General features: G+C 57.2%; 52 protein-coding genes and 1 riboswitch (2 of these 53 cut by a window edge). Of the genes, 23 read left to right on the top strand and 29 right to left on the bottom strand.

The features are described from left to right. The 3 genes from H7K52_RS17310 to H7K52_RS17320 form a co-directional block, all read left to right on the top strand. A protein-coding gene (locus H7K52_RS17310; RefSeq protein WP_033743318.1) for an extracellular solute-binding protein crosses the window boundary here: on the top strand, positions 1–1,092 show its 3' portion. The gene continues 12 nt to the left of window position 1, outside the view; the window shows 1,092 of its 1,104 coding nt (coding positions 13–1,104); its start codon lies beyond the left edge, outside the window; it ends in the stop codon at positions 1,090–1,092. A 37-nt stretch (positions 1,093–1,129) separates the two neighbouring features. Then, positions 1,130–1,876, top strand: coding sequence for a glycerophosphodiester phosphodiesterase family protein (locus tag H7K52_RS17315; protein ID WP_003852105.1), 747 nt, complete (start codon positions 1,130–1,132; stop codon positions 1,874–1,876). Positions 1,877–2,073: 197 nt separating this feature from the next. Then, a complete protein-coding gene (locus H7K52_RS17320) occupies positions 2,074–3,153 on the top strand; it encodes a porin (RefSeq protein ID WP_310736404.1) in 1,080 nt (359 codons plus the stop codon). A gap of 117 nt (positions 3,154–3,270) precedes the next feature. Here H7K52_RS17320 and H7K52_RS17325 read toward each other — a convergent pair whose 3' ends face one another. The 4 genes from H7K52_RS17325 to H7K52_RS17340 form a co-directional block, all read right to left on the bottom strand. Further along, entirely contained in the window at positions 3,271–4,203 is a 933-nt protein-coding gene (locus H7K52_RS17325; RefSeq protein ID WP_003852102.1) for an alpha/beta hydrolase, read from the bottom strand. Positions 4,204–4,370: 167 nt separating this feature from the next. After that, entirely contained in the window at positions 4,371–4,715 is a 345-nt protein-coding gene (locus tag H7K52_RS17330; RefSeq protein ID WP_008926325.1) for a hypothetical protein, read from the bottom strand. Between the two features lie 22 nt (positions 4,716–4,737). After that, complete coding sequence (locus H7K52_RS17335; RefSeq protein ID WP_003852099.1) at positions 4,738–6,084, bottom strand: cation:proton antiporter; 1,347 nt, start codon at positions 6,082–6,084, stop codon at positions 4,738–4,740. Positions 6,085–6,145: 61 nt separating this feature from the next. Beyond that, positions 6,146–7,348, bottom strand: coding sequence for an MFS transporter (locus tag H7K52_RS17340; protein WP_182630265.1), 1,203 nt, complete (start codon positions 7,346–7,348; stop codon positions 6,146–6,148). A 93-nt stretch (positions 7,349–7,441) separates the two neighbouring features. Between H7K52_RS17340 and H7K52_RS17345 the strand changes: the two genes are divergently transcribed. Beyond that, positions 7,442–8,410 (top strand): LysR family transcriptional regulator, encoded by a 969-nt coding sequence (locus H7K52_RS17345; protein ID WP_182630266.1) that lies wholly within the window; start codon positions 7,442–7,444, stop codon positions 8,408–8,410. A gap of 38 nt (positions 8,411–8,448) precedes the next feature. Here the strand turns inward: H7K52_RS17345 and H7K52_RS17350 are convergent, their stop codons facing one another. From H7K52_RS17350 to H7K52_RS17390, 9 genes are all read right to left on the bottom strand, one after another. Further along, the gene (locus tag H7K52_RS17350; protein ID WP_003852093.1) at positions 8,449–8,946 is read right to left on the bottom strand and encodes a TIGR00645 family protein; all 498 of its coding nucleotides are present in this window, start codon (positions 8,944–8,946) and stop codon (positions 8,449–8,451) included. Between the two features lie 54 nt (positions 8,947–9,000). Continuing rightward, entirely contained in the window at positions 9,001–11,676 is a 2,676-nt protein-coding gene (kdpD, locus tag H7K52_RS17355; RefSeq protein WP_110410937.1) for a two-component system sensor histidine kinase KdpD, read from the bottom strand. 16 nt (positions 11,677–11,692) lie between these two features. Beyond that, positions 11,693–12,259, bottom strand: a complete 567-nt coding sequence (gene kdpC, locus H7K52_RS17360) for a potassium-transporting ATPase subunit KdpC (protein WP_039661149.1) — start codon at positions 12,257–12,259, stop codon at positions 11,693–11,695. Positions 12,260–12,269: 10 nt separating this feature from the next. Then, a complete protein-coding gene (kdpB, locus tag H7K52_RS17365; protein WP_105099943.1) occupies positions 12,270–14,318 on the bottom strand; it encodes a potassium-transporting ATPase subunit KdpB in 2,049 nt (682 codons plus the stop codon). After that, positions 14,315–16,003, bottom strand: a complete 1,689-nt coding sequence (gene kdpA, locus H7K52_RS17370; RefSeq protein WP_003852084.1) for a potassium-transporting ATPase subunit KdpA — start codon at positions 16,001–16,003, stop codon at positions 14,315–14,317. Before kdpA ends, kdpB begins: the two co-directional genes overlap by 4 nt. After that, on the bottom strand, positions 16,003–16,092 hold the full coding sequence (gene kdpF, locus H7K52_RS17375; protein ID WP_010253443.1) for a K(+)-transporting ATPase subunit F: 90 nt from the start codon (positions 16,090–16,092) through the stop codon (positions 16,003–16,005). Before kdpF ends, kdpA begins: the two co-directional genes overlap by 1 nt. A 108-nt stretch (positions 16,093–16,200) precedes the next feature. Continuing rightward, a complete protein-coding gene (locus tag H7K52_RS17380) occupies positions 16,201–17,367 on the bottom strand; it encodes an HD-GYP domain-containing protein (RefSeq protein ID WP_140034144.1) in 1,167 nt (388 codons plus the stop codon). 157 nt (positions 17,368–17,524) lie between these two features. Continuing rightward, a complete protein-coding gene (locus H7K52_RS17385; RefSeq protein WP_140034143.1) occupies positions 17,525–18,481 on the bottom strand; it encodes a 2-hydroxyacid dehydrogenase in 957 nt (318 codons plus the stop codon). Continuing rightward, a complete protein-coding gene (locus H7K52_RS17390) occupies positions 18,462–19,853 on the bottom strand; it encodes an MFS transporter (RefSeq protein ID WP_003852073.1) in 1,392 nt (463 codons plus the stop codon). The genes H7K52_RS17385 and H7K52_RS17390 overlap by 20 nt, the downstream gene beginning before the upstream one ends. A 419-nt stretch (positions 19,854–20,272) precedes the next feature. On the opposite strand from H7K52_RS17390, the gene H7K52_RS17395 reads away from it, so the two are divergent. After that, positions 20,273–21,190, top strand: a complete 918-nt coding sequence (locus H7K52_RS17395; RefSeq protein WP_039661141.1) for a sugar ABC transporter substrate-binding protein — start codon at positions 20,273–20,275, stop codon at positions 21,188–21,190. A 35-nt stretch (positions 21,191–21,225) separates the two neighbouring features. On the opposite strand, the gene H7K52_RS17400 is transcribed toward H7K52_RS17395, so the two are convergent. Further along, complete coding sequence (locus H7K52_RS17400) at positions 21,226–21,726, bottom strand: GNAT family N-acetyltransferase (RefSeq protein ID WP_182630267.1); 501 nt, start codon at positions 21,724–21,726, stop codon at positions 21,226–21,228. A gap of 72 nt (positions 21,727–21,798) precedes the next feature. Here H7K52_RS17400 and H7K52_RS17405 point away from each other — a divergent pair, with 72 nt between their 5' ends. Next, on the top strand, positions 21,799–23,631 hold the full coding sequence (locus H7K52_RS17405; RefSeq protein WP_008926335.1) for an ABC transporter ATP-binding protein: 1,833 nt from the start codon (positions 21,799–21,801) through the stop codon (positions 23,629–23,631). On the opposite strand, the gene H7K52_RS17410 is transcribed toward H7K52_RS17405, so the two are convergent. After that, positions 23,628–24,752, bottom strand: coding sequence for a GNAT family N-acetyltransferase (locus tag H7K52_RS17410; RefSeq protein WP_182630268.1), 1,125 nt, complete (start codon positions 24,750–24,752; stop codon positions 23,628–23,630). The two genes, H7K52_RS17405 and H7K52_RS17410, sit on opposite strands and share 4 nt — an antisense overlap. Before the next feature lie 141 nt (positions 24,753–24,893). Here H7K52_RS17410 and H7K52_RS17415 point away from each other — a divergent pair, with 141 nt between their 5' ends. The 3 genes from H7K52_RS17415 (at position 24,894) to H7K52_RS17425 (ending at position 27,468) form a co-directional block, all read left to right on the top strand. Next, positions 24,894–25,799 (top strand): LysR family transcriptional regulator, encoded by a 906-nt coding sequence (locus H7K52_RS17415; protein WP_110410929.1) that lies wholly within the window; start codon positions 24,894–24,896, stop codon positions 25,797–25,799. A gap of 98 nt (positions 25,800–25,897) precedes the next feature. Next, positions 25,898–26,839, top strand: a complete 942-nt coding sequence (locus tag H7K52_RS17420; RefSeq protein WP_182630269.1) for a glutathione S-transferase family protein — start codon at positions 25,898–25,900, stop codon at positions 26,837–26,839. Positions 26,840–26,862: 23 nt separating this feature from the next. Beyond that, positions 26,863–27,468, top strand: a complete 606-nt coding sequence (locus H7K52_RS17425; protein WP_039661131.1) for an alpha/beta hydrolase — start codon at positions 26,863–26,865, stop codon at positions 27,466–27,468. On the opposite strand, the gene H7K52_RS17430 is transcribed toward H7K52_RS17425, so the two are convergent. Next, on the bottom strand, positions 27,465–28,280 hold the full coding sequence (locus tag H7K52_RS17430; protein ID WP_039661130.1) for a sugar phosphate isomerase/epimerase family protein: 816 nt from the start codon (positions 28,278–28,280) through the stop codon (positions 27,465–27,467). The genes H7K52_RS17425 and H7K52_RS17430 overlap by 4 nt on opposite strands. Positions 28,281–28,407: 127 nt before the next feature. Continuing rightward, positions 28,408–28,785 carry a fluoride efflux transporter CrcB gene (gene crcB / locus H7K52_RS17435; RefSeq protein ID WP_003852055.1) on the bottom strand — a complete coding sequence of 126 codons (378 nt, stop codon included), beginning with the start codon at positions 28,783–28,785 and terminating at the stop codon, positions 28,408–28,410. Positions 28,786–28,874: 89 nt separating this feature from the next. After that, positions 28,875–28,950, bottom strand: a riboswitch (Fluoride riboswitch). Between the two features lie 117 nt (positions 28,951–29,067). Between crcB and H7K52_RS17440 the strand changes: the two genes are divergently transcribed. Then, entirely contained in the window at positions 29,068–29,988 is a 921-nt protein-coding gene (locus H7K52_RS17440) for a nucleoside hydrolase (RefSeq protein ID WP_182630270.1), read from the top strand. Between the two features lie 9 nt (positions 29,989–29,997). Here the strand turns inward: H7K52_RS17440 and H7K52_RS17445 are convergent, their stop codons facing one another. Continuing rightward, positions 29,998–31,026, bottom strand: coding sequence for a zinc-binding alcohol dehydrogenase family protein (locus H7K52_RS17445; RefSeq protein ID WP_182630271.1), 1,029 nt, complete (start codon positions 31,024–31,026; stop codon positions 29,998–30,000). A gap of 137 nt (positions 31,027–31,163) precedes the next feature. Between H7K52_RS17445 and H7K52_RS17450 the strand changes: the two genes are divergently transcribed. Both H7K52_RS17450 and H7K52_RS17455 read left to right on the top strand, forming a co-directional pair. Further along, positions 31,164–32,066, top strand: a complete 903-nt coding sequence (locus tag H7K52_RS17450) for a GntR family transcriptional regulator (RefSeq protein ID WP_008926343.1) — start codon at positions 31,164–31,166, stop codon at positions 32,064–32,066. A 169-nt stretch (positions 32,067–32,235) separates the two neighbouring features. Continuing rightward, positions 32,236–33,588: an MFS transporter gene (locus tag H7K52_RS17455; RefSeq protein WP_003852047.1), complete on the top strand. Its 1,353-nt coding sequence runs from the start codon at positions 32,236–32,238 to the stop codon at positions 33,586–33,588. 19 nt (positions 33,589–33,607) lie between these two features. On the opposite strand, the gene H7K52_RS17460 is transcribed toward H7K52_RS17455, so the two are convergent. Both H7K52_RS17460 and H7K52_RS17465 read right to left on the bottom strand, forming a co-directional pair. Next, on the bottom strand, positions 33,608–34,999 hold the full coding sequence (locus H7K52_RS17460; protein ID WP_003852046.1) for a hypothetical protein: 1,392 nt from the start codon (positions 34,997–34,999) through the stop codon (positions 33,608–33,610). Beyond that, complete coding sequence (locus H7K52_RS17465; protein WP_003852045.1) at positions 34,992–35,903, bottom strand: alpha/beta fold hydrolase; 912 nt, start codon at positions 35,901–35,903, stop codon at positions 34,992–34,994. Before H7K52_RS17465 ends, H7K52_RS17460 begins: the two co-directional genes overlap by 8 nt. 351 nt (positions 35,904–36,254) lie before the next feature. On the opposite strand from H7K52_RS17465, the gene H7K52_RS17470 reads away from it, so the two are divergent. After that, positions 36,255–36,584 (top strand): hypothetical protein, encoded by a 330-nt coding sequence (locus H7K52_RS17470; RefSeq protein ID WP_003852044.1) that lies wholly within the window; start codon positions 36,255–36,257, stop codon positions 36,582–36,584. Here the strand turns inward: H7K52_RS17470 and H7K52_RS17475 are convergent. From H7K52_RS17475 to mntP, 3 genes are all read right to left on the bottom strand, one after another. Then, positions 36,562–37,377, bottom strand: coding sequence for a DUF4225 domain-containing protein (locus tag H7K52_RS17475; RefSeq protein ID WP_008926344.1), 816 nt, complete (start codon positions 37,375–37,377; stop codon positions 36,562–36,564). The genes H7K52_RS17470 and H7K52_RS17475 overlap by 23 nt on opposite strands. Positions 37,378–37,814: 437 nt before the next feature. Then, positions 37,815–37,892: a stress response protein AzuC gene (gene azuC / locus H7K52_RS19065; RefSeq protein WP_123809971.1), complete on the bottom strand. Its 78-nt coding sequence runs from the start codon at positions 37,890–37,892 to the stop codon at positions 37,815–37,817. Between the two features lie 117 nt (positions 37,893–38,009). Next, complete coding sequence (gene mntP, locus H7K52_RS17485) at positions 38,010–38,585, bottom strand: manganese efflux pump MntP (RefSeq protein WP_003852038.1); 576 nt, start codon at positions 38,583–38,585, stop codon at positions 38,010–38,012. A 316-nt stretch (positions 38,586–38,901) separates the two neighbouring features. Between mntP and H7K52_RS17490 the strand changes: the two genes are divergently transcribed. Continuing rightward, positions 38,902–39,144 carry a DUF1158 domain-containing protein gene (locus H7K52_RS17490; RefSeq protein ID WP_078805093.1) on the top strand — a complete coding sequence of 81 codons (243 nt, stop codon included), beginning with the start codon at positions 38,902–38,904 and terminating at the stop codon, positions 39,142–39,144. On the opposite strand, the gene pdxR is transcribed toward H7K52_RS17490, so the two are convergent. Continuing rightward, positions 39,134–40,576, bottom strand: coding sequence for a MocR-like pyridoxine biosynthesis transcription factor PdxR (pdxR, locus tag H7K52_RS17495; protein WP_182630272.1), 1,443 nt, complete (start codon positions 40,574–40,576; stop codon positions 39,134–39,136). The genes H7K52_RS17490 and pdxR overlap by 11 nt on opposite strands. A 57-nt stretch (positions 40,577–40,633) precedes the next feature. On the opposite strand from pdxR, the gene H7K52_RS17500 reads away from it, so the two are divergent. From H7K52_RS17500 to H7K52_RS17510, 3 genes are all read left to right on the top strand, one after another. Continuing rightward, a complete protein-coding gene (locus tag H7K52_RS17500) occupies positions 40,634–41,089 on the top strand; it encodes a carboxymuconolactone decarboxylase family protein (protein WP_039661120.1) in 456 nt (151 codons plus the stop codon). Positions 41,090–41,600: 511 nt separating this feature from the next. After that, the gene (mqo, locus tag H7K52_RS17505; RefSeq protein ID WP_182630273.1) at positions 41,601–43,214 is read left to right on the top strand and encodes a malate dehydrogenase (quinone); all 1,614 of its coding nucleotides are present in this window, start codon (positions 41,601–41,603) and stop codon (positions 43,212–43,214) included. Positions 43,215–43,340: 126 nt separating this feature from the next. Continuing rightward, the gene (locus tag H7K52_RS17510) at positions 43,341–45,725 is read left to right on the top strand and encodes a phosphoketolase family protein (RefSeq protein ID WP_182630274.1); all 2,385 of its coding nucleotides are present in this window, start codon (positions 43,341–43,343) and stop codon (positions 45,723–45,725) included. Here H7K52_RS17510 and H7K52_RS17515 read toward each other — a convergent pair. Next, positions 45,722–46,309: a LysE family translocator gene (locus H7K52_RS17515; RefSeq protein ID WP_003852024.1), complete on the bottom strand. Its 588-nt coding sequence runs from the start codon at positions 46,307–46,309 to the stop codon at positions 45,722–45,724. The genes H7K52_RS17510 and H7K52_RS17515 overlap by 4 nt on opposite strands. A 134-nt stretch (positions 46,310–46,443) precedes the next feature. On the opposite strand from H7K52_RS17515, the gene H7K52_RS17520 reads away from it, so the two are divergent. Further along, the gene (locus tag H7K52_RS17520) at positions 46,444–47,931 is read left to right on the top strand and encodes an aminotransferase-like domain-containing protein (RefSeq protein WP_039661117.1); all 1,488 of its coding nucleotides are present in this window, start codon (positions 46,444–46,446) and stop codon (positions 47,929–47,931) included. On the opposite strand, the gene H7K52_RS17525 is transcribed toward H7K52_RS17520, so the two are convergent. Further along, positions 47,898–48,521, bottom strand: a complete 624-nt coding sequence (locus H7K52_RS17525; RefSeq protein WP_003852022.1) for a glutathione S-transferase family protein — start codon at positions 48,519–48,521, stop codon at positions 47,898–47,900. The two genes, H7K52_RS17520 and H7K52_RS17525, sit on opposite strands and share 34 nt — an antisense overlap. A gap of 106 nt (positions 48,522–48,627) precedes the next feature. Here H7K52_RS17525 and H7K52_RS17530 point away from each other — a divergent pair, with 106 nt between their 5' ends. Continuing rightward, complete coding sequence (locus tag H7K52_RS17530) at positions 48,628–49,476, top strand: PhzF family phenazine biosynthesis protein (protein ID WP_182630275.1); 849 nt, start codon at positions 48,628–48,630, stop codon at positions 49,474–49,476. A gap of 39 nt (positions 49,477–49,515) precedes the next feature. On the opposite strand, the gene H7K52_RS17535 is transcribed toward H7K52_RS17530, so the two are convergent. Continuing rightward, positions 49,516–50,274: an SDR family NAD(P)-dependent oxidoreductase gene (locus tag H7K52_RS17535; protein ID WP_008926351.1), complete on the bottom strand. Its 759-nt coding sequence runs from the start codon at positions 50,272–50,274 to the stop codon at positions 49,516–49,518. 115 nt (positions 50,275–50,389) lie between these two features. Between H7K52_RS17535 and H7K52_RS17540 the strand changes: the two genes are divergently transcribed. The 3 genes from H7K52_RS17540 (at position 50,390) to H7K52_RS17550 (ending at position 53,958) form a co-directional block, all read left to right on the top strand. After that, positions 50,390–51,289: a LysR family transcriptional regulator gene (locus tag H7K52_RS17540; RefSeq protein WP_008926352.1), complete on the top strand. Its 900-nt coding sequence runs from the start codon at positions 50,390–50,392 to the stop codon at positions 51,287–51,289. A gap of 45 nt (positions 51,290–51,334) precedes the next feature. Continuing rightward, entirely contained in the window at positions 51,335–52,354 is a 1,020-nt protein-coding gene (gene yhjD / locus H7K52_RS17545) for an inner membrane protein YhjD (RefSeq protein WP_003852018.1), read from the top strand. A 272-nt stretch (positions 52,355–52,626) separates the two neighbouring features. Continuing rightward, a complete protein-coding gene (locus tag H7K52_RS17550; protein WP_003852017.1) occupies positions 52,627–53,958 on the top strand; it encodes an MFS transporter in 1,332 nt (443 codons plus the stop codon). Positions 53,959–54,610: 652 nt separating this feature from the next. Here H7K52_RS17550 and ilvC read toward each other — a convergent pair. Beyond that, a complete protein-coding gene (gene ilvC, locus H7K52_RS17555) occupies positions 54,611–56,086 on the bottom strand; it encodes a ketol-acid reductoisomerase (RefSeq protein WP_008926354.1) in 1,476 nt (491 codons plus the stop codon). Positions 56,087–56,248: 162 nt separating this feature from the next. On the opposite strand from ilvC, the gene ilvY reads away from it, so the two are divergent. Continuing rightward, the gene (gene ilvY, locus H7K52_RS17560) at positions 56,249–57,130 is read left to right on the top strand and encodes an HTH-type transcriptional activator IlvY (RefSeq protein WP_008926355.1); all 882 of its coding nucleotides are present in this window, start codon (positions 56,249–56,251) and stop codon (positions 57,128–57,130) included. On the opposite strand, the gene ilvA is transcribed toward ilvY, so the two are convergent. After that, a protein-coding gene (gene ilvA / locus H7K52_RS17565) for a threonine ammonia-lyase, biosynthetic (protein ID WP_039661112.1) crosses the window boundary here: on the bottom strand, positions 57,131–57,671 show its end. Its footprint extends 1,007 nt past the window's final position; 541 of the gene's 1,548 nt are visible here — the last part of the coding sequence; its start codon lies off the right edge, out of view; the stop codon is at positions 57,131–57,133. It lies immediately after the preceding gene.

The raw sequence follows: 57,671 nt of genomic DNA on the forward strand, positions 1-57,671 counted from the left end.
GTTGCTGCAATATTATTGCTGGCCGGGGCTTTCTGTAGCCAGGCTCAGGATTTAACTACGATGAACTGGGAACAGATTGTCGAACAGGCGAAAAAAGAAGGGGAATTAACCTGGTATCAATGGTATTACCAGGACCGTTTAAAAGAGCAGGTCAGCCTGTTTGAAAAACAGTACGGTATTAACGTTACCCTCTCTGAGGGCACACTACAGGGTAATATTAATAAACTCATGGCAGACCGGGGACGGGATACGGGTGACATTGATCTGTTTTCGATTGGCGGCGGGGCATTCGGGACCGTATCACCTCAGAAAACGTTTTTTGGCCCGATTAATACACTGCTGCCGGCAGGCAAAACCCTGAACTACACCATTGAGGGAACGGACAGTAAAGGCTATGGCGTGGCATTTTGGGGCAACCAGACCGGTCTGGCCTACGATTCGCGCCGCCTGAAAGAAAGTGAGTTACCGCGAACATTGCCGCAGATTACGGCCTTTCTGCAGCGTCATCGTCAGGAGTTTGGCTTCAACGTTGAAAACGGCGGATCCGGCCCGGCCTTTATTGAATCGGTGACGCGCACACGGGTACCGGGTTTTGATTTCACGAAAGGCGATGCGGATCTAAAAAGCCTGACGGCTCTGCAGCCGGCCTGGAACTGGTTCAAACAGCAGCGCCCCAACTACATCATTACGGCCTCCAACGCCGACAGCGTCACCCGGCTGGTCAGCGGTGAATTCCTGCTGGTCCCCGCCTGGGAAGATTATCTGGTGGGATTAGAAAACCACGGTGAAGTCCCGAAAACGATCCGGCTCTATATCCCCGATTTCGGCATGCCCGGCGGCGGAAATATGGTGGCGATACCTGTAAACGCCCCCCATAAAGCGGCAGCGTTGCTGTTTATCCACTGGCTGACGCTGCCCACCACCCAACGGCTGTTTCAGCAGGTTTATGGCATTACGCCTCAAAACAAAGACGTAAATCGTGATGCCGGACTGATTAACAGCAAAGAGCGTATCCATGGCACCCAGTTCATGCCTAAACCGCTGGGTGATGAAGTCAGAACCGAATTTTCTAACCAGGTTTTGCTCAGGTAGACCTGCGATATCACCCTAACAGAAGGTAACGCCAATAATGTCGACCCAAAAACACCCTGCACGTGTAGTGAACTCCCGTCTGATTGCCCATCGGGGAGCACCGCTACTGGCACCGGAAAACACGCTACCTTCGTTTCTGGCGGCGGTGGAACACGGCGCAACGTGGATAGAGGTGGATGTCAAACTCACCAAAGATATGCACCCGGTCATTATTCATGACGATTCCGTAAACAGGACAACGAATGGCAAAGGCTATGTGGCGAATCTGACCCTGGATGAGATCCGGTCGCTGGAGGCTGGCGTATGTTACGGCCACCTTTTCAGGGGCGTGAAAGTGCCTACACTGGCTGAAACAGTCGGCTTTGTACTGGATAAAGGCGTCGGGCTACAACTGGAAATCAAACCCACCTCCGGGCAGGAAGTGGAGACGGCGGAGATTGCGATCGCTCAGTTGAAATCACTGTGGCCAGCAAGCGAGAAGAAATTATTCATCAGCAGTTTTTCTGAGATTTCGCTGCAGGTTGCCGCACGGCTTATGCCTGACGTACCCCGCGGGCTGGCGGTTTGCGTCCCGCCGAAAGACCCCGCGGCGCTTCTCGCCAGAACAGGTTGCCAGATCCTGCATTTCCTGGGTGACTTCGCGACAGACGAAGACCTGGCGCGACTGGCCCGTTCAGGTATTGAATTCGCGATTGCCACGATCAATGACCCGGTTCTTGCCCGAAAATATATTGATGCGGGCGCGCAAACCGTATTAAGCGATATACCTGACTTAGCCTTTTAATAAAAAATCACCAGGAAATACGCTACCAGAATGTAATAACACCAGGGAAAGTCATTATAAAAAATGGCCATAACCTTTATGGCCGATATCACCATTTCATGATTTATCGATTAAACAATACGAATGTGAGATTGAAATAAATACCGTCCTGAGCGGTAACTTCCTCATGCTTCAGCTAACTGAAAAGGGCAGATGATATGCACAATAAAATAAAAACAGCCGCGCCGTATGCAATGTTTTTCATGGTCTCATTCTCTGCATGCTCCGCTGGAATTTATAATAAAGATGGAAATAAGCTCGACCTGTACGGTAAAGTCGATGCGCGCCATGTTTTCTCAGATAATATTGCAGAAGATGGCGACAACTCTTATGCACGCCTGGGTTTTAAAGGTGAGACGCAAATTAATGATCAGCTTACCGGTTATGGTCAATGGGAATACAATTTCCAGCTGAATCACAGTGAAGGCGGTAGCGACGCGCAAACGGGGAATGCCACACGTTTAGGCTTTGCAGGTCTGAAAATGGTCGACTTCGGCTCGTTCGATTATGGCCGTAGCTTTGGGGTACTGTATACCGCCTCCGCCTATACGGATATGGCACCGGTCTACGGTTCCGGCACCATGACCACTAACGATAACTTCCTGTCAAAACGCTCAACCGGCCTCGCGACCTGGCACTCTCCGGAGTGGGGTGGATTAAAGCTAACCCTGCAGTATCAAGGGAAAAATGACCGCGCAACCGCCAGACTGGCTAACGGGGATGGTTACGGTGCTGGCCTGACTTACAACATTACCGATGGACTGAGCATTGCGGCGGCAGGGATGAAAGCAAAACGGACGCTGACTCAGCAAGCTGACGGTCAGGGAGACGATGCCACCGCCTGGGTAACCTCTGCAAAATATGATGCCAGCCAGATCTATCTGGCCGCCATGTATGGCGAAGCCAGTGACGTTACGCCTTATGGACAGCTGGCACAGGTCGCTGACAAAACCCATAACGTTGAGGCAATTGCGCAGTATCAGTTCCTGAATGGTTTGCGCCCTTCAGTCGGTTTTGTCACGCAGCGTGGCGAAAACCTGCAGGGCGCAGGAATTTTTGCCGGGGGCAGTCAGACGATGCAGAAATATATTGCGGTGGGCACCTATTACTATTTCAACAAGAACATGCTGACCTACGTGGACTATCGCATTAACCTGCTGAAGGAAAACGACTTTACGCGTGCCACCGGCATTTCGACGAAAGACAGTATCGCTATGGGCCTGACCTATCAGTTTTAATCAGGCGGCCTCTGCCTGCACACAAGCTTTAACCTGTGTCGCTTCAATCCTGAAAATCGCTACTGTCGCGAGGCCGGCGAATGCCGGCTTTTTTTACGTCAGTCGCAAGGGGAAGGGTTACAGGGATGAGTCGTGCATGCCCAGGTATGCAACCTGACGGAGGTTTTCCAGCCACTTAACATACGCCTGATCCCATAACGCCGCGGGCGTGCCCGCCTTGCCAAGACCAAATCCATGTCCGCCTTTGCTGATTTGAATCAGCTCAACCGGCACGCGGTTGCGGCGACAGGTGTCGCGCATCAGCTCGGTGTTAAACGGATTTGAGGTGTGATCGTCCTCGGCCTGCGCCAGAAACGTGGGCGGATATTGCCGGGTGACATAGTTCTGCACTGACCAGTTCGCCTCATCCTGCGGCGTGGCATTTTTGCCGACCATCATCAGATGGGTATTAGTGTGCTGATAAGGCGCTTCCAGGGTAATAACCGGATAGATCAGGCCAACACTGTCGACTTTCGGCACCACTTCATCCAGCGGATCGATGGCCGGATACGATGCAAAATCTGGCCGCGCCGCCGCCAATCCCAGCAGATGTCCACCTGCCGAGAAGCCCAGTGCATGCACTTTGCGCTCAAAAGATCGCACCAGCCGGATGGCACGCTGCGCATCCTGCAGCGGTGCCAGCCGTCCCGCCTGCCACTTCTCATGCGGCAACCGGTAGCTGAGCACATAGGCGGTATAGCCACTGGCATTGAGCCAGCGCGCCACCGGCCAGGCTTCGCGGCCCATACCGATCCAGCGATAACCGCCGCCTGCAGCGATTAATACGGCTTCACCATTGGGGTTTTCCGGTTTAAAGCGCTGAATGGCCGGACTGACGATATTTGACCAGGAACCGGTGCTGTTAATATTTAACTGGCCGGATGGGCCGCCGCCGCCGGGCGGATCATCCGGCCAGAGGGGAATAATGTCATCGCGGGCAAATAATTTGCCGGTGGTCATGGAGAGCCCGAGCGCTCCCGTGCCGAGAATAAAGCGTCGACGCGTAATCATAATGCCTGTTGTGTGAAGCCCGAAATGTCAGCAAACCGTTGCGGTAGGCTAAAGAAGTATGAACAAATGCAAGTCTGGTGCACTGGCTGGCGATTATGTACGCAACAGCCCCTGAAAAGCCATAAAAAAACGCGCCCGGCAGGCGCGTTTTATTTCATTCCGTCTGGTTAATCTTCCTGCTGGAACTGCGCCATCACGGCCTGTTCACACTGCTGTTCGTTGACGCGCAGTTTGGCTCGCTCATCGTCCCCCAGTTGCAGCCAGGCACTGGCCACTTCACGCGCAGACTCTTCGTCGAATTCGGGCTGATTCATCGCCGACGGTGACTGGCCGCCCGCCACGGTCGATTTCATCTGCTCAACGTAATGATCTGCAGTGGCGACCTTTTTCTCACCGCTGACGATGTGGCATAACTGACTGGCGTAAACATTCTGCTCAGTGTCAGTGTCATCCGCCGCCAGCGCGCTACCGGTGGCGAGGATACTCAGCAGCACTATCTGAGTTACTTTCATTCTTAACTCCTGTTCGTTCGGGTTAAACCTTGCGCTGAAGGGCTTCGAGGCGCTTCTGACGCCAGTTCAGCAGCGGCGTTACGGTGGTGCCGTGAACCACCACGCTGCAGACCACCAGCGTTAACGCCATATTGGTCATAATTTCCATCTGCGGGCCTTGCATCCCGTGCGTCCAGGCATAGGCGATGTAGTTCAGACTGCCAATCCCCCGGATGCCCAGCCAGCCAATCAGCAGACGCTGCCCCAGCGGCAGTCCGGCTCGCATTGTTACCAGCCAGACGGCCAGCGGTCGCACCACCGCAAACAGCACCAGGCCAATCAGCACGCCGTAGATGTTCCAGTGCTGCGCCAGTGTGACGCCCAGCACCACCATCATGCCAGCCGCCAGTAAACGTTCAATAGTATCGCCAAAAGAGAGGGCGTCGCCTACTACAAACCCAATCGATTTGACCATATTCGTGCCGCCCTGATGCGCCAGACGCATGTTAGGATTTACCAGCGCCTCAGAGGGCAATATACGCTCGTCGTCAGAGAGATCGTCCGGCTGATGGCGACGGAACACGCCCAGTTCTGCGCGGCGTAATCCCAGCCCGGCGGCAAAGGCAGCCAGGAAGCCGGAAGCACCCAGCCACTCCACCAGTGAATAACTCAGTGCTATCAGCGCCAGCGCCAGAAAATCATTGGGTGCGACATCGCCATTGGCATTGCGCAGTCGGGTCGCCAGCATGCCGATCAACTGCCCCAGCACAAAACCGATGACAAGACCGCCGCCAATCGCCCAGAGCACTTCGACCGCGCCCCAGTGCGCCAGCATCGCGCCATTCAGGCTTTCGCCATTGAACAGCAGCAGCGCCAGCATCAGCAGTGGTAATGCGGAGCCGTCGTTCATGCCCGCCTCGCTGGATATTGCCACACGCAGCGAGTCATCATCCTGCGCATCATTGACCGAGATTAAGCTCGCCAGCACCGGATCGGTGGGTGCGACAATCGCCCCAAACGCCAGCGCAATCGGCCAGTCTAATCCCACAAGGAAGTGTGCCAGCAGGGTCATCGCGGCGACGGTGAGCAACATGGCGGGAAAGGCCAGCTTCAGCCCGGTGTGCCAGCAGTTGTTCTGCAGCGGCTGACGCAGCTTGAGACCGGTGATAAACAGCGAGGCTGCCATGGTGATTTCAGTGATGTGGGCCACGGCTTCGGAATGGGTAACGATATCAAGGTGGATAACATCAAATCCCCACGGGCCGCACAGCATACCCGCGATCAGAAACAGGCCAAATGAGGTAACTGGCCCCCGGTGAATCCAACCGGAAGCCAGCGACATCAGCAGCAGGAGGCCGCCCGTCGCTGCTGTCCAGGCTAAAAAGTTCATAACACTCCAGAATATTTCGGGTTTATGAATAAGCCTGGCACATTTTTTGACGGGCGAGGTGTCAGTTTTTCAGGTGACCACTGGCGAAGCGGACCGCGACAGCGGCTGCACCAGCTATGGTGGCGAGTGCAACCACGCCATTCCAGCCCCAGTGTGCCAGCGCCAGACTGCCCAGCACCGCACCGGTCGCCATACCGATAAACACCACGGTAAACAGCAGGGCATTAAGGCGACTACGTGCTTCCGGGGCCAGGCCGTAGACCAGCGTCTGATGCGCCACCAGCGTGGCCTGTACGCCTAAATCAAAGCCGATAGTACAGACGACTATCAGCGCCAGCTGCGCCGGCATGGGCAGTAATGGCAGCAGGAACATCAGCGCAAAAGAGATCGTCACCAGCGCGGCACCCGCCTGCGTGACCCTTGCCGGACCAATGCGGTCAGCAAAACTGCCCGCCAGCGGTGCCGCCATGGCGCCCGCTGCACCGGCTAAACCAAAGGCTCCGGCAACGGCACTGTCCAGATGAAAGCGGTCGCTAAGCATTAACGCCAGTGTCGACCAGAAGGCGCTGAAGGCCACTGACAGCAGACCCTGCGCCAGCGCGGCCCGGCGCAGCGTCTGGTGGTGACGCCACAGATGCACCAGCGACAGCAGCAGGCGCGGGTAGCTTACCGAGGTACCCGGTGTGAAGCGCGGCAGCACACGCCACAGCGTCAGCGTAATCAGCAGCACCGCCAGCGCGGCAATCATATACATGGTGCGCCAGCCGAAATACTCCGCCACCACCCCACTGACCACCCGCGACAAGAGGATGCCGACCAGCAGCCCGGTCATCACCGTGCCGACCGTTTTACCCCGGCTGCGTTCCGGGGCCAGCGCCGCCGATGCAGGCACAATATCCTGCGCCACCGTAGCCGTCAGGCCGGTGATAAAACTGGCAATCAGCAGCGCGCTGAGCCCACCGGAAAAACCACACAGCAGCAGCGCTGCCACCAGCAGTAAGCCCTTGATAAAGATAATGGTGCGACGGTCATGACGATCGCCCAGTGGCGCCAGCAGCAGAATGCCCAGGGCATAGCCCGCCTGAGTCAGCATCGGCACCATACCGACTGCGCCAATGCCTGCGTTAAACTGTTTGCTGATGATATCCAGCATCGGCTGGCTGTAGTAAATCGACGCAACGCTGAGTCCGGCACCCGCGGCCAGGGTAAACACCAGCGGTGTGGAGAGCGATTCATTTTGAGTCTGGGTTGATATGGCTGACATGCTGTAATCCTCTTCATTTCGTACAACCATTAAAGCGCATCGCGGTTATACGCGGTAGACTGATATCAGGCAAAACCGTTATGCGTGGTACGTATGAACAATCCTAACAGCAGCGATCGCATCGACCTGATGCAGACCTTTATCCGTATCGTCGAGAGTGGCAGCTTATCGGCCGCCGCGGCCCAGCTGCGTACGACACAACCTACCGTCAGCCGTCGGCTGCAGACCCTTGAGCAGCGGCTGGGGCTGAAGCTGATCCTGCGCACCACGCATGCGCTGAAACTCACCGATGATGGTGAACGCTGCTACGCCCAGGCACGGCAGCTGCTGGCGACCTGGCATACGCTGGAAGATGAGCTGACCGGCGCCAGTGCCGATCCGGTCGGTACACTGCGGGTTCGTGCCCCGCACGCCTTTGGCCAGGATCAGCTGATCGCCCCACTGGTGGACTATCTGCATCGCTATCCCCGGCTCAATATTGAGTGGATGCTGAACGATCGCACGCCCGACTTTATGGCCGAGAATGTCGACTGCGCCATTCAGGTCGGTGCGCCAACCGATCCCTCGGTGGTGGCGGTTCTGCTGGCCGAAGTGCCGCGCATTGTGGTGGCGGCCCCGCACCTGCTGGCACAGTATCCGCCCATAGCGCAGATTGAACAGCTGCGTGATCTGCCATGGCTGGCCCTCACCAGTTTTTACCGTAACGAAGTGGCATTGCAAAAGATTGACGATGGCCAGCCAGTGAATCTGGCGATTACGCCACGGCTGAGCAGTGACAGTTTATATGCGGTGCGCAAAGCGGCGCTGGCGGGCATGGGTGCGGCAATTGTCTCCTCCTGGGCGGTCCAGGAAGATTTAGCCGATGGCGACCTGGTTCAGCTGGTGCCTGCGTGGCAGGCACCACCGCTGCCGGTGTGGCTGACTTATCCCTGGGCGAGTTACTACCCGGCCAGGCTGCAACACTTTTTTGCGATGATTAAAGAGGTGATGCCGCAACTGGCGGGCACGCGTCCGGCGTCGCAGCCAGCAGGTCGTTCAGGGAAAACAGATCGGAAAGGATAACGCAGAGGCCCGCGTCAGCGGGCCACCAGGGGGATATTTTACTTTTTATCGTAGCGCGACATTTTGTCCAGCCAGCCCATCACAAAGGCAGAGAGCACAAAGGTCAGGTGGATAATCACGTACCACATGAGTTTGTCGTTTTCGACATTACGCGCTTCCATGAACACCCGCAGCAGGTGAATCGACGAGATGGCAACGATGGAGGCAGCGACTTTGTTTTTCAGCGAGCCGGAGTCCATCTTGCCCAGCCAGCTCAGCTTCTCTTTGTCTTCGTCGATGTCGAGTTTAGAGATGAAGTTCTCATAACCCGACAGCATTACCATCACCAGCAGGCCGCCAACCAGCGTCATATCCACCAGTGAGAGCAGCAGAAGAATCAGATCGTTTTCCGCAATGCTGAAAATGTTGGGCAGCAGGTGGAAAATTTCCTGGAAAAATTTAATGGTCAGCGCCAGTAATCCCAGCGAAAGTCCAATGTAAACCGGAGCCAGCAACCAGCGCGATGCATACATCAGGTTTTCGGTAAAACGTTCCATACAATCCCACGAATAATCAAACAGGACCGGCAGTATAACTGATCCACTGTGAAGTTATTTCAGCCCTTCGTCAGAAATTTCAGGGGCGGGCGGCAGCGGCAGCGAGAGACGAAATGCCGCGCCACCTTCGGGCCGGTTTTCGGCCCAGATCTGGCCGCCATGGCTCTCGATAATGGTTTTACAGATCGCCAGACCCAGCCCGACGCCCGGCACCGCCGACTCTTTATTGCCGCGCCAGAACTTATCGAATATCCGGGTTAAATCCTCTTCGGCAATGCCGGGTCCGCCATCCCAGACCGCAATTTCCAGTCGTGATGCTGCACGCCAGGCGCGGATGCCGCGTGGCGCGCTATTACCGGCATACTTCAGGCTGTTCTCTATCAGGTTAGTGAAAACCCGCTCCAGCAGCGTGCTGTCCCCTTTGATCAGCACGATGTCATCCGGCAGGTCGAGCTGGACCTCATGCCCCTTGAGCGAGGGTGCCATGCTGCTCAGCGCCCCACCAATCACCTCTTCCAGCGCCAGCCACTCTTCCCGCAGATTGAGGCCGCCCGACTGAATGCGCGCCATATCCAGCATGTTGCTTACCAGCCGGATGGTGCTGAGCGTCTGCTCGCGAATCTGGCTGGCCTGCGGCACATATTTTGAGTTGTCACTGGCCAGGTCAAGCATCAGCATTTCTGCCTGACCAAACAGTACGGTCAGCGGGGTGCGCAGGTCGTGTGACAGCGCCGACAGCAACGCATTGCGCAGCTGTTCACGCTCAGCTGAGAGACGGGACGCTGCCTCGCTGTGAGACAGCGCCATCCGCTCCAGGGCATTGGCGATCAGCACCGTAAAGGTTTCCACCAGCCGCTGCTGCTCAGGAATCATCAGCTGACGCAGGTTCTGCGGCTCCACCACCAGCAATCCCCGGCACTGCGCGCCGCTTTTCAGCGGCAGGATCTGATAAGGCACTGCCGGTAAGGTATCGGTGCCCGCGCCTGCAGGCTGGCCTTTGCTGTAACTCCATTTAGCAATCGCGCGATCCGGCTCGCTGGCCGGTAACGCATCGCCCACCGCTTTCAGCTCGCCCTGCTCATCGGGCAGCAGCAGCAGGCAGCGCGCCTGTAGCGTGGCGTCGAGCACACGCTGGCTGGTGGCGGCGATATCCTGCGGTGTCAACGCGCTGCCCAGCGATTTCGCCATCTCATAGAGCTGACGCGCCCGCTGCTCGCGGTAGCGCGCCACCCGCGCCTGATAGCGCACGCCTGCCGTAAGATTCCCGACAATCACGCCGACCGCCAGCATCACGCCAAAGGTCACCAGGTATTGCAGGTCGGAGACCGCCACCGTGCCGGTGGGGGCCACAAAGAAGAGGTCGAAGGCGACGATATTTATCACCGTGGCGATCACCGACGGCCAGCGGCCATAGCGTAGTGCCACGATCACCACCGCCAGCAGGTAGATCATCACGCAGTTGGCGGGATCGAAATTGATCAGCACCGATTGCCCGGCTGCGGTCACCAGGATGCAGAGCACCAGCGCCATCATCACGCCGCGCAGCTGAATGCGCCATTTTTCGCTGTTAACACGACCATCCGGCAGCGGATGCGGCGCATCTTTCAGTGGCTCATCCAGCGCCACGACCAGCAGATCGAGATCCGGGCCAAGCTGGCCCAGTCGTTCAGCAAAACTGTCACGCCGCCAGCGCCGGAGTGGGCGACGGCCAGTGACGATTTTGCCCAGATTGTGTTCGCGGGCATAACCCAGCACCGCTTCCGCTTCATCCGGTTCAGAAAGGGTGGCGGTTTCCGCGCCCAGCTCCTGTGCCAGCTGTAATGTGCGCAGGATGGCCCGTCGCCGTGCTTCCGGCAGCCGGTTGAGCCGGGGCGTTTCAACATAGACCGCGTGCCATTCGCTGCCCAGTCGCGCCGCCAGTCGGGCTGCGGTGCGCACCAGCTTTTCACTGCCGCTGTCGTCGCCAATACAGAGCAGGATAGCGTCGCGGGTGTGCCAGACCCGATCCCGTCCCTGCTGATCGCGCCAGGCGCGCATCTGATCGTCTACCCGATCGGCGGTGCGGCGCAGCGCCAGCTCACGCAGGGCGAAGAGGTTACCTTTACGGAAAAAGTTTTCGATGGCGCGCTCAGCACGATCGCCAATATAAACTTTGCCCTCTTTCAATCGCTGGCGCAGATCGTCAGGCGGCAGATCGACCAGCACCACTTCGTCGGCACTGTCAAAAAAGGGATCGGGCACGGTTTCGCGCACCTGAATGCCGGTGACGCCGCCGACCACATCGTTGAGGCTCTCAAGATGCTGCACGTTGACGGTGGTCAGGACGTCGATGCCCGCTTCCAGCAGCTCCTCGATATCCTGCCAGCGCTTGGGATGGCGCGAGCCCTTAACGTTGGTGTGCGCCAGCTCATCCATCAGGATGACGGCAGGATGGCGGGCCAGCGCGGCATCGAGATCAAACTCTGCATGACGCGAGCGGCCGGTCGCGCGACGCGGCAGCAGGGTTAATCCTGTCAGCAGCTGTGCGGTTTCCGGCCGTTCGTGGGTCTCTACCACGCCAATCAGCACATCCAGACCCTGCGCACGCAGCCGCTGTGCCTCCTGCAGCATGGCGTAGGTTTTGCCCACGCCAGCACAGGCACCAAAGTAAATTTTCAGCTGCCCGCGATGCGTTTCGCGGTTAGCCTGCAGCAGCGCGTCGGGATCGGGACGCTGGGGTTCGTGGTTCATCGCTTCCTTAACACCATTACAGTTCGTTGAGCGCCATATTCAGCTGCAACACGTTGATTGTCGGTGTGCCGAGGAATGGCATCAGTGGACGATGCGTCATCTTTTCAATCAGCGCCTCGACCTGCGCCACCGGCACCTTGCGGCTGGCGGCGACACGCGGCGCCTGCCAGCGCGCGGCCTCCGGCGAAATATCCGGGTCCAGCCCGCTGGCTGAGGCAGTGACCAGCTCGACCGGCACGGCAGCCGATGCCTGCGGGTTCGCGGCCCGCAGCGCAGCGACGCGATCGGCTACCGCTTTATCCAGCGCCGGATTGCTGGCGGCCAGGTTGCTGCCGCCTGAGGAGAGCGGGTTATAGGGTTTATCGCCTGTGGCTGAAGGGCGGCCCCAGAAATAGTTGGGCTGGGTAAAATTCTGGCCAATCAGTGCTGACCCGCGCGCCACGCCATCTTCCTCCAGTAGCGAGCCGCTGGACTGGGACGGAAACAGCCATTGCGCCAGACCAGTAGTAAGCAAAGGATAAACCACGCCGGTGACAAGCGTAAGCAGCAACAACAGTAAAATTGCCGGACGTAACTGACTCATTTTTCTCTCCTCAGGCCATGCCTGAAAACACTAACAGCAGATCGATCGCTTTGATGCCGACAAACGGCACCAGCAGGCCACCCAGACCATAAATCAGCAGGTTGCGGCGCAGCAGCGCAGCGGCGCTCAGTGGGCGGTAGCTGACGCCTTTCAGGGCCAGCGGGATCAGGAAGACAATCACCAGGGCGTTAAAGATCACCGCCGACAGGATTGCGCTGGCGGGCGAGTGCAGCTGCATCACGTTAAGCATGTTGAGCTGCGGATAGGTCGCCGCAAACGCCGCCGGGATAATGGCGAAATATTTCGCCACGTCGTTGGCAATACTGAAGGTGGTCAGCGAACCGCGCGTCATCAGCATCTGTTTACCGATGTGCACCACTTCCAGTAGCTTGGTCGGGTTAGAGTCGAGGTCGACCATGTTGCCCGCCTCTTTCGCCGCCTGGGTCCCGGAGTTCATCGCCACCGCCACATCCGCCTGCGCCAGTGCTGGCGCATCGTTGGTGCCGTCACCGGTCATCGCCACTAAACGGCCTTCGGCCTGATACTGACGGATCAGCGCCAGTTTGGCTTCTGGTGTGGCCTCTGACAGGAAGTCATCTACGCCCGCTTCTGCGGCAATCGCCGCGGCGGTCAGTGGGTTATCACCGGTGATCATCACCGTTTTAATACCCATTTTGCGCAGTTCGGCAAAGCGCTCTTTGATGCCGCCTTTCACGATATCTTTCAGCGCCACCACACCCAGCACATTTGCGCCTTCTGACACCACCAGCGGCGTGCCGCCACTGCGAGCCACCTCTTCCACCTGCGCATTCACTTCCGCAGGGAAACGACCATGGTTCGCTTCGATATGACGGCGAACGGCATCGACCGCGCCTTTGCGGATCAGCCGATCCTGCACATTCACGCCACTCATGCGGGTCTGGGCTGAGAACGGAATAAAGCTGGCGTCCATGCTGCTGAGATCGCGTTCACGCAGGTTAAATCGCTGTTTCGCCAGTACCACGATGCTGCGGCCTTCCGGCGTCTCATCGGCCAGCGAGGCGAGCTGCGCGGCGTCCGCCAGCTGCTCTTCGCTGACGCCTGGCGCGGGCAGGAACTGGGTCGCCTGACGGTTACCCAGCGTGATGGTGCCGGTTTTGTCCAGCATCAGCACATCCACATCCCCTGCGGCTTCCACCGCACGACCGCTGGTCGCGATGACGTTTGCACCCAGCATCCGGCTCATCCCCGCCACGCCAATCGCCGACAGCAGGCCGCCGATAGTGGTCGGGATCAGACAGACCAGCAGTGCCACCAGTACCGTGACGCTGACCGGTGTGCCGCCCCATGCCGAGAACGGCCAGAGCGTCACGGTCGCCAGCAGGAACACGATGGTCAGTGATACCAGCAGGATGGTCAGGGCGATCTCATTTGGCGTTTTGCGGCGTTTTGCGCCTTCCACCATGGCGATCATCCGGTCAAGGAAGGTTTCGCCCGGGTTGGCGCTACAGGTGATCACCAGCCAGTCAGAGAGAATACGGGTACCGCCCGTCACGGAAGCAAAGTCACCCCCTGACTCACGGATTACGGGTGCAGATTCACCGGTAATGGCGCTCTCATCCACTGAGGCACCGCCCTCCATCACTTCACCGTCACAGGGAATGATATCGCCCGCTTCTACCAGCACCGCATCGCCTTTGCGCAGCGCATCGGCACTGACCTGCTGCCACTCGGCACCATAGCGCGCCGCTGAGAGTTTTTTGGCAAAGCTGGTCTTTTTGACGCCTTTCAGGCTGCTTGCCTGGGCCTTGCTGCGCCCTTCTGCCAGCGCCTCTGCCAGGTTGGCGAACAGCACGGTGAACCAGAGCCAGACCGCAATCGCCCCGGTAAAGCTGGCGCTGCCGTTGATGCGCCCGGTCAGCATGCCCACCGCCAGCAGCGAGGTGAGGATGCTGCCGAGGTAGACCACAAACATCACCGGGTTACGGAACTGTACCCGGGGATCGAGCTTTTTCACCGCATCCCAGGCCGAGGTACGCAGCAGGGCTGCGTCAAATAACGCCTGTTGTTGACGACTCATGAGGATTGTCCCTGAACAAGTTGCAGATGCTCAGCCACCGGGCCCAGCGCCAGAGCAGGAATAAAGGTCAGTGCACCCACCAGCAGCACGGTGCCGATCAGCAGTGCAATAAACAGCGGACCGTGAGTTGGCAGTGTGCCGTTACCTACCGGCTGCACTTTTTTAACCGCCATCGCACCGGCAATCGCCATCACCGGGATGATGATGCCGAAACGGCCCAGCAGCATGCAGACAGCCAGTAACAGGTTCCAGAACGGCGTGTTGGCACTCAGTCCGGCAAAGGCACTGCCGTTGTTATTGGAAGCCGAAGAGACCGCATAGAGCACTTCACTGAAGCCGTGGATGCCCGGGTTTGCCATCGCGCTGCGCCCGGCGTCGGTCATCATCGCCAGTGCAGTGCCAATCAGCACCAGCGCCGGGGTAACCAGAATCGCCAGTGCGGTCATTTTCATTTCCCACACATCGACTTTTTTACCCAGGAACTCCGGGGTACGGCCAATCATCAGTCCGGCAATAAAGACCGCCAGCAGTACAAACAGCAGCATGCCGTAGAGGCCGGCACCAACACCGCCAAATACCACCTCGCCCAGCTGCATCAGCCACATCGGCACCATGCCGCCCAGCGCGGTAAAGGAGTCATGCATGGCATTCACCGCACCGCAGGAGGCAGAAGTGGTAATGACCGCGAACAGGCTGCTGTTAAGGATGCCAAAGCGTGTCTCTTTACCTTCCATGTTGATGGCGCTGTCGGCCCCCAGCTGGAGGAAATGCGGGTTGCCCTGCAGTTCGGCCCACATCACGACGGCGACCGCCGCCACAAACATCAGCGTCATCGCCCACAGCAGCATGTGGCCCTGACGACGGTCACGCACACTTTCGCCAAACGCGAAGCAGAGCGCTGCCGGGATCAGGAAGATGCTCAGCATCTGCACCAGATTCGTCAGCACCGTCGGGTTCTCAAACGGATGGGCGGAGTTGGCGTTAAAGAAGCCGCCACCATTGGTACCCAGCATTTTGATCGCTTCCTGCGACGCCACCGGTCCCATCGACAGCGTCTGCTGCACGCCTTCCAGCGTGGAGAAGCTGTGATAAGGCGAGAAGTTCTGGATGCTGCCCTGACTGACAAAAAACAGCGCCATCAGCAGGCTGATCGGCAGTAAGACGTAGAGCGTGATGCGGGTCAGATCGCGCCAGGCGTTACCCAGGGTCGCAGAGCTGCGATTGGCGAAGCCACGGATCAGCGCAAAGGCCACGGCGATACCGGTCGCGGCAGAGAGGAAGTTCTGCACCGTCAGGCCCACCATCTGACTGAAATAGCTCAGGGTGCTTTCGCCACTGTAAGCCTGCCAGTTGGTGTTGGTCACGAAGCTCACGGCAGTGTTCAGCGCCAGATGCCAGCTCAGGCCAGGCAGCTGCTGAGGATTCAGCGGCAGCGAGCCCTGCAGCAGCAATATAGACAGCAGCACCACGAAACCCAGCGCGTTGAACAGCAGAATCGCCAGCAGGTAGTGCGGCCAGCGCATGTCCGACGCCTGCGCGCCCAGCAGGCGCCACAGTGGCGTTTCCAGGCGGGCAAACACCGGCTTGTCCGCCACTAACGAGGCCAGACCCCGTCCGAGCGGCTGCGCCAGTACCATCAGCAGCACCAGATAAAATGCGATGAGTAAAAAAGCATTGGCCGCCATCAGAAGGCCTCCGCATTTAACAGGGCATAGATCAGATAGCCCAGTAACAACACCACCAGCACAATGCCGGTTATTACGCCCACGCTCACAGGAACCTCCAGAGGATTGGATTTATGGCTTAGCTTGCGCGGAGGCGTATAAAGACGGGGTTAAAATGCAGCGGGCGGGCGTAAAAATAGTGTAAAAATGGCGAAAAATCAGGCGACTTCCAGCGCCCAGATACGATTGAGATCGACGTTGTCCCACAGCTTACTGTCCTCTGCACCCACAATACTGTCGGTGCAGAAGCTGTCGCCGAGGTCGAGCTCTTCCGGCTTCATTTCACGCTGGGCGTGCAGCGACCAGAAGACATGCACGCAGGGCCGCATCAGCGATTTTTCGCCTGCTTTCACCACCAGCGCCACCCGGCCGGAAGCCAGACGCACCAGCGATCCCACCGGATAGATGCCAATGGTGCGTACGAAGGTGTGCAGCAAGCCAGGATCGAAATGGCCGCGCCAGCTCAGCATCTGGTGCATCGCCTCTGCGGGTGTCCAGCCGTTGCGATAGGAGCGGGTCGAGGTCACCGCATCATAAACATCACACACCGCCGCCATGCGGGCGTAGAACGAAATCGCCTCGCCTTTCAGGCGGTGCGGATAGCCGCTGCCATCATATTTTTCATGATGATGAAGAGCGATATCGAGCAGATCGTCGTCAGCGTTGGCCTCTATCAGCATCTGCGTGCCGACCACCGGATGCTCACGCATCACCCTGAACTCTTCTTCAGTCAGCTTGCCCGCTTTGTTCAGGATCTCCAGTGGCACAGCCGCTTTGCCGACATCATGCAGTAAACCGCCCATGCCCACCCGGCGCAGCTGCTGCTCATCCAGTCCGAGTTTTTTACCCAGCGCAATCATCAGCCCGCAGACCGCCATAGAGTGCAGATAGGTGTAGTCATCATGATTTTTCAGCCGCGCCACGCTCAGCATGGCGGAAGGTTCACGCGTGATCGATCCGGCGATTTCATCCACCAGGTCCATCATATAATCGAGCTTCAGGCCGTTACCCAGCCGCGCTTCGTTGAACATCGCCCGCACTTTCGGTTTGCCCTGCTGGAAGATCAACTGCGCCTGATCCATTTCCTGAAAAAACGGAGTGCGGCCAATGGTTCTTTTTGCGACCGTGGTGGCGATCGGCGTCTGAACCGATCGATCGAGGTCGATCCAGAGCTGGCGGATCCCTTCGCTGCGTAGCGTGGCAATTTGTCGTGGATCGGTGATCAGCATCTGATTATGAATGCGCTGCTCTTTTATCCACCAGACCTCAAGCTTGTGGATAAACATCCCTGGCCGCAGTTCATCGATGGTAATCAGCTTTATCACGCTATCACTCCTTAAGATCAGCGGGTGGTAAGGTGATATCGGCAGCTGGACAAATTTTCTTCAGGCTGTTTTGTGCGAAGTCTGGGGGTCTGATGAGTGGTCAGAGGAGAGGCATCCTGCCTCACGTCCGTTTCGCAGGGTTACGTCATTGGTGTGGTTACACCACGCGTGTCAGCACGGGCTCACCACGGGAAAATGCCAGCATGTTCTCAAAGACCAGGTCAGCCATCGCCGCCATGGTTTCGCGGGTGCTGCTGGCGATATGTGCCGTAATGACCACATTGTCACGCTGGCGCAGTGCGTCAGGCACCTGCGGTTCCTGTTCAAACACATCCAGCCCCGCTCCGGCGATCCGTCCGGTTTCCAGCGCCTCCACCAGCGCCTGCTGATCCACCACGCTGCCGCGTGCAATATTGATCAGATAGCCCTGTGGTCCCAGCGCCTGCAGCACTTCCGCGTTGATAATATGGCGGGTCGCAGCCCCCCCTGGCAGCGTCAGCACCAGAAAATCGGCCTGCTGCGCCAGGGCCACCAGGCTCTCATGCCGGGTATAGGGCACATCGGGCCGTGAACGCGGATTGTAGTAATGAATCTGCATATCAAATGCCTGCGCACGCCTTGCCACCGCCTGGCCGATATTGCCCAGCCCGACAATGCCACACACCTTACCGCCAATTTTGCTGCTCAGCGGAAAGCGGCCCTGCGCCCAGTGCCCGGCGCGCGTGAAACGATCGGCCTCACTGATGCGGCGCGCCACATCCAGCAGCAGCGCCATCCCCAGATCGGCGACGCAATCATTCAGCACCTCTGGCGTGTTGGTCACCACAATGCCGCGAGACCGGGCAGCTTCCGTATCAATGCTGTCATATCCGACACCGTTACTGCAGATCGCTTTCAGGTTGGGCAGCGCAGCGATTAGCGCAGCCGGTGCGCCCATCACCGCATTGCCGCTGGTCACCAGTATGTCGATCTCTGTTCCCTGCTCAGCCAGAAAGGCCGCCTCATCCTCCGCCTCCCACAGCCGGAAGGCGGTGAACGACTGTTCGATATTCTCGATCAGCTGCGGTGGCAGAAATTTCCCTTTGATCAGCACTTTACATTGCTTTAATGCCATCTTCTTTCTCCTGATTGTTAAATGATGCCGGGCGTCCGGTCTCTTCGCCGACACGTTCAATCGGCCCCATCACCAGCAGGAACAGCAGCGCCGCGACCACGCAGTGTGCCGCCACAAACGCCAGTCCAATGCTGTAGCTACCGGTCAGCCCAACGATGATGCCGAACAGCAGCGGCGTGGTGAAACCGGCAATATTGCCGATGCCGTTAAAAATGGACCCCGCCAGACCCACCGCCTCTTTCGGTGCGGTGTCGCTGATCACCGTCCAGGTGCCTGCGCCAGCCGCGATGCCTTTGCCGAAAAAGGCGAAGGACATAATGGCGATGATGCCGCCGTTACCGGGAATAATCGCCGCCAGCACCAGGCTGGACGCCATCAGCATGCCGACGATATAGGGCGTTTTACGCGCCCAGGAGACGCTCCAGCCTCGGGCGATTAACTTGTCTGACAGGTAACCGCCACTGATGCCGCCCAGAAAACCGAACAGCGCTGGCGCAATAGTGGCGAATCCCGCTTCCATGATGTTCATGCCGCGCGCCTGCACCAGATAGATTGGAAACCAGGTAATAAAGAAGTAGCTGAGCGCAATGATGCAGTACTGACCGAGATAGGCGCACCAGAGCATGCGATTGGTGAGCAGCTTTCTGAACATCGCTTTGCTGACCGGTGGTCGTGCTTTCAGCGTCTGCGCCGCATCGATATCCACCAGCGCGCCACCGTCGACAATGTGGCGCAATTCACTTTCCGATACGCCGGGGTGGTTACGTGGCTCGCGCATCCAGGCCGCCCAGACCAGGACCGCCACCAGACCGATGCCGCCCAGCACAAAGAATGGCCATTCCCAGCCAAAGCGCGAGACCAGCCAGCCTGAAAGCGGCGAGAAGATAGCGACAGCAAAATATTGCGCCGAGCTGAACAGCGATGATGCCCGTCCCCGTTCTGCGCCCGGAAACCACATAATGACCACGCGCGCATTAGCGGGAAAGCTGGGTGCCTCTATGAGTCCCAGCATAAAGCGCAGTCCAAACATCAGCATCAGCGCGCCGGTCATGCCGCTGGAGAACTCGCCCACAAATCCCATCGCCAGCGTTGAAACTGACCAGAGCGCCAGTGTAACGCCATACACTTTTTTGGCCCCGAAGCGGTCAAGCAACAGTCCGCCAGGAATCTGACCGATGACATAGGCCCAGCTGAAAGCAGAGAGGATCAATCCCAGCTGGATCGCTGACAGACCGAACTCCTCTTTGATTGCCGACCCGGAGATCGAGAGGATCGAACGGTCGGCGTAAGCCACAACCGACAGAAACAGGATCAGGCAGAGGATCCCGATGCGGACATGGGTCGTCCGTTGAGGCGTTTGTTCTTTAGGCATGAGCTGAATTCCTTAAAAAGCGGCAGGTTGCACCACGAGGTTTTTTTCAGGAATAACGCTGAGAATTCCCGCTTCTGGAAATATAGATAGGAGGCTAACGATGGGTCACTGTGCAGATGTCAGGATCGTCTGGCCCGATTAAACGGTTTTCTGACAATCCTCACAACTGCCCGTGCGGCACTGCACAAAAGCGCGAAAAGCTGCGGCTCACTACTGCAGAGTGTGCACCAGGTCGGGGATTTCCCCCGCGCTGACCGCTATGACGAGGCGATTTCACGGCAAAATGTGGCGGCGCTAGCAAGAGTGAAAAGGACCGGTTGTCAAACCTGATGGCAGTTTCTAATCTGCAAATGATCCTGCTTTTCCATTTTTATAATAAATGAAAATTCCATTCCATCCGGTAACCTCGGGAGCCTCTAATGAAAAAACATGCATGGGCAATACTCTGTCTGCTCTCTCTTTCAACACCGGCGCTGGCTGAGAAGATAGGTGTCTCGATGGCCTATTTCGACCAGAACTTCCTGACTATCATCCGCCAGTCGATTGAGAAAGAGGCTAAAGTGCGCCAGCTGGAGGCGCAGTTCGAAGATGCACGTGGCGACGTAGGGCGTCAGACCGATCAGGTGCAGAGCTTTATCAGCGCCGGGGTGGATGCGATTATTGTCGACCCGGTGGACTCTGCCAGTACGCCAGCCCTGACAAAACTGGCGCAGCAGGCCCATATTCCACTGGTCTATGTTAACCGCTCACCGGGCGATAAAACCCTGCCGCCAGGCGTGGTGTTTGTTGGCTCTGACGAGCGCGAGTCAGGCACGTTGCAGATGGAAGCGCTGGCAAAGCAGGCCGGTTACCGTGGCAACGTCGCCATCATGATCGGCAACCTCAGCGATGCGGGCGCGCTTCAGCGCACCAAAGATGTGGAGCAGGTGGTGGCGAAGTATCCCAATATGAAAGTGGTGCTGAAGCAGACCGCTAACTATGCGCGCAATGAGGGGATGGATTTAATGCTCAACTGGCTGTCGAACGGTGAGGATATCGATATTGTCGCCGCGAACAACGACGAAATGGCAATTGGCGCCACGATGGCCATTGCTCAGGCGAAGCCGAAGAAAACCATTCTGGTGGGCGGGATTGATGCCACGCCGGATGGCCTGAAAGCGCTGGCCAGCGGTAAACTGGCCGTAACCGTGTTCCAGGATGCCGTGGGTCAGGGCAAAAAATCGGTTGAAGTGGCGCAGCAGATGATCAAAGGCCAGAAGGTAGATTCTCACCAGTGGATCCCGTTTGAGCTGGTAACGAAGCAGAATATGCAGCACTACAGCAATAAAAATCCGTAATGCAACACGGAGCGGCCGTGATGCCGCTCCGGTTATCACTTATCGTGCAGCAGCTTCGCCATCATCACCACGTCGCGCAGCTGACCGTCGCGGAGTGCCGCCTGCCGCATCACCCCTTCCCGCTCAAAGCCCAGCCGCTCATAGAGCCGCAGCGCCCGTTCGTTGTCGTGAAACACCTCCAGCTCCATACGGGTAATGCCCAGCCAGTTGCGGGAGTAGTCCATTGCGGTGCGAATCAGCCGCTCACCGACCCCGCGACCGCCGAAATCGGGATGCACGCCCAGTCCAAAACTGATGCAGTGGCGGGTGCGCGGCTTGTTATCGACAAACAGCGTCAGCTCACCGACCAGCTCGTCATCAATTTCTGCCACAAAGGCGATAAACCCCTCGGCGTCCATTCGGGCAATTTTTTTCTCCCAGGTCGCAACGCTGGGAAACGGCAGTTGCAGTGTCCAGGGATAGACATCGGGATGACTGTAGAGGCGCTGATAGGCGGCGGCATCCTGCGGTTCCCGTGCCCGAATAATGATTTCCATATTTTCTCCTTTTAGCCGAACGGGGTTCATGCACTAAGCTGTAGCTCTTTACCGTACGGAAAGAGTATCGCTATGTTGTATCGTCGTTTTGAGCGTTTTATCAATATATTTCATGATGCACCCACCGATTCACCGCCCTCAACGGTCTGGTCGTTTTACCTCTACTACCTGCGCCAGGTCTGGCCCAGTTTCGCAGCACTGCTGGTGGTGGGGCTGGCGTCAGCGCTGATCGAAGTGTCGCTGTTCAGCTATCTGAGCCGCATTATCGATATGGTGAACCACTCCACACCCGCCAGCCTGTTTCAGGATAACTGGCCGATACTCCTGTGGATGGGAGCAGTGGCGCTGATTCTGCGGCCGATTTTTATCGCCCTGCACGACATGCTGGTTCACCAGAGCATCAGCCCGGGCATGACCAACCTGATCCGCTGGCAGAATCACAACTATGTGCTGCGCCAGAGCCTTAACTTCTTCCAGAACGATTTTGCAGGTCGTATCGCCCAGCGCATCATGCTGACCGGCAGTTCACTGCGTGATTCCGCGGTGCAGCTGGTGGACGCTATCTGGCACGTGCTGATCTACGCCGTGACGTCGCTGGTGTTGTTTGCGGATGCCGACTGGCGACTGATGATCCCACTGATTATATGGATGGTCGCTTACAGCGCCTCGCTGCGTTTCTTTGTGCCCCGCGTCAAAGCCCGTTCGGTGGTCTCTTCAGAATCGCGTTCGAAGCTGATGGGCACCATTGTTGATGGCTATACCAATATTGCCACCATCAAGCTGTTCGCCCACAGCGATCTGGAGCGTAAGTATGCGCGTGAGGCGATGCAGGAGCAGACGGAAAAAACTCAGCACGCTGGTCGCATGGTCACCAGCATGGATCTGACGCTGTCAGCACTGAACGGCCTGCTGATTGTCTCTACATCCGCGCTGGCGCTGTGGTTGTGGAGCCAGTCGCTGATCAGCGTAGGCGCCATTGCGCTGTCGACCGGTCTGGTCATCCGCCTGGTCAATATGTCTGGCTGGATCATGTGGGTCGTCAACGGCATCTTCGAAAATATCGGTACGGTTCAGGATGGCCTGAAAACCATTGCGCAGCCGCTGAGCGTGCAGGATGCGCCGCAGGCTAAACAGCTTAAGGTGACGCGCGGCAACATCCGATTCGAGGATGTGCGCTTTGACTATGGCGGTGGCCGTCAGGTGATTAACGGCTTTAATCTCGACATTAAACCGGGCGAGAAGATTGGTCTGATTGGTCCTTCGGGGGCCGGTAAATCGACGTTAGTGAACCTGCTGCTGCGTCTTTATGACCTTAACGGTGGGCGGATTGTGATCGACGATCAGGATATCGCCGCAGTGACGCAGGAGAGCCTCCGTAGCCAGATTGGCATGATTACGCAGGATACCTCGCTGCTGCACCGTTCGATTCGGGAAAACCTGCTCTATGGCCGTCCTGACGCCAGCGAAGAGGAATTACAGCTTGCGATTCACCGCGCCCGCGCCGATGAGTTTATTCCGCTGCTCTCCGATTCACTGGGCCGCACCGGGCTGGATGCACACGTGGGGGAGCGCGGCGTGAAACTGTCGGGGGGTCAGCGTCAGCGTGTGGCGATTGCCCGCGTGCTACTGAAAGATGCGCCGGTGCTGATCATGGATGAGGCCACCTCGGCGCTGGACTCCGAAGTGGAAGCGGCGATTCAGGAGAGCCTGGAGTCACTGATGCAGGGCAAAACCGTTATTGCGATTGCACACCGCCTGTCGACCATCGCGAAGATGGATCGACTGGTGGTGCTGGATAAAGGCGGTATTGCTGAGATGGGCAGCCATCACGAGCTGCTGGCGCAGAACGGTCTGTATGCCCGTCTGTGGCAGCATCAGACCGGTGGCTTTGTCGGCATCGATTAATCGCCGCGTCGATAGGGTAAGGCGTCGCGTGCTTCTTCCGCCCAGCCGCGCACGCCTTCCCGCTCCTGCACCAGAAAATCGGCCACGGCATCGCGCAGGCCGGGATGCAGCAGATAGTGCCAGGAGTGGGTAATCTGCGGCTCAAAGCCGCGCACCAGCTTGTGCTCGCCCTGCGCACCCGCATCAAAGCGCGTCAGCCCTTCATCCAGGGCTAAATCCATTCCCTGATAGAAACAGGTTTCGAAGTGCAGCCGATCAAACTCCGCCAGGCAGCCCCAGTAGCGGCCATAGAGCGAGTGGCTGTCCCGCAGATAAAAAGCCATTGCCGCCGGTTGCTGCTGTAAGCGGGCGATCACCACCACAATATTCTGCGGCATTCGTTCCGCCAGCAGACTGAAGAAGTCGCGCGTCAGATAGGGCCGCTGACCGCGCACCGCATAAGTGTTGGCATAACAGGTATAGACAAAATCCCACTGTTCTTCGCGCAGCTCATCACCGCGATAGCGGTCAAACACAAAACCGCTCTGCGCCACCTGTTCACGCTCTTTACGCAGCTGTTTGCGCTTGCGCGACATCAGCGTGTCCAGGAAATCCTGAAAATCGCGGTAGCCGCGATTATGCCAGTGATACTGACAACCGAGCCGTAAGAGCCAGTCGGGCTGATCGGCCAGCAGCGCGTTAGCCTGCGCATCGGTAAAATTGATGTGCGCACCGCTTAAGCCCTGCTGCAACAGGCTTTCCGGCAGGGCTGAAACCAGCTGAGACGCGGCCGAGGCTTCTCCCAGCAGGCGTGCACCGGTGACCGGGCTGAAGGGTATCGCGCCCAGCCATTTCGGGTAGTAGCGGATGCCGGCGCGCTGGCTGGCATCCGCCCAGGCGTGATCAAAGACATATTCGCCCTGTGAATGGCGTTTGCGGTAGCCCGGCAGCGCGGCGCGGGTCACGCCCTCTTCCCGCCACAGCAGATGGTCAGGCTGCCAGCCCGCCTCAAACCGTACGCTGCCACTCTCTTCCAGCGTCAGCAGAAAGGCGTGGCGCAAAAATGGCTGGTCATCAGGCAACAGCGCATCCCACTCGGCGGCCGGAATCTCCGCCAGTGACGTCAGGTGAATCAGCGACATGAAATACTCCAGTGAACGTCGGGCAGAGAATCAGTCAAGCAGGTTTTCCGCGCCAGCGAAAGGGTCAAGGCACGCAAAGTGAAGGCTGCATCGCCTGGCCACAGCCCCTATACTGCGACTTTACCTCCTCAGGACTTCGCCATGGATCGACTCGATTGTGACCGGATGTTTGTCACGGTGCTGGAAACCGGCAGCTTTTCTGCCGCAGCGTTGCGTCTCGGCACCAGCAGCAGTCAGGCATCAAAACTGGTTTCAAAGCTGGAGCAGCAGCTCGGCGTGCAGCTGTTTAAGCGCAGCACGCGCGCGCTGTCGCCCACCGATGTCGGACGCAGCTATTATGAGCGGGTGAAAAACCTGCTTGATGCCTTTGAGGCGCTGGATGCCAGCGTGCGTGAAAGTGCGACGACGCCCACCGGCAGGCTGAAAATCAGCGCACCCGGCTCCTTTGGCACGGCGGTATTGTCTCAGGTGCTGGTGGCGTTTGCCCGCCGCTATCCGTTGATTGAGCTGGATGTCAGCTTTTCAGACCGGGCCGTGAACATCGTCGATGAAGGTTTTGATATGGCGATCCGCATCGGCACGCTCAGCGACAGCAGCCTGGTGGCGCGCAAGCTGAGCGAAGTACATGTGCGTATCGCCGCATCACCGGTCTATCTGGAGCAGTTCGGCACGCCGCAGCACTGGCGTGACATGGCACAGCATCAGTGCATTATCGACACCAATTTTCGCGATCCCTGGCACTGGCCGTTTACCAGCGGGGACGGCAGCAGTGAAATTGTGACTGTGCCGGTGCGTGGACGTTTGCGCTTCGCCAATACTGAAGCCTCTCTGCAGGCCGCCATCGCCGGTCTGGGCATTGCGCGTTTGCCCGGTTTTATTGCGGCCCCGGCGCTGCAACGTGGGGAGATTGTCCGGCTGCTGGAAAATTTTGAGACGCCACCGCTAGGCTTGTTTGCGGTTTATCCGCCGGCCCGTCATCTGCCACATCGGGCACGCCTGCTCATCGACTTCCTGGTGACGCACTTCACGCACGCTCCACCGGCGTGATTTCTTCCATATTGGAAGAAATCATTGTCTTACAGACCCGATTATCAGTCGTTTAGTCATCAGTTAAGCTACTTCTCTCACCACAGAGGAGTTGCGCGATGTTAGTAGAAGGCAAATGGAGTAGTGACTGGCATCCGGTGCAGGCTACCGATAAACAGGGCGGATTTGTTCGCCAGACATCCGGTTTCCGGCACTTTATCAGTAGCGATGGCTCGACTGAATTCGCCGCCGAACCGGATCGTTACCACCTCTATGTGGCGCTGATCTGCCCGTGGGCGTCACGTGCGCTGATGGCCCGCAAACTCAAAGGGCTGGAGTCAATGATTAGTGTCACGGTGGTTGAGCCGCAGCTCGGGGCTCAGGGCTGGCGCTTCGGCACGTTTCCCGGCGCACAGCAGGACCCGCTGAATAACGCGCAATATCTGCATGAAATCTATACCCGTGTCGCGCCCGATTACACCGGCCGCGCCACCGTGCCGGTGCTGTGGGACAAGAAGACCGGCACCATCGTCAATAATGAGTCCGCTGACATTGTGCGCATGTTTAACAGCGGCTTTGGCGATCTGGCCGATAACCGCATCGATCTCTATCCTGCAGCGCTGCGCCAGGAGATTGACGCGCTGAATGAGAGTCTCTATCAGCGTCTGAATAACGGTGTTTATCGTGCTGGCTTCGCCACTACCGCCCTCAGCTATCAGCAGGCATTTAATGACGTCTTTAGCCAGCTCGATGAACTGGAAGCCCTGCTCAGCGATGGTCGCACCTTCCTGCTGGGAGAACGGCTGACTGAATCCGATATTCGCCTGTTCGTGACGCTGATTCGCTTTGACGCCGCCTACCATGGCCTGTTCAAATGCAACCTGCGCCGGATACACGACTATACGCTGCTGAATCGCTATCTTAAGAGCATGTTATCGGTCTCCGGCGTACGTGAGACGGTCAGTATCGATCACATCAAACAGGGTTATTACTCGATCAAGGCGCTGAATCCGAACGGGATTGTTCCGGCTGGCCCGGATATGAGTGAATACAATTTGTAAGGGCATAAGCTAAAGGAGCAATGATGGCAAAAGCACTGGTAATTTTTCTGCATGGCGTGGGCAGTAACGGCGACGATCTGGCACCAATTGGCCGTCACTGGGCGACGCTGTTGCCGGATGTGATTTTTGCCTCTCCCAATGCGCCTGAACGTTTTCCCGGTGGTTTTGGCTGGCAGTGGTTCAGCCTGGCGGACATCACACCTGAGAACAGGCCTGCCCGTGTTCGGGCAGCGCGGGCGGCATTTGATGCAACCCTTAGCGAGATTATTGCGCAGCACGGCTTCGCGGAACGCTGGCAGGATGTGGTGCTGGTCGGCTTCTCGCAGGGATCGATCATGGCACTGGATGCCCTGGCGTCAGGCCGTTATCCGCTGGCAGGCGTGGTCGCCTTTTCCGGGCGTCTGGCGGTTGACGGTGAATTAACCCCGCAGGCTCATGTGCCCGCGCTGCTGATTCACGGTCAGGCCGATGAGGTGATCCCGTGGCAGGAGAGCGAATCTGCCGCAGCACGACTCCAGGCCGCAGCGGTGCCGGTCGACGCGCGCTTTGAACCCGCCACCGGCCACACTATTTCCGCTCAGGGTGCTATGCACGCCGCCGGATTTATCGGCCAGTGTTTACAGGATTAACCCCAGTAGCGGTTTAACGCCTGCCAGGCATGACGTGCTGCGACGTCGGGCGGCAGGCGTTTCAGCGTATCATTAAAGACTTCGATGCCCACCGGCCCCTGATAGCCCGCACTTTTCAGCTTATCGACGAAGCGTTCAACATCAATAATGCCATCGCCGGGCAACTGACGATGGTGTTTTGCCATCGCCATCAGGCTCTGCTTATCCTGCGCGGGAACCGCGGCCATATCACACAGCTGCACTTCATAAATACGGTCGGCAGGAATGCCGTCCAGCTGCGAGGCGTCACCGCCCAGTGCGCAGATATGGAAAAGATCCACCACCAGCCCGATATTGGGCTGATCGAGCCGCTGCAATCGCTGCCACGCCAGCGGCAGCGTATTGTCCACGCTGCACCAGGCCATCGGCTCATACATAATGCGCATGTTGTAGCGTGCAGCTTCAGAGGCCATCCAGCGCAGGTCATCATCAATCTGGTCGGCGCAGCAATCTTCACGGGTGCTGGCCGGTGCCTGAATCGTGTCGCAGCCCAGCGTCCGGGCAATCTGTATAAACTGGCGCAGCTCTTCGCGCTTCTGGCACCGTAGCGCACCCGGTGCGCCGGTAAAATCGCGCAGCACCTGCAGATTAGTAAAGCCAGGTCCCTTCAGTGCGCTGATCTCAGCCAGTGCTGCCGCACCGCCCTCGTATGCGTCAACATCCTCGCGCCAGATCTCGACCTGATCAAAACCGGCGTCGCGCGCCGCCTGCAGTTTCTGGTCGGGTTCACCGTTTAACAACACCAGGTTAAGGAAGGTAGGATTGGTTCGCATGGCTCGGCTCCTTAATCGTCCGGAATAATCGGTGACGTTCAGCGTTACGCCCGCAATAGCCATGCGGGCGTAAAACCTGAAACAGTATCTACCTCTTAAGCGTTAAGACAAGCGCCGATTAGCCAGATCAGCCCAGCAGCGTGACCAGCGCAAAACCCGCAAACGCCATCAGCAGTGAGCCAATCACATGCACTAGCGCGCTGGCCATCGCCCACATATATTTTCCGGTCTGAAGCAGCCCCATTAATTCCGCAGTAAACGAGGAGAATGTTGTCAGGCCGCCACAGAGTCCGGTGACGATCAGCAGTTTCCAGATCGGGTCCACGTCGGGATGGCGCACAAACCAGGCCATTGCGCCGCCGATCACCAGCCCGCCGATCAGATTCACCAGCAGCGTGCCCGGCGGCAGATTAGGAAAGAGCGCATTAAAACGCATCGAGAACAGCCAGCGCAGTACACAGCCGGCAGAGCCGCCGATCATCACAGCCAGTAACGGTTTAAACATGTGTTGCTCCTGATAACAGAGTAATGCCGGGCTGAGGGGGGAAAGGCAGAGATAAACTGCGCCTGACACCTCAGCTCCCGCGAAAGGATTGAGTGTCAGGCGTCATCAGCCGGTGTTAAGCCCACCGGCGGTTGGGAAAGGTGGCACGCCATCACCTTGAGCCGGTGATAATACGACGCCCGTTTCAGGCTGGCAAGCCTGTGCGCATGGCAGATGAATCGCTTGACGCCCTGCCCGCTGGCGGGGTAATGCTGAGAGTTTACAGCCTGTTGCGGAGAGCCTATGCGTACCCTGATTTTTGATACTGATATCGGCGTGGATGATGCCTTTGCGCTGGCTTATGCGGCGCGGACGCAGCATCTGCTGGGAATTACCACGGTGTCTGGCAACGTAGCGGTGGGTCAGGCGGTGAAAAATGCCCGGCTGTTCTGCGACAAAATGGCGATTAATGCGGAGGTCTATCGCGGCTGTTCACGGCCGCTGGCACTGGCGCCCTCAGCGCCCGCCCGGCTGCACGGTGAAGATGGACTGGGCGATGCGTTTGATAACACCTGCAGCGATGAGGCGCCAGGCGCGGTGCAGTTTATTATCGACAGCGTGCGGGCGCAGCCGCATCAGATCACCCTGGTGGCGATTGGTCCGCTGACCAACATCGCCACGGCCATTAATCAGGCGCCGGATATTATTCCGCTGGTGAAAGAGCTGGTGATCATGGGCGGCGCGTTTGGCACCGATGGCCACAGCGGCAACGTGACGCCCTTCAGCGAATTTAATATCTGGAAAGACCCGCATGCCGCCGATCAGGTGCTCGCCTCGGCGCTGAACGTGGTGGTCATCCCGTTGGATGTCACGCACAAGGTGTTAATCAGCAGTGATGAGGTTCAGCGTCTGAACCAGCCGGTGCTGAGCGCTATCTGTCGTCCTTATCTGGCTTACAGCCTGGCAAAGGAGGGTTTTGCCGGTATGGCGCTGCACGATACCCTGGCAGTGGCGTGGCTGACGCTGCCGCAGGCCTTTACCCTCACTGAAAGTCCGCTGCGGGTCATCACCGAGGGCATCGCCGGCGGTCAGACTGTGCGTAAGCTCGGCGCACTGGCGTCGCGCAATGATCCCTTTGCCGGTCTGCCCGCCCAGCGTATCGCGCTCGGCGTGGATGCCGACGCGGTGCGGGCGCACTTCTTTGAAACCCTCACCGCGCCCTGAAACGCCGCGTTAGCGGTCGAAGTGAATCACACCTTTGATCAGTTCGCGATTATTGATGACTTGCGACTCAAAGGTTTCATCCAGCGTAGAGAAAGCCAGGTGATGATTCAGCATCATTTCAGCACGCAGCTGGCGGCTGGCCATCAGTGCACTTACCCGATCAAAATCTTCGCGGGTGGCATTGCGGCTGCCCATCAGCGTGGTCTCTTTTTTGTGGAATTCACTGTCAGGGATAACCAGATCGCCTTTGTGCAGGCCGACATAGACGATTGTGCCGCCATGTCGCATCAGGTTAACCGCATTGTTCATCGCCGCCGGGCTGCCGGTGGCGTCGATCACTTTCAGCGCCAGACGACCACCAAACTGATCCCGTAGCGCGCTGTAAAACGCCTCATCCGCCGGATTCAGTGCCGCCAGACCCAGCTGATCAGCGACATGCTGGCGACGGAATTCGCTGGTGTCCGCCACCACGACCTGCGCGCCACTGGCGGCGGCAATGGCGGCGACACCCAGCCCAATCGGTCCGGCACCCACCACCAGAACCTGCTCATCCGCCACAATGCCTGCACGACGCACCGCATGGGCGCTGATGGCAAAGGGCTCAATCAGCGCGGCCGCTTCCGGGGCCACCTCATCCACCGCCAGCAACGTGCTGACCGGCACGCTTAAGTAGTCGCAGAAACCGCCATCCTGATGCACGCCTATCACCGAGATCTGTTCACAGCAGTTGGTCTTGCCACTCTGGCAGGCGTCGCAGCGCAGACAGGAGATGTAGGGCATTAACGCCACCCGCTGGCCTGCCTGAAAGCCCTCGGCGCCACTACCCAGCGCCACCACTTCCGCACAGATTTCATGGCCCAGCACCCGTGGATAGCTGAAGAACGGCTGATTGCCGGACCAGGCGTGGATATCCGTGCCGCAGATTCCGGCGGTGAGAATTTTAATCAGCGCCTCGCCAGCGGCAGGCGTGGGGGTGTCGCGGGTGGCCCAGACCATCTTACGTGGTTCAGCGATGACCAGTGCTTTCATTGTTGTCATGGTGATTCTCCGGTTGTCCTGCAGGCAGTTACGGCGAATCCTGCCTGATGCGCAGCGTTCGTTTACGGGAAGTGTGAAGCACGGCGATTTTTTTGGGCTTTGAATGGTTTTTAATGCATTAAAAACCGGAGAGTCAGATGAGCCGCAGCCAGAATTTGCGCCAGAACGTCATCAACCAGATGCTGGAGAGTATCGCTCAGCGACATATTCGTTCGCCCCTGCCACCGCAGGCGGCGCTGGCGGAGATGTTCAATATCAGCCGGACCACGGTGCGACATACCCTGCACTATCTGCATCAGTGCGGCGTGCTGGATAAAGTGGATCAAACCTACGTTATCGTGCGTGATCCCCGCGATGAGGACAGTTTTAGCGCCTTAACGCCGCCGATTGAGCAGCAGGCCAGTCACTTTGAGCAGATGTTTTTTAATATGATCAATCAGCGGCAGCTGGTGCCCGGCGACACCTTCAGCGAGCTGCAACTGGCGCAGCAGGTGAAAGTCAGTCCGGTTGTGGTGCGCGAATTTCTGCTGCGCTTTATGCGCTATGACCTGCTGGAGCCGGTGAAACGCGGTCAGTGGCGCATGAAAAAATTCACTCAGGATTATGCCGAGAAGCTGTTTGAACTGCGCGAGATGCTGGAAACCCACGCCCTGAGCCGCTTCCTGAATCTGCCCGCCAGCGATGAGCGCTGGGTGCAGGCGCGGGATCTGCTGGATCGTCACCGATCCATGCGCGACACCATCGCCAGCAACTATCGCCACTTTGCTGCGCTGGACCGTCAGATGCATTCGCTGATTTTATCCGCCGCCAATAATCCATTTTTTAATCAGTCGCTGGAGATCATCTCAGTCATCTTTCACTCACATTATCAGTGGGATGAAAGCGATCTTAAGCAGCGTAACATTGTCGCGCTGGAGGAGCATATGGCGATACTGACCGCGCTGATTGGCCGTCAGGATATTGATGCGCTCTGTGCATTACATAACCATCTGGCGACCGCTAAAACCTCAATGGTGCGCTCAATCGGTCAGTACAATTAAAAACCGATTAAAAACCACAAAGCATTAGCTCCCGCACGATTCAGAAACATCTTTGCAACATCCTTAACCCTTTGCTCTTAGTCTCGACTGCAACGTCACGGCGGCCTTTTGCGCTGCGCGCAGACCCCTTCTCACCATAACGATAAGTACCCAGTTTCGGGAGAGTGCAATGGAAAAGACCTCAGTAACCGGTCGCGACAGCGTGACCGGCGACACGCCACCAGGCCAGGATTTCGTGCCAATGCGCAGCGATGTGGTGCGTTCACCGCGTATCCGCAAAGTGCAGATTACGGCGATGCTGCTGTTGCTGTTCGCCGCCATCATCAACTATCTGGATCGCAGCTCGCTGTCGGTCGCGAACATGACCATCCGCGATGAGATGGGGCTAAGCGCCACCGAAATCGGCTTCCTGCTTTCTGCTTTTTCGCTGGCGTATGGCCTGGCGCAGTTGCCGTGTGGCGCGCTGCTGGATCGTAAAGGGCCGCGCATTATGCTCGGCATCGGCATGTTTATCTGGTCGCTGTTCCAGGCCGCCTCGGGTCTGGTGCATAACTTTACCCAGTTCATCCTGGTGCGCATTGGCCTGGGCATTGGCGAAGCGCCGATGAACCCGTGCGGCGTGAAAGTGATCAACGACTGGTTCAACATTAAAGATCGCGGCATGCCGATGGGGATGTTCAATGCCGCCTCGATGATTGGGCTGTCGGTGGCCCCGCCGATTCTGGCGGCGATGATGCTGGTGATGGGCTGGCGTGGCATGTTTGTTACCATCGGTATCCTCGGCATGTTCCTCGCTATCGGCTGGTATATGATTTACCGCGACCGCGACAACAACACCCTGAGCGCCGAAGAGATCCACTATCTGCAGGCGGGCAGCGTGGCGTCGCGGAAAGAGCCGATCAGCTTCAAAGAGTGGCGTGGCCTGTTTAAGCAGCGCACCATGTGGGGCATGATGATTGGCTTCAGCGGCATCAACTACACCGCGTGGCTCTATATCGCCTGGCTGCCGGGCTACCTGCAGTCCACCTATCATCTCGATCTGAAAAGTACTGGCCTGCTGGCGGCGATTCCGTTCCTGTTTGGTGCAGCGGGCATGCTGCTGAATGGCTATGTGGTTGACTCGCTGGTGCGTCGTGGCTTTAACGCCGTAAAAACCCGCAAAGTCTGCATCGTCAGTGGGATGCTGCTGTCAGCCGGATTCACCGCCGTGGTGACCCGCGCGACCGATACCACCAGCGCCGTGACGCTGATTGGCATGGCGCTGTTCTGTATCCATTTCGCCGGCACCTCATGCTGGGGATTGATCCACGCCAACGTCACCGCCCGCATGACCGCTTCGGTCGGCAGCATCCAGAACTTTGCCAGCTTTATCTTCGCCTCGTTCGCGCCAGTGATCACCGGCTGGGTGCTCGACACCACCAAATCGTTCAGCCTGGCGCTGATGATCTGTGCCTGCGTCACGCTGGTTGGCGCACTCGCCTACCTGCTGCTGGTGCGCCAGCCCATCACCGACGGCGAATAATCGCAGGACGGCGCGGCGGCTACGTCAGCGCCGTCAGCGTGACGCCATGTTTTGCACCGTAACGTTTAATACCTGCCATCACCTTCTCTGAATTAAGCGGAGGCGGCGGTGGCAACAGCGGTGCCCGTTCACGCAGCGCCGAGTCGAAGCGGGCAAACGTCGCGAAGTCACGCGGGTAGCGGGCTTCATCCACACCAATTAAAACTCCCTCGTCACGCGCATGGGACAGCAGCGCCCGCCAGCGATCAATCTCCGCCAGCCCGATACTGTCGGTACCATGAGAAAAGAGCATCATATCGATGTTACGGAATGGCGGCTGTTTTTCCAGGAAACGTTGCAGCGCTAATGCCGAGGATTCGCTGCTAAAGCTCAGCCAGAACGGAATCGACTGCTGCTGCTGCGTACACCACGGATCCATCAGCAGGAAACTGTCCACCGTCAGCCGGGTCGGTAAGATTCCCGCCGCCAGATACCAGTCGCGGTAGATCTCCGCCACCACATAACTCATTGCTTCCGGATTCTCGTAGCGAATCTCCATCAGCTTCCAGCTCTGCGCTTCGGCAAGCTTTTTCAGCGGTGCGATCAGATAACCATCCAGCCCCCACTCCGCTTCCGGCACCCGGTCGGTAATGGCTGGCGGCGTCCAGCGCTCACGATCCACGCCGTAACGTGCCAGATATTCCGCCACGCGCGGACCGCCCTGCATAAACTCTTTTTCGCTGGCTCCGCCCGGCGCACCAAACTGAAAGAAAGAGCGATCGCTGGTGCGCGTTACCGGCCATTGCTGGGTGCAGTGATTGATAAACAGTGTGGAACCGGCGGGCAGACTGCCCATCAGGAATTCGTTAAAGGCCAGCGGCAGTTCGCGCAGTTTGAGCCGGAAATAGCGCATCTGATCAAGCATCAGGCGATCCTGATTCGGGTCGTGCATGTGGTGAACCGCCAGCCGTGGCCAGGCAGCCAGCAGCGCGGCGGCCACCTCTTTACCTTGCTCGAAATTCGCTTCTGCATCATCCGGATCGTTACTGGCGGCGCGCACCGGACAGAGAAACGTCTGCGGCAGCCAGGGCACGTTCATTGCCGACGCCAGATGCACCAGCGCGCCGTTCGACGAACCGATAAAGGCCGCCGGATAATCCTGCTGTGGGTACTCACTCACCATCCATTCAGCAATGCCTTCTATATCCAGCTCGCCCGCCTGGCGCAGGCTGATGCCTTCTGCCATGCCGCCCAGCGCATAACCCCACTCACGTAGCCCGGTCGGCAGACGATTCAGCGAGGGCAGTAACCGGTCAAGCGTCGGTGACTGGCTCGGACTGGCGAAGGGACGATCGTGAAGCGCATTTGCCAGCGCCAGAAGCATGGCGGCAGCAGAGTCAAAACGGGCGATGCCCTTGGGCGGTTTACTCATGCTGATTCTCCTGCTGAATGCGCGCCACGAACGGGCGGATGGCGTTGCAGAAACTCCACGGATAGACGTAGTGCAGCGTGTGGGTACCATCGCGCAGCGTCAGACGTTCGCTGCGCGGCATCAGCGCGGCGAGCTCATCCAGCCAGCGTGCCGGGCAGACTGGATCACGCGAGCCACGCAGCAGCAGCGTTGGCGCGTTGATGTAAGTGAGGCGATGCTCAATATGGTCGCGCATCATGACGCGTAATGTGCCGAACGCGCGCCATAGCCCGGCCTTGGCGTAGTCGATGCGCGCCAGCGAACCCGGCGAGCGATGCGCCTCCAGACCACGATTGCGCCAGTTGCGCCAGAACTGGCGTGTCAGACTGCGCGCATGTCGATCCACCGTCGGCCCTTGCAAGACCAGCCCCGCTACCGCCTGCGGATATTTCACCGCCAGCGCAGCCAGAATCTGGCAGCCAAACGCATTGCCCACCCAGATGGCACGCTGAAACCCGTTGTGCTGCAGCCAGAGCCAGAGCGCATCAGCCTGCTGATCCACCGTCATGATGGGTGCGGAAGGTGGCAGCGTGCTGGCCCCAAAACCAGGCAGATCCGGCACCAGTACGTGATAGTCGCGGCCCAGTGCCAGTGCGAGCGGCTCCATCGCCCGGCCCGACATCACCAGCCCGTGAATCAGCACCACCGGCAGTCCCTGATCCTCATTAGGTGTGACACGCGTAAACATGCGCCAGTCGCCCACCTGCTGGAAATAACCCGCCAGCCCGGCGTGGTGACTGCGCGGCAACACCGGCGGCGTCTGCTTCAGTTGCTGCCAGCGTTTCATACCCCAAAGCGTAGCCGCTACACCTAATCCCACGCCTGCCACAATCGCTGCCTGTTTTCGTCGATGCTTCTGGATCATCCGCTGCTCCTGATTTGGGGAGGATAATTCAGTGTAGGACGGGATTGGGTTGAAGGCGGGTTAATGGTGGGTTGAAGGTTTGGCGTAAGAGGTAATTTCTTAGAGAATGGCAAAATTTGCTGTGTAGCGTCGCTTGCTGTTTTGCGGACAACATGACCCCGACCGTACACTATATTGCAGATGGCAAGTAGCGCACTGCTGCATAATCCTGTTTACGAGTGCTTCGCGCTTTAGAGCTGGATATCAGACATAAAGAGTAGTTATCAGAAAGAGTGCCCTTTGCGGGATTTTTAGTGCCATTATCAGGTAAAGTTATTTAAGCTACACAGGTAATTTTAAGGATAAAAGTCTATGAAATTGAACGAAAAGGCGCTGCTGGATTCCGGCTTTAACTATGCAGATCTTCAGAAGCTTAAAAACAACATTGCTAACTATGGCGGCTCTCTGGATTCGGTTATCCATGACCTTGCTAACCGCTTTATTGCTGCAAAGTGGATTACTATCGTTGCCTTAGCCATTCTCGTTCTCACGTTAGTGCTGGCATCCTCAGATACCAGCATCACGCTCACAGGTACACTTGCAATTGTATTACCTTTTATATGGTATCTAACGCCAGCAACACTTGCCTATAAGGCATGGCGCTATCGTAAATTAACAACTAATTCTGAACAGCGCCCTTAACAGATATAAGGTCAAATATGACTTTGGCCGTAACACCATAACCGACTATGTGCATTGTGAGTTTGGCGCGGCTCATTGTGTTAACTTTTCGGAAATAATCGGATGGCATGTATCTGAATAAACGCCAGGTTCCGGGGCGCCTGAAGAGGCCAAATACGGTATAAGCATTTGCGACCAGCGAGACTGATTTATAGACTGCCAGCCCGCTGTTTGGACTGAACCCCATAAACTGAGCGGAAGACATGGCAGCATCAGCCACTAAACCTTCGGTGTTTTTTATACCCATAACGTAGTTCGAAAATTCTTTGCTTATGCCGTTAGCGCCGTCAATAACCAGCACTGCACCGGCCAGAATACCCATAGGCGTCATAGAACCTATAAGGGTTAGGCCAGTAGCTATTTCGGCACCGGCCATAACAACATTTACAGCAGAAATCACATACCCAACGATTTTATTGTTTTCCTTAACAAACTCCACTTTGGCGTAGAGTTTCGCAGCTTTCATGCGCAGCATTCTGTCCTGCTCCTGAAGGTTTTCCATTTCTATCCGCAAATTTCTAATACATGCCACGCACTCTTCGTCAGATTTTGCACGTCGTGCAGCGGCAAATTCCTTCTCAATGAGATCTCTAATCTCCTGAACGAACTTTACCTGAGTCATGCCATTTGAAAGATGGGCCGAGGACACATGATTAGCCGTATTGATCAGCTTTCTGGCCTCAAGATTAATCATTGTTTCAGCCCAGTGCTTATTTCGGCCTGAGCGCATCATATCGAGCAATGCTGCATCCATTTATATTCTCCCTGAACATTATATCGCCGATAAGACCTCATATATTCAGCTATAAGCCGTCGATTACGACAGAATTAAGCTACATGAGATAGCATATTAAAGGATGACCTATCAGAAAAAATTTACAACTTAGAGCGGCACTAAATCATGACACTTTTGCCATGATTCTCACGTTGACGCAGAGACAATCAGCATGAAATCGAAAACCAGGTTACATAAACAAGGAATTACAACCAGCACATAACGCACGGCTGCAAAGGCGTCATTTTGTCGCCAGAAAGTGTTTTTAGCGGAAAGACAACAAGAAGAGTGGCAGAAGCAGATTAGACGCACCAGGAAGTGCAAAACGCGGGTTTACTCAGAAGAAAGCAAAAGCAAAAGGTGATAATCACAGGTCGATCCCTGACCGCGATTATCGAGGGTTTCTTGCGGGGTACTTAGTACATGGCACCCGGCGGTACGTGTTTGAACGTCTCAACATAAGCGCGGAACACGTGTTTAATGATGCGTTTCATAAAATGCCTGATTCAAATTTAGTTGAACATATACTGAAAAAGTATAGCCGCTGTGCGTTTTAACAGCAAATAAATTTGAAGCAGATCACAAAAATGCCGCTTTTATGTGCAAAGGCCCTAGGCGGTGTAGCCAAGATGCTGCAACAGAATGGTGGAGCCGACGGCGATTAACACCACGCCACCCAGCACTTCCGCCCATTTGCCCAGTACCGGACCGATAAAGCGTCCGACTAATACGCCGGTCGTCGCCATCACTGTGGTGGCGGCACCAATGGTCAGCGCGGTGGTGATGATATTCACCTGTAAAAAGGCCAGACCAACGCCGACCGCCAGTGCATCCAGGCTGGTCGCGACGGCAGTGGTCGCCAGGACCATAAAGCCATGACTTTGCGGGGCTTCACAAGGTTCTGCGACGGCTGTCTGACGAAAACCCTCCATCATCATACGGCCACCCAGAAAGGCCAGCAGGGTGAAGGCAACCCAGTGATCCCACGCCATGATGTAACGACTGGCCGCCAGGCCAAGTGCCCAGCCAATCAGCGGGGTCAGCGCTTCAATAGAGCCGAAGATCAGACCGGTACGCAGCGCTTCTTTAAAACCAGGACGATGCAATGTGGCACCTTTGCCCAGCGCAGCGGCAAACGCGTCCATCGACATACCCAGCGCAAGAATTAAAGTGGCAATAAAGGTCATGATTTATTCACCTGGGGCGAAAAAGCGGCAATTCACGCTGAATTCACCACACAAAGTGTTCAGTTATGAAAAAGTGGGCGCAGTCTACCACGCAAACCTCAAGATAAAAAGACAGTAAAATCAGGGATTTAAGTATAGCAAAGGCTATAACTCTTATCATTCGCTATGAATGGCGCTAAGTCGATGGTGGCAAAGCATTTTCTGGCCGTTTTCCCTGCCCTGCACTACGCCATGTGGGCGTATTGCGGCACACCACCATTGAACCCTGTCGCCGATTACCGGAAAATGCCGGGCTGATAAATATGGGATACCGGTTATGAATAACCCTTTTGAAACGTTGGTTGTGCCTGGTGGCATTTTGCTGCTGGGCTTTCTCTCGGCGCTGCTGCTGCCCGCGCCCGCTTTTAGCGTGACGGTGGCGCAGCATCTGTTGCAGATGTTCCATTTACAGGATCTGAATCAGCTCTACACAGTGGTGTTTTGCGTCTGGTTTTTGCTACTGGGCGCCATAGAGTTTTTTGTTATCCGCTTTGTCTGGCGTCGCTGGTTCAGGGGCTGACCGCCTGCGCATCGACCAGCGCTTTTAGCCGTTCAGCGCTGCGCGCGTAACCTTCACGCGGCAGATGTGCCGCACCCAGTACCAGACCCGCACCGCGCTGCCCGGCCTGCTGATACCAGATCGACAGCGGCGAGGGTGCCATTCCCCACTCCACCGCCTGCTGCGCAATGGCCTCATCCGGAGTACCGGCGGGTAAGCGGACAATCACCGCCAGCCCGGCGCGCTGCAGGTCGGGAAAGTGAGGATGGAGCGCCGCGATCATCTGTTCCAGTCGCTCATGATAGACGCGCTTCATGCGCCGCAGATGCCGCATAAAGTGTCCGTCCCGCAGAAACTCCGCCACCGCGTTGTGTAACAATCCTGAGGATGCAGGCGCAAGCAATGCGCAGACCTCACCGAACCGGGTCGTCAGCGCCGGCGGAACCACCATAAAACCGAGCCGCAGTTGCGGCGTCAGCGTCTTGCTGAAGGTGCCGATGTGCAGAACCCGCCCTTCACTGTCGAGCGCGGCAAGTGCAGGAGCCGCGCGATTACCGGGCTGAAGCTCGCCGAGATAATCATCTTCGATAATCCAGCGCTGCTCCTGGCTGGCCCAGTTCAGCAATTCATGACGGCGTACCAGACTCATGGTGATGCCAAGCGGCGCCTGCTGTCCCGGTGTGACCAGCGCGAAAGCGGCATCCGGCGCGCGGGCAATCCCGGTCGCCACCTGCAACCCTTCGGCATCAACCGGCACGGCAACCGGCGTGACGTGTAGCGCTTCAACCGCGCGACGTGCCACCCAGAATCCGGGGTCCTCCAGCCAGGCCTTTTTGCCCTGAAAATTCATCGCCAGCCCAATCAGGCCCATCGCGCCCGCATAACCGCTGGTGATAATGATCTGATCCGCCTGACAGCGCAGGCCGCGTGCCACCGCGAGGTAGGCCACCAGCGCCTGACGCAGCGCTAAGCTGCCGCGTGGATCGGGATAACTCGCCGGTCTGCTGACCTGCATGCGCGTCTGACGCTGCAGGATGCGCAGCCAGACTTTTGCCGGAAACGCATCGCTGGCCGGAATGCCCATCTGAAAGGTCAGCGGTGGCGCTTCATACTCTTCAATTCCATCAGGATGGAGTGACTTGCAGTTGGCATCATTGCCGGCCGGTTTTAACGGTGGTAATGGACTGACGAAGGTGCCTGCTGCGCCTCTGGCCTGCAGAAACTGTCCATCAACCAGCATGTCATAGCTGGCACGCACGGTGCCACGTGCCACGCCGAGCTGCGCCGCCAGATCGCGGCAGGAAGGTAAACGCGTACCAGGCTGTAAACGCCCTTCACTAATCGCCTGTTCAATCAGCAGTCGCAGCTGCTCGCTGAGCCCCCGTGATGTACCGCGTTGCAGTGTCAGCGTAGAAAGCGGCGATGGGCCAGTCAGACTCTCATTTTTTGGCACTTTATCTGCTCCATTGAAAGGCCGAAAATCACCTCATCAATCCCAGGAGGCAATAAGATGAGCGAACGTATCGATTTTCATAGTGCAGCACCGGCAGGCATGAAAGCGCTGGGCGGCGTATACAGTTATCTGGCACAAACCGATCTGCCACTCACTTTACTGGAACTGCTGTTCCTGCGCATTTCCCAGATTAACGGCTGCGCCTACTGCATTGATATGCATACTAAAGCGCTGAATAAATCGGGTATGAGCTGGGATAAGATCGTGCTAACCCCGGTCTGGCATGAATCGGGGACGCTGTTCAGTGAGAAAGAGAAGGCCGCTCTCCACTGGGCTGAATGCCTGACGCTGATTGCTCAGCAGGGTGCGCCAGACGCCTGCTATGCGGCACTGACAACCGAGTTCAGTGAAAAAGAGATTGTCGATCTGAACATCGCGATTGGCCTGATGAACACCTATAACCGCATGGCGATAAGTCTGAAAAAGCTGCCTGCCAGCGCGAATCAGTCATAGGTGAATCCGATGCGTGGGCCGATGCGCACGCATTTTCACACTCACAAAAATGTAACATTATTTTTACACAAGCGGCTGTTAAGGCCCTGCCATCCTGATTCCTGTTATTCCTTACTGCGCAATAAATCGCTAAATTTCAGCTAATTAAATAATTCCGCACTGTTCACATCCTTTCCGGCACTGCACCAGCATGGGGCTTTTCCGCAACATCCGCTTTTAGTTAACTCACTGACTTCACTCTAAAAAATCACTAATACGCCGCGCATCGTGATGATTAATTCTTATGCTGAATCATTTCTGCATTTAAAAAATAAACTAATGTTTAATTCAGATGCGAGAATGTTATATTCGGATGACTAAGCATAACGTTCAGTTAACGCGTTATCACCGCTTTAACCCTATACCTGAGACTTAACCTTTGAGAAATAGCGCAACGCGCTCGTAAGAAGCGTGACTATTTCGCCTGCGAAACTGTTGGGCTTCAGGTCAACAGAAGAGGAGATGTCGCCTCATGAGCAATTCAGCTGTAAACCTTGCGCTCGCGATGAGTGCCATGGCAAAGGACACCACTACTGCGCAGGAGCGCAAAGACGTTGACGTGCTGCTGATTGGTGCTGGTGTGATGAGCGCTACCCTCGGTGCATGGCTGCAGGATTTAGAGCCGGACTGGTCCATCGAAATGGTGGAGCGGCTCGATAGCGTGGCCGAAGAATCCTCCAACGGCTGGAATAACGCGGGCACCGGTCATGCGGCGCTGGCGGAGCTGAACTATACGCCTCAGCAGGCGGATGGCAGCATCGACATCTCTAAAGCGATAACGATCAACGAATCGTTTCAGATTTCCCGCCAGTTCTGGGCTTATCAGGTTCAGAAAGGCAACCTGCGCAATCCCAAAAGCTTTATTCATAGCACGCCGCACATGAGCTTTGTCTGGGGCGACGACAATGTCGACTTCCTGCGCAAGCGCTTCAAAGCGTTGCAGAAAAGCACTCTGTTCCGCGGCATGGCCTACTCCGAAGATCCGCAGCAGATTGCCCGCTGGATCCCGCTGGTAATGAATGGCCGTGACCGTCGCCAGAAAGTGGCCGCGACCTGGACAGAGATGGGCACCGATGTGAACTTCGGTGAGATCACCCGTCAGCTGATTGCCTCGTTAGAGAAGAAAGCGAATTTCCAGCTGCGTCTGCGTCAGGAAGTGCGGGATGTCAAAAAGCTTGCCGATGGTCGCTGGCAGGTGACGCTGCAGTGTCTGAACAGCGGCACGCGTCGCACGCTGACGGCGAGCAAAATCTTTATTGGTGCGGGTGGCGCGGCGTTACCGCTGCTGCAGAAAGCCGGTATCCCGGAAGCGAATGGTTACGCCGGTTTCCCGGTGGGCGGTTCATTCCTGGTCACGGAAAACCCGCAGGTCGTTGCGCAACACATGGCTAAGGTTTACGGCAAAGCCAGCGTCGGTGCGCCGCCGATGTCCGTGCCGCACGTTGACACCCGCGTGCTGGATGGCAAGCAGGTGCTGCTATTTGGCCCGTTCGCCACCTTCTCGACCCGGTTCCTGAAACAGGGTTCGTTGATGGATATGTTCACGTCCCTGAACAGCAGCAATATGTTGCCAATGGTTAAAGTGGGGCTGAAAAGCTTCGATCTGGTGAAATACCTGATGGATCAGGTATTGCAAAGCGACAGCGACCGGATGGAGGCGCTGCGTGCTTATGTGCCGCAGGCGAAGCAGGAAGACTGGCGCCTTGTCACAGCGGGTCAGCGTGTGCAGATCATCAAGAAAGATGAGAAAGAGGGCGCCGTGTTGCGTCTGGGCACCGAAGTGGTCGCCTCGCAGGATGGTACGATTTCCGCTCTGCTGGGTGCCTCGCCAGGCGCCTCAACGGCGGCACCCATCATGCTGGAGCTGCTGCACAAGGTCTGTCCTGAGCAGATGGCTTCACCGGAATGGCAGAACAAAATCCGTGCGGTGGTCCCCTCCTGGGGACGTAAGCTTAATGGCGACGTGGCGCTGACAGAAAAAGTGTTAGCCGAGACCAGTCGTGTTCTGCAGCTCGACTATTCGCCGGTTACGCCGATGGCGGCCAACGATGAAGGACGGGAAACCGCGTTCGTCGTCGGCAAGTAATACAGTGCCGTTGATAAAAAGGCTCCGCATAGCGGGGCCTTTTTTATTGGGCGGTTGCCTGGTCGTCCTGAGGATTCTCTATTAGGGTTAAGGCATCTTTTAGCCGAACGATCAGGAGGAACCCGCATGTCTTACTCCCCTGCGTCACCCGAATTTACCCTGCTCGACCGCTACTGGCGGGCAGCGAACTATCTCTCCGTTGGACAGATTTACCTGATGGATAACCCGCTGTTGCGCGAGCCACTCAGGCCGGAACATATTAAACCGCGTCTGCTGGGTCACTGGGGCACCACGCCAGGTCTGAATTTTATCTATGCCCACCTCAACCGTGTTATCCGCAAACAGAACCTGGATATGATCTATATCTGCGGGCCAGGCCACGGTGGTCCCGGCATGGTGGCGAATACCTGGCTGGAGGGCAGCTATAGCGAGATTTATCCGCACATCTCGCAGGATGCGGCGGGTATGCAGCGCCTGTTTAAACAGTTCTCCTTCCCTGGCGGCATTCCCAGCCACGCGGCACCGGAAACGCCGGGCTCAATTAATGAAGGCGGCGAGCTGGGCTATTCGCTCTCTCATGCCTTTGGTGCGGCCTTCGATAATCCCGATCTGGTGGTGCCGTGCGTGATTGGCGACGGCGAAGCGGAGACCGGGCCGCTGGCCTCCAGCTGGCACGGCATCAAATTCCTCAATCCTGAACGTGATGGCGCAGTGCTGCCGATTCTGCATCTTAACGGATACAAGATTGCTAACCCGACGCTACTGGGCCGCAGCAGCGATGAGGATCTGCACCAGCTATTCAGCGGCTACGGCTATGAGCCGCTGTTTGTCTGCGGGCATGAACCGGAAAAAATGCATCCGCTGATGGCGGAGACGCTGGATACCGCCTTCAGTAAGATCGCTGCGTATCAGCGTGAGGCGCGCAGCGGCAACGCCAGCAACGACGTGCCGCGCTGGCCGATGATTATCCTGCGTAGCCCCAAAGGCTGGACCGGCCCTGAAACGGTTGACGGCAAGAAAGTGGAGGATTTCTGGCGGGCGCATCAGGTGCCGGTCGCGGCCTGTCGTGAAGATGAAGGTCATCGCCAGATCCTTGAAACGTGGATGCGGAGCTATCAGCCCGACGATCTGTTTGATGAACAGGGTCGCCTGAAGCCGGAACTGCAGGCGCTGGCACCGGAAGGCGATAAACGCATGGGGGCTTCGCCATATGCCAATGGCGGCCTGCTGCGCCGTGAGCTGGATGCACCTGACATCGCGGAGTTTGCCTGCGATATCAGCGAGCCAGGCACAGAGATAGCGCAGGCCACAGAGCATCTGGGGCGCTATCTCAGCGTGTTGTTCCAGCGTAACCGCGATAATTTCCGCCTGTTTGGCCCGGATGAAACGGCCTCTAACCGTCTGACGCCGGTCTTTGACGTGACCAGCCGCACCTGGCTGGAACGAATCGAGCCGTACGATGAGCAGCTGGCGCGGGATGGCCGGGTGATGGAAATCCTCAGTGAGCATCAGTGTCAGGGCTGGCTTGAAGGCTATCTGCTGACCGGCCGCCACGGGCTGTTCAACTGCTATGAAGCTTTTATTCACATCGTCGATTCGATGTTTAACCAGCACGCTAAGTGGCTGAAAGTGACGCGCAAGCTGGGCTGGCGTAAACCGATTTCGTCGCTGAATTACCTGCTCTCTTCGCATGTCTGGCGTCAGGACCACAATGGCTACAGCCATCAGGATCCGGGCTTTATCGATCATGTTGCCAACAAGAAAGCAGACATCGTGCGCATCTATCTGCCGCCCGATGCCAATACGCTGCTTTGGGTGGGCGATCACTGCCTGCGCACCTGGGACCGCATCAATGTGATTGTGGCGGGCAAACAGCCTGCGCCGCAGTGGCTGGATATGGCTAGTGCGGTGACCCATTGTGAAGCGGGTATGGGCGAGTGGCGCTGGGCGGGCACCACGCCGGCACATGACCAGCCAGATGTCGTAATGGCCTGTGCCGGTGATGTCCCAACTATGGAGACGATGGCGGCGGTCGATCTGCTGCGTGAGATGCTGCCTGAACTGCGCATCCGCGTGGTGAACGTGGTCGATCTGCTGGCACTGCAGCCGGAAGATCAGCATCCGCATGGCAAATCTGATGCGGAGTTCGACGCGCTGTTTACCCAGGATAAACCGGTGATTTTTGCTTTCCACGGCTATCCGACGCTGATACATCGCCTGACCTATTCCCGAACCAACCACCGCAACTTCCATGTGCGCGGCTTTAACGAAGAGGGAACCACCACCACGCCATTTGATATGACGGTACTGAACGAGCTTGACCGCTATCATCTGGCGCAGGAGGCGATTCTGCGCGTGCCGGGCCTGGCCGACGCGCATCCTGAGCTGCTGGAGGATTTACAGCAGCGTCTGGCGGAACATCATCGCTATGTCCGTGAGCATGGCGAAGATTTGCCGGAGGTGCAGAACTGGAAATGGCCGTCGGCCACTGCACCGGCTGTGCCCGATTAAGCGGCCAGCAGCGCGTCGGTCAGCATCCAGACGGTGGTCGCCACCAGCGACAGCGCCATCAGGCTGTTAAACAGCTGGCGCTTCCAGGCAATCTGCAGATGGCTGCGCAGGCGATCGCCCAGTGCTGCCCAGATCAGGATGCAGGGCAGATTGAGCAGCATAAAGCCGATCATCACCGTCAGGACGCCGCTGCTGCCGCTATAGAGCAGCGCGACGTTGGTGGCCATCAGCCAGGCCTTGGGATTGATCGCCTGGAAGCAGGCGCCGCCCACTATCGTCATTGGCTGAGGACGGGTGCGCGCTTCGGGTGCGGCAGCGCGAAAAATTTTCCAGGATAACCACATCAGATAAGTACAGCCTGCCAGCGTCAGCGGCAGGCGAATCGCCGCCATCCAGTGCAATAACACCTCCAGCGCCATCCCGGCAATCACCGTCTGCACCGCACAGCCCACCAGAATACCGAACACCATTGGCAGAGTGCGCCGCATGCCAAAATTGACCCCGGAGGTCGCCAGCAGCAGATTGTTCGGGCCTGGCGTAATTGACATCACGGTAACGTAACTGAAGAAAGAGGGATCAAGCATGGTGACTCTCCTGAAGGTAGACAGAGTTCTATGCTAAGGCGGGAATTAAGATGGTAACAGGGACACAAAATCACTATTGTTATGGTTACAGTTATCGTTAACAGAAATTGTACCCATTCAGGCCGGAGGCTATTGTGTCCCTTGCTCCCACGACCGAACAACCCCTCTATCAGCAGCTGGCAGAGAGCTTCGCTGAAGCCATCCATCAGGGAACGCTGAAACCCGGTAAACGCCTGCCGGCGATCCGCCGTGTTGCGCAGTCACATCAGGTCAGCGTCAATACCGTGCTGAATGCCTGGCAGATGCTGGAAGATCGCGGGCTGATTGAGGCGCGTCCGCAGTCGGGCTATTACGTGCGCGGCGTGTTGCCCGCCGTCACCCGCCACGGTCAGCATAAGACCCGGGTACGCGATCCCAGCAGCGGTAAACTCGACCTGATCGATAAGGTGTTTGCGGCGCAGAATCATCCCGACTACACCAATATTTCGCTGGCCTGCCCGCAGGACAGTGAGCTTTTCCCTGCGGCACGCATCGCCCGGATTACCGCCTCATTGTTGCGTCGTGATCCCAACATGATTGGTCGCTATGCGCTTCCGCCCGGTAGTGAGCGCTTACGGGAGGAGATAGCGCGACGGGCGCTGCACGCCGGACAGACAATTACCGCCGATGAGATCACCCTGACCCACGGCTGCATGGAGGCGCTTCAGCTGGCGCTCAGAGCAGTCACGCAGCCCGGCGACTGCGTCGGACTGGAGTCGCCGACCTACTTTTTCCTCTTTCCGCTTCTGGCCTCGCTCGGTCTGAAAGCACTGGAAATCCCCACTGACCCACAGCACGGGCTCTCGCTGGATGCACTGGAGATGCTGCTGCAGGAGCAGCGTATCAAGGCGCTGATTGCGATGCCGAGCGCGCAGAACCCGCTGGGCTGCGGCATGTCACTGGAGAACAAGAAACGGCTGGCAAAGTTAGTGAATACTTACCACGTTCCGCTGATAGAAGATGGGCTGTATGACGAGTTGCAGTTCGACTGGCCGCTCTCACCCGCCGTGAAAGCCTTTGATCGCGATGGCTGGGTGATCTACTGCACCAGTTTCACCAAAACCGTGGCCCCCGACTTCCGTATTGGCTGGACGGCTGCTGGTCGTTTTCATGATGCGATTGCCCGGCTGAAAGCCGTCTCCTCAATGGCTGAATCTGCCCTGCTCTCGGAGACGCTGGCGGAGTTTCTGGCTTCTGGCGGTTATGACCACCATCTGCGCACGCTGCGCCGTCGCTACGCGGCTAATCTGGATGAGGCGCGGGGTCTTATCGCCCGCTACTTCCCGGAAGGCACGCGCGCAACGCTGCCGCGCGGTGGCTTCGTTTTCTGGGTTGAGCTACCGGGCGGCGTGAATACCACCGAGATGTTTGATCGGCTGCTGCAGGAGCAAATTTGCGTTACGCCTGGCGCGCTCTACTCACTGAGCGAGCGCTACAACCATGCGCTGCGACTCTCCTGCTGCTATCCGTTTGATGCGCGCTACAGCCGGGCGATTCAGCGCGCAGGCGAAATCGCCTGTGAGCTGGCGGGTCTGCCTTGCGGTGAGGCTCAGGGTGTGCCGTTGCGGCCCCAGACGGTATAGCCGCGACGTTCAGTCAGGCGCTCGTAATAAGTCCGCACCGCAGGGTAATCAGGATGGTCGAGCGGGGTCTCAAACCAGCGGTTCACCGCCAGGCCAATCGGAATGTCTGCCAGCGTGAAATTACGTCCGGCAACATAGCGGCCGGTTTTTTCCAACTGCTGATTGAGAATGCTCATGGTATGCGCCCAGCCTTTACTGGCCGCGGCCAGCAGACGCGGATCCTGATGAGCCGGGGAGTTTCGCACCAGCGACATAAATGCGTAGCGCCATGAGGTGTTGAGTTCGGTAGCTTGCCAGTCTATCCACTGATCGACAGGCGCTCGCGTTTGCGGATCATGAGGATAGAGCCACTCGCCGCCATAGGCGTTCGCCAGATAGCGCAGAATGGTATTGGATTCCCACAACACAAAGTCATCATCTTTCAGAACCGGCACCATCGCATTGGGATTCAGTGCCATGAATTCGGGTAGGTGGGTTGAGCGGAAGCCATCGCCCCACTCTTCGCGCTCAAAATCAAGGTCAAGTTCGTCACACAGCCATAGTACTTTGCGCACGTTGATTGAGGAGGCGCGTCCCAGGATCGTTAGCATTCAGAGTCTCCGGTAAAATCTTTAACTTATTGATAACGCTGTTAGCTGTTATAAGCAATCATCCGGCAGAGAAAAGGCCACACTGAACCCAGAGCAAGGAGTCACAATGAAGGTCGCGTTTAAGCAAGTCGATGTGTTTACCTCATCCGCCTTTAATGGCAATCCGCTGGCGGTGATCATGGATGCTCAGGGGCTAAACGACAGCCAGCTGGCGGCAATTGCCCGCTGGACGAACCTGTCGGAAACTACCTTTGTGCTGCCGCCGCAGCACGAAGAGGCGGATTATCGGGTGCGTATTTTTACCGTGGAAGGCGAACTGCCGTTTGCCGGTCATCCGACGCTGGGCACCGCACATGCGCTGCTGGAGGCGGGCTGGCCTACCCGAACGCCGGGTGAAATCGTGCAGGAGTGTGGCGTCGGAAACGTGACGGTGAAGATAGGTGAGGCGGGCGAACTGGCATTTGCCGCGCCGGCGGCCACCCTGATGCCGTGGCAGGATGCGCTGATGGGGAACGCTTTAAACAGCGACGCGTTCGATCTGACGCAAAGCCCGACGGTGGTCGATATGGGGATTCGCTGGCTGCTGGTACCGATGGTCAGTGCCGACGCTGTGCTGGCGCTGCAGCCCAATGTCAGCGATTTGCAGCGTCTGGTTAAGCATGCGGGTGTTTCGGGAGTGATGCCGTTTGGCCGGTTGCCTGAGGGCGAGCCTGAGCAGTATGAAGTGCGTGGCCTGCTGGTAGAAAATGGCAGCCTGACCGAGGATCCGGTGACCGGCAGCGCCAACGCCTGTCTGGCGCGTTACTTCGCCATGGCGGGTGAAACGACGTCCTATCGCGTTCGCCAGGGCACAATCCTGCAGCGTGCCGGTCGGGTGAACGTGACCTTTGGCGGTGAGACCATCTGGATTGGCGGCAATACGGTTACCGTCATCGACGGCACTATTACGCTGTGAAAAGCGGCGGCGTCGTGTTTTCAACGACGCCGCCCGCGGTTAAATCCCCTGCCCGCCTGAAGCCTCAATCCGCTGCGCGGTGATCCAGCCGGTTTCGTCACTGAGGATCGCGCTGATGGCGTCGCCGATATCATCCGGCAGTCCGACCCGACCCAGCGCCGTCAGTCCGGCAATCTGATCGTTAATCTCGCGGGTATCACGCACCCGGCCACCACCAAAGTCAGTCTCTATCGCGCCAGGTGCCAGAATATTGACGCGAATGCGCCGTTCGCCCAGCTCTTTTGCCTGGTAGCGCGTCAGGACTTCCATCGCCCCTTTCATCGACGCATAGGTCGAGGAGCCAGGGTAGACCAGTCGGGTCAGCCCGCTGGAGATGTTCAGAATGCGGCCACCGTCATTGATCAGCGGCAGCAGCTTCTGAGTGAGAAAGTAAGGCCCTTTAAAATGCACATTGACCAGCGCATCAAATTCCGCCTCGGTGGTGTCGGTAAACGGCTTGTAGTGTCCATGACCCGCGTTGTTCACTAAATAGTCAAATCGCTCCCGTTGCCATTGCTGCTGCAGTGCCTGTTTCACCTCTCCAACAAAGCGGTCGAACTGACCGGTTTCGCCGACATCCAGCGCCAGCGCCACGGCGCGCCTCCCCATCGCCGCAATTTCCTTTACGACCGCCTGCGCCTCATCGGCATGGCTGCGGTACGTCAGAATGATATCGGTGCCTCTGGCAGCCAGTTTTAAGGCTCCATTCCGGCCTAACCCACGGTTTCCACCGGTAATTAACGCCACTTTCTGATTCATCGCTCACACCTGTTGAAAAATTGAACACGGGTTAAGGATATTCGCGAATTATTGATCTATAAACAGGGGTAAACGCGCATCACTGTTTCAATAAAAACAACAATCGGTGAACAACATGGACAAAATTCACGCAATGCAGGTCTTCGTGCGGGTGGCAGAAATGGGCAGTTTTACCCGCGCAGCAGAAAGTTTAGGTGTGCCGAAAGGCAGTGTATCCCGGCAGATCCAGGCGCTGGAGAATCAAATGGCAACACGTTTGTTGCATCGCACCACGCGCCGGGTGCAACTCACCCAGGATGGATTAGTCTATTACGATCGCTGTCTTGATTTATTGTCGATGATTGACGATATGGACAGCCTGTTTCAGCACGAACCCGCCTCGCTCAGCGGTAAACTCCGGGTGGATATGTCGGTGGCGATGGCCACCGGTTTTATCCTGCCACGGCTGCCCGAATTTTTGCAGCACTATCCCGGCATAGAGATTGAGCTGAGTAGCAGCGATCGTCAGGTGGATGTGATCCGCGAAGGGTTTGATTGTGTCCTTCGGGTTGGCGAACTCAAAGATTCGGGGCTGATTGCGCGAAAAATTGGTACCCATACCTTGATTAACTGCGCCAGCCCTGGCTACCTTTCGCGGTTCGGCATGCCCATCCGGCTGGAAGAGCTGTCGCAGCATGCGATGGTGCATTACAGCCAGCAGCTCGGTCAGGCCTCACCCGGGTTTGAATATTTTGATGGCAGGCAGTGCCATTACGTTCATACCGGCGGCGTGGTGACGGTGAACAGCACCGAAACCTATCGCGCCGCCTGTCTGGCGGGCTTAGGGATTATTCAGGTGCCTGCCGCCGGCATTCAGACATTGCTGGAAAGGGGTGAGCTGGTGGAAGTGCTGCACCGCTTTCCCGCCAGGCCGATGCCGATCCATCTGCTCTATCCGCACCGGCGCAATGTGGCACGTCGCGTGCGGGTATTTATGGAGTGGCTGAGTCAGGTGTTACAGGAGTACGTCACCTGAGCGGCTATACTTTGATTTTAATGATAAACAGGACAGTGAAGGTCTATGACAGACAAGCAGGAAAACCCGCAGGATTTGCAGCCACAAAAGCCGCTTATCGATATTAAAACCGGCAACCACACCGTAGATGAATCTATTGTTCGCGTGTCGCGTTTCGCCACCTGGTTTCAGGCTATTCCGGCGGTGGCGCATTTCATTCGCGCCCTTGACCGCTTTAACGATCGGCTCGGCAGCCAGTTTGGCGCGGCGATTACCTATTTTTCGTTTTTATCGCTGATTCCCATTCTGATGGTGTCGTTTGCTGCCGTGGGTTTTGTGCTGGCATCGAATCCGGATTTGCTGACCGATATCATCAACAAAATCGTCAGCAGCATCAGCGACCCGACACTGGCAACCACGCTGAAAAATACGGTGAATACCGCGATTCAGCAGCGTGCCACCGTGGGGATTACCGGTTTACTGCTGGCGCTCTACTCCGGCCTTAACTGGATGGGTAACCTGCGTGAAGCGATTCGTGCCCAGTCGCGCGACGTATGGGAACGCAAACCGGATGACAAGGAGAAGATCTGGAAGCGTTATATTCGCGATCTGCTGTCGCTGGCGGGTCTGATGCTGGCGCTGGTGATTACGCTGTCGCTGACCTCGGTAGCCGGCTCTGCGCAGGCCTCTATCGTCAGTGCTCTGGGCCTGGATGGCATTGACTGGTTGCGGCCTGCGCTGACCATTATCGCCACCTCGATTTCCGTTATGGCGAACTATCTGCTGTTCCTGTGGATTTTCTGGATTCTGCCACGTCATAAGCCACGTAAGAAAGCGTTGTTCCGCGGCACTCTGCTGGCGGCAATCGGCTTTGAGGTGATTAAGTTTGTGATGACGCTGACACTGCCGAAGATGGCGACCTCGCCTTCCGGTGCCGCCTTTGGTTCAGTGCTCGGCCTGATGGCATTCTTCTACTTCTTCGCTCGTCTGACGCTGTTCTGTGCAGCGTGGATCGCCACTGCCAAATATAAAGACGACCCACAGATGCCTGAAGCGGGCAGCGCGTCACGACACAAATCATCGTAATCCGTTAACAACAGCGGAAAATATTTCCCCTCGGCTATTTTTTAATCAGATAACAGGATGAATAGCTGAGGGGTCACTTTTATTTAGCCCTTTCTTAGAGTATCCCGCCATATATCGTCCGGTTTACCCCGGTATCACCCGGTATTCACAGCACCACAGAAATTATCCTCTTTTTGCCCTCTGAAGCCAGACGCGGCGCGGGTTTTCATCATTGAATGCGCCCTGGCAGATGCGTAAGATTCTTTATCTGTATTTACAAATAAGAAACAGTTATGCAAGCCTCCCTCACAGACACACTCGACAAACAGCAGGATCCCACGCCGGTTAACTCACGCAGTAAAGTGGTGATTGCCTCGCTGGTCGGTACGGCCATCGAATTCTTCGACTTTTATATTTATGCCACGGCTGCGGTAATTGTTTTCCCGCACATTTTCTTCCCGCAGGGTGATGCCACGGTCGCAACGCTACAGTCGCTGGCCACTTTCGCTATCGCCTTTATCGCGCGTCCGATTGGCTCAGCGGTGTTTGGTCACTTTGGCGATCGCGTCGGGCGTAAAGCCACGCTGGTTGCCTCGCTGCTGACCATGGGTATTTCCACCGTGGTGATTGGTCTGCTACCCAGCTATGAGACGATTGGCGTGATGGCGCCGCTGCTGCTGGCGCTGGCGCGTTTTGGTCAGGGACTGGGGCTGGGTGGAGAATGGGGTGGTGCGGCGCTGCTGGCGACGGAAAATGCGCCAGCGAAGAAGCGTGCGCTTTACGGTTCGTTCCCTCAGTTGGGTGCGCCGATTGGCTTTTTCTTCGCTAACGGGACTTTCCTGCTGCTTTCATGGCTGCTGACCGACGAGCAGTTTATGCAGTGGGGCTGGCGCGTGCCGTTTATTCTCTCTGCCGTGCTGGTGCTGGTTGGTCTGTATGTGCGCGTTTCGCTGCATGAGAGTCCGGTGTTTGCCAAAGTGCAGAAAGAGAAGAAGCAGGTTCGGGTGCCGATTGCGGCGCTGCTGAGCAAGCATCTGACCGCCACGATTCTCGGCACTTTTATCATGCTGGCGACCTATACGCTGTTCTATATCATGACCGTCTATTCGATGAGTTATGGCACCACGGCAGCACCGGCGGGTCTGGGCATTCCGCGTAACAGTATGCTGTGGATGCTGATGCTGGCGGTGATTGGCTTTGGGGTGATGGTACCGATTGCTGGTTTGCTGGCTGACCGTTTTGGTCGTCGCAAGACGATGATTACCATTACGCTGATGATTATCGGGTTTTCGTTCCTGTTCCCGGCAATGCTTGGTTCAGGTTCACAGGCGCTGGTGATGGCGTTTCTGCTGCTGGGTCTGAGCATTATGGGGCTGACGTTTGGCCCGATGGGCGCGCTGCTGCCGGAGCTGTTCCCGACTGAAGTGCGTTATACCGGCGCATCGTTCTCCTATAACCTCTCCTCGATTCTGGGTGCCTCCGTTGCGCCTTATATTGCGACCTGGCTGAATGCGCATTATGGTTTGCAGGCGGTGGGGCTGTATCTGGCGTCAATGGCAGTACTGACGCTGATCGCGTTGCTGGCCTGTAAAGAGACGCGTCACCAGACGCTTTATGACGTGTAATCCGGTTGGATGAAGGTCAGTGAAACCCGGCAGATGCCGGGTTTTTTTATGGGTTGGGTTGAGTAAATAAAGGGCGTTTCAGGGAGCATACATCTACTCCGCAGGGTTTAAAGTGTCACCTTGAGGTCAGGTAGCAGGCTCAGGGCGCATACGCCTTTCGCAAAGACGTAAAAGACGCCATCCCTGGCAGGCTCAGCGCGGCCGATTACGCACCTCATCCCTGAGGTGCGCCCGTAGCCGGGCCACGCATTGCGTTATTCAAAAACGCTCCCGCCGTTTTTGTCCCTGGCCCGTGATGCTTTGCTACAGGCGTATGCTCCCATCGCCTGAAGCAGGTTAGCTGTCTGTTTGAAGATCTTGCATAGTGCTAATGAGGCAGGTTGATTCTGGCAGCAATGAAGAAGCTTGAGGGCACTGGCAACACGGGCAGAGGAGGAAAGCGTCCCGCACCAGGGACGGCGCGGGCCGAGCATGCCAGGGATGGCGGGTTTTGCGTCTTTCCGATCTGACCGTATTGCCTGTGCCGGCTCGATCTTACAGCGAAGCAGGCAGTGCAGGCACCGTTCCTACAGCGAACTTTCCAGGCAGTGTTCCCAAACAAAAAACCCCGGCGAGCCGGGGTTTGTTTTGCTGAAAATTGTGATGAGGTTGATTAGCCCGCGACAGCGATACGCTTCATGTCGGTCATGTAGCCACGCAGTTTGCGGCCAACGGTTTCAATCGGGTGCTGGCGAACGGCTTCGTTGACGTCACGCAGCTGCGCGTTATCAACCTGAGTGCCTTCAACCGCTTTACCCAGATCGCCTGGCTGCAATGTGGTCATGAACTCTTTCAGCAGCGGAACTGCGGCGAAGGAGAACAGATAGTTACCATATTCGGCAGTATCAGAGATAACCACGTTCATTTCATACAGACGCTTACGGGCGATGGTGTTCGCAATCAGCGGCAGCTCATGCAGTGATTCGTAGTAAGCAGACTCTTCAATGATGCCGGCGTCTACCATGGTTTCAAACGCCAGCTCAACGCCCGCTTTCACCATCGCTACCATCACAACACCTTTGTCATAGTACTCCTGCTCTTCGATTTTGCCTTCATACTGTGCGGCGGTTTCGAACGCGGTCTGGCCGGTCTCTTCACGCCAGGTCAGCAGGTTTTTATCATCATTTGCCCAGTCAGCCATCATACCGGAAGAGAATTCACCAGAGATGATGTCATCCATGTGCTTCTGGAACAGCGGCGCCATGATGGTTTTCAGCTGCTCTGACAGCGCATAGGCGCGCAGTTTCGCCGGGTTAGAAAGACGATCCATCATCAGGGTGATACCACCAAATTTCAGTGACTCGGTGATGGTTTCCCAGCCGAACTGAATCAGTTTTTCTGCGTAAGCCGGATCGGTACCTTCAGCCACCAGCTTGTCGAAGCAGAGCAGTGAACCCGCCTGCAACATGCCACACAGAATAGTCTGCTCACCCATCAGGTCAGATTTCACTTCTGCAACGAAGGAGGATTCCAGCACGCCAGCGCGATCGCCGCCGGTGGCTGCAGCCCAGGCTTTAGCAATCGCCATGCCTTCGCCTTTTGGATCATTTTCAGGGTGAACCGCGATCAGCGTCGGCACACCAAAGCCACGTTTGTACTCTTCACGCACTTCAGTACCCGGGCACTTCGGCGCCACCATCACAACAGTGATGTCTTTACGGATGCTTTCGCCCACTTCAACGATATTGAAACCGTGTGAGTAGCCCAGTGCAGCGCCATCTTTCATCAGCGGCTGAACAGCCTGAACCACAGCAGAGTGCTGCTTGTCTGGCGTCAGGTTAACCACCAGGTCAGCCTGCGGGATCAGCTCTTCGTAAGTACCCACTTTGAAACCGTTATCGGTCGCTTTGCGCCATGAAGGGCGTTTCTCCGCAATCGCTTCAGCACGCAGTGCATAAGCGACGTCCAGACCGGAATCGCGCATGTTCAGACCCTGGTTCAGGCCCTGCGCACCACAGCCAACGATAACGACTTTTTTGCCTTTCAGGAAACTGGCACCATCCGCGAATTCATCACGCGCCATGAAACGGCATTTGCCTAATTGCGCCAGCTGGTTGCGCAGGTTCAATGTGTTGAAATAGTTAGCCATGGGTACTCCAGTAAGGTTGTGTTTGCTTTTTTTGTTCAGGAACGGCGAATCGTGCAGCGCCGCGAATGACCCCATCATATGACAGGAATTCTGTTGCTTAAATTGATATATTAACAACGTCACATTGCAATAAATGCAACACCACTCAGAGGCGACGCGCACATGGATTTACGGGATCTGAAACTGTTTCTTCATCTGGCAGAAAGCTGCCACTTCGGGCGCACTGCGCGTGCGATGCACGTCAGCCCTTCCACGCTGTCACGCCAGATCCAGCGGCTTGAAGAAGATGTCGGCCATGCGCTGTTTCTGCGTGATAACCGCACCGTGACGCTGACGGAAGCGGGCGAACGCCTGCGCCAGTTTGCCCAGCAGACGCTGTTGCAGTATCAGCAACTGCGCCATGTGATGGATCTTAACGGCCCGTCACTCAGCGGCGAACTGCGACTGTTCTGTTCTGTGACGGCGGCCTACAGTCATCTGCCGCCCATCCTTGACCGCTTTCGCGCTGAACATCCGCAGGTCGAAATCAAACTGGATACCGGCGATGCCGCGGATGCGGTGGAAAAAGTGCACTCCGGCGATGCCGATCTGGCGATTGCCGGACGGCCTGAAACCCTGCCCGCCAGCATTGATTTTATGCCGCTGGGGCTGATCCCGCTGGTGCTGATTGCGCCTGCACTGCCCTGTGCTGTTCGCACTCAGGCCACACAGCCGCAGCCCGACTGGTCAAAAATTCCCTTTATTCTGCCGGTGCAGGGACCCGCACGGCGGCGTATCGATCTCTGGTTCCGTCGTCAGCGCATCCCGAATCCGGTCATCTACGCCACCGTATCCGGGCATGAAGCGATTGTCTCGATGGTGGCGCTGGGTTGCGGTATTGCACTGTTGCCGGATGTGGTGCTGGAGAACAGCCCGGACCCGGTGCGAAACCGCGTGCTGCTGCTGGAGAATATTGACTCGGTTGCGCCGTTCGAACTCGGCATCTGCGTGCAAAAAAAGCGGCTCGGAGAGCCGCTGATCAGTGCTTTCTGGAGCCAGCTGTAATCAGTGGCCTGACAGGAAGAAGCGGAACGCCGGGTTCTGGCTTTCGTCATGAAAGTCGTAACCCAGATCGGTGAGATGCTCCTCGAAACGTGGCTCATCGCTGCCGAGTTCAAAAGCCGCCAGCACACGACCATAGTCGGTGCCGTGGCTGCGGTAGTGAAACAGCGAGATATTCCAGTGAGTGCCCAGCGTCTGCAGGAACTTCAGCAACGCGCCAGGTGCCTCCGGGAATTCAAAGCTGAAGAGCCGCTCACGCAGTGGCTTGGAGGGCCGTCCGCCCACCATGTAGCGCACGTGCAGTTTCGCCATCTCATCATCTGAGAGATCGACTACCTGATAGCCGCCGCTGGTGAGTTCGCTGATGATCTCACTGCGCTCTTCCACGCCACGGGTCAGACGTACACCCACAAAGATGCAGGCTTTGTCCGCATCGGCGTAGCGGTAATTGAACTCGGTGATTGAACGTCCGCCCAGCGTCTGGCAGAAGCGCAGGAAACTGCCCTGCTGTTCCGGGATGGTGACGGCCAGCAGCGCTTCACGC

This window comes from Pantoea hericii (assembly GCF_014155795.1).
In the GTDB taxonomy this organism is placed as follows: domain Bacteria; phylum Pseudomonadota; class Gammaproteobacteria; order Enterobacterales; family Enterobacteriaceae; genus Pantoea; species Pantoea eucalypti.

Bases quoted from the DNA above. Each gene is read 5' to 3' on its own strand.
- H7K52_RS17315 (WP_003852105.1), top strand. From the start codon at position 1,130: ATGTCGACCCAAAAACACCCTGCACGTGTAGTGAACTCCCGTCTGATT.
- H7K52_RS17320 (WP_310736404.1), top strand. From the start codon at position 2,074: ATGCACAATAAAATAAAAACAGCCGCGCCGTATGCAATGTTTTTCATG.
- H7K52_RS17325 (WP_003852102.1), bottom strand. From the start codon at position 4,203: ATGATTACGCGTCGACGCTTTATTCTCGGCACGGGAGCGCTCGGGCTC.
- H7K52_RS17330 (WP_008926325.1), bottom strand. From the start codon at position 4,715: ATGAAAGTAACTCAGATAGTGCTGCTGAGTATCCTCGCCACCGGTAGC.
- H7K52_RS17335 (WP_003852099.1), bottom strand. From the start codon at position 6,084: ATGAACTTTTTAGCCTGGACAGCAGCGACGGGCGGCCTCCTGCTGCTG.
- H7K52_RS17340 (WP_182630265.1), bottom strand. From the start codon at position 7,348: ATGTCAGCCATATCAACCCAGACTCAAAATGAATCGCTCTCCACACCG.
- H7K52_RS17345 (WP_182630266.1), top strand. From the start codon at position 7,442: ATGAACAATCCTAACAGCAGCGATCGCATCGACCTGATGCAGACCTTT.
- H7K52_RS17350 (WP_003852093.1), bottom strand. From the start codon at position 8,946: ATGGAACGTTTTACCGAAAACCTGATGTATGCATCGCGCTGGTTGCTG.
- kdpD (WP_110410937.1), bottom strand. From the start codon at position 11,676: ATGAACCACGAACCCCAGCGTCCCGATCCCGACGCGCTGCTGCAGGCT.
- kdpC (WP_039661149.1), bottom strand. From the start codon at position 12,259: ATGAGTCAGTTACGTCCGGCAATTTTACTGTTGTTGCTGCTTACGCTT.
- kdpB (WP_105099943.1), bottom strand. From the start codon at position 14,318: ATGAGTCGTCAACAACAGGCGTTATTTGACGCAGCCCTGCTGCGTACC.
- kdpA (WP_003852084.1), bottom strand. From the start codon at position 16,003: ATGGCGGCCAATGCTTTTTTACTCATCGCATTTTATCTGGTGCTGCTG.
- H7K52_RS17385 (WP_140034143.1), bottom strand. From the start codon at position 18,481: ATGGCATTAAAGCAATGTAAAGTGCTGATCAAAGGGAAATTTCTGCCA.
- H7K52_RS17390 (WP_003852073.1), bottom strand. From the start codon at position 19,853: ATGCCTAAAGAACAAACGCCTCAACGGACGACCCATGTCCGCATCGGG.
- H7K52_RS17395 (WP_039661141.1), top strand. From the start codon at position 20,273: ATGAAAAAACATGCATGGGCAATACTCTGTCTGCTCTCTCTTTCAACA.
- H7K52_RS17400 (WP_182630267.1), bottom strand. From the start codon at position 21,726: ATGGAAATCATTATTCGGGCACGGGAACCGCAGGATGCCGCCGCCTAT.
- H7K52_RS17405 (WP_008926335.1), top strand. From the start codon at position 21,799: ATGTTGTATCGTCGTTTTGAGCGTTTTATCAATATATTTCATGATGCA.
- H7K52_RS17410 (WP_182630268.1), bottom strand. From the start codon at position 24,752: ATGTCGCTGATTCACCTGACGTCACTGGCGGAGATTCCGGCCGCCGAG.
- H7K52_RS17415 (WP_110410929.1), top strand. From the start codon at position 24,894: ATGGATCGACTCGATTGTGACCGGATGTTTGTCACGGTGCTGGAAACC.
- H7K52_RS17420 (WP_182630269.1), top strand. From the start codon at position 25,898: ATGTTAGTAGAAGGCAAATGGAGTAGTGACTGGCATCCGGTGCAGGCT.
- H7K52_RS17425 (WP_039661131.1), top strand. From the start codon at position 26,863: ATGGCAAAAGCACTGGTAATTTTTCTGCATGGCGTGGGCAGTAACGGC.
- H7K52_RS17430 (WP_039661130.1), bottom strand. From the start codon at position 28,280: ATGCGAACCAATCCTACCTTCCTTAACCTGGTGTTGTTAAACGGTGAA.
- crcB (WP_003852055.1), bottom strand. From the start codon at position 28,785: ATGTTTAAACCGTTACTGGCTGTGATGATCGGCGGCTCTGCCGGCTGT.
- H7K52_RS17440 (WP_182630270.1), top strand. From the start codon at position 29,068: ATGCGTACCCTGATTTTTGATACTGATATCGGCGTGGATGATGCCTTT.
- H7K52_RS17445 (WP_182630271.1), bottom strand. From the start codon at position 31,026: ATGACAACAATGAAAGCACTGGTCATCGCTGAACCACGTAAGATGGTC.
- H7K52_RS17450 (WP_008926343.1), top strand. From the start codon at position 31,164: ATGAGCCGCAGCCAGAATTTGCGCCAGAACGTCATCAACCAGATGCTG.
- H7K52_RS17455 (WP_003852047.1), top strand. From the start codon at position 32,236: ATGGAAAAGACCTCAGTAACCGGTCGCGACAGCGTGACCGGCGACACG.
- H7K52_RS17460 (WP_003852046.1), bottom strand. From the start codon at position 34,999: ATGAGTAAACCGCCCAAGGGCATCGCCCGTTTTGACTCTGCTGCCGCC.
- H7K52_RS17465 (WP_003852045.1), bottom strand. From the start codon at position 35,903: ATGATCCAGAAGCATCGACGAAAACAGGCAGCGATTGTGGCAGGCGTG.
- H7K52_RS17470 (WP_003852044.1), top strand. From the start codon at position 36,255: ATGAAATTGAACGAAAAGGCGCTGCTGGATTCCGGCTTTAACTATGCA.
- H7K52_RS17475 (WP_008926344.1), bottom strand. From the start codon at position 37,377: ATGGATGCAGCATTGCTCGATATGATGCGCTCAGGCCGAAATAAGCAC.
- azuC (WP_123809971.1), bottom strand. From the start codon at position 37,892: ATGAAACGCATCATTAAACACGTGTTCCGCGCTTATGTTGAGACGTTC.
- mntP (WP_003852038.1), bottom strand. From the start codon at position 38,585: ATGACCTTTATTGCCACTTTAATTCTTGCGCTGGGTATGTCGATGGAC.
- H7K52_RS17490 (WP_078805093.1), top strand. From the start codon at position 38,902: ATGAATAACCCTTTTGAAACGTTGGTTGTGCCTGGTGGCATTTTGCTG.
- H7K52_RS17500 (WP_039661120.1), top strand. From the start codon at position 40,634: ATGAGCGAACGTATCGATTTTCATAGTGCAGCACCGGCAGGCATGAAA.
- mqo (WP_182630273.1), top strand. From the start codon at position 41,601: ATGAGCAATTCAGCTGTAAACCTTGCGCTCGCGATGAGTGCCATGGCA.
- H7K52_RS17510 (WP_182630274.1), top strand. From the start codon at position 43,341: ATGTCTTACTCCCCTGCGTCACCCGAATTTACCCTGCTCGACCGCTAC.
- H7K52_RS17515 (WP_003852024.1), bottom strand. From the start codon at position 46,309: ATGCTTGATCCCTCTTTCTTCAGTTACGTTACCGTGATGTCAATTACG.
- H7K52_RS17525 (WP_003852022.1), bottom strand. From the start codon at position 48,521: ATGCTAACGATCCTGGGACGCGCCTCCTCAATCAACGTGCGCAAAGTA.
- H7K52_RS17530 (WP_182630275.1), top strand. From the start codon at position 48,628: ATGAAGGTCGCGTTTAAGCAAGTCGATGTGTTTACCTCATCCGCCTTT.
- H7K52_RS17535 (WP_008926351.1), bottom strand. From the start codon at position 50,274: ATGAATCAGAAAGTGGCGTTAATTACCGGTGGAAACCGTGGGTTAGGC.
- H7K52_RS17540 (WP_008926352.1), top strand. From the start codon at position 50,390: ATGGACAAAATTCACGCAATGCAGGTCTTCGTGCGGGTGGCAGAAATG.
- yhjD (WP_003852018.1), top strand. From the start codon at position 51,335: ATGACAGACAAGCAGGAAAACCCGCAGGATTTGCAGCCACAAAAGCCG.
- H7K52_RS17550 (WP_003852017.1), top strand. From the start codon at position 52,627: ATGCAAGCCTCCCTCACAGACACACTCGACAAACAGCAGGATCCCACG.
- ilvC (WP_008926354.1), bottom strand. From the start codon at position 56,086: ATGGCTAACTATTTCAACACATTGAACCTGCGCAACCAGCTGGCGCAA.
- ilvY (WP_008926355.1), top strand. From the start codon at position 56,249: ATGGATTTACGGGATCTGAAACTGTTTCTTCATCTGGCAGAAAGCTGC.